General features: G+C 48.7%; 57 protein-coding genes and 4 pseudogenes (2 of these 61 only partly in view). 34 read left to right on the forward strand and 27 right to left on the reverse strand.

The window, feature by feature from the left end; genetic code table 11:
- The 5 genes from mazF to C2U68_RS07415 all read left to right on the forward strand — a co-directional run.
- Positions 1-90 carry the 3' portion of an endoribonuclease MazF gene (gene mazF, locus C2U68_RS07395; RefSeq protein WP_054758393.1) on the forward strand. 249 nt of this gene lie to the left of the window's left edge, so the window shows 90 of its 339 coding nt (coding positions 250-339); its start codon lies off the left edge, out of view; the stop codon is at positions 88-90.
- 393 nt (positions 91-483) lie between these two features.
- Complete coding sequence (gene bet / locus C2U68_RS07400; protein ID WP_140912011.1) at positions 484-1,506, forward strand: phage recombination protein Bet; 1,023 nt, start codon at positions 484-486, stop codon at positions 1,504-1,506.
- Positions 1,507-1,596: 90 nt separating this feature from the next.
- On the forward strand, positions 1,597-1,944 hold the full coding sequence (locus C2U68_RS07405) for a hypothetical protein (protein ID WP_140911863.1): 348 nt from the start codon (positions 1,597-1,599) through the stop codon (positions 1,942-1,944).
- Positions 1,941-2,939, forward strand: coding sequence for a YqaJ viral recombinase family protein (locus tag C2U68_RS07410; protein ID WP_140911864.1), 999 nt, complete (start codon positions 1,941-1,943; stop codon positions 2,937-2,939). The genes C2U68_RS07405 and C2U68_RS07410 overlap by 4 nt, the downstream gene beginning before the upstream one ends.
- 307 nt (positions 2,940-3,246) lie before the next feature.
- A complete protein-coding gene (locus tag C2U68_RS07415) occupies positions 3,247-3,477 on the forward strand; it encodes a hypothetical protein (protein ID WP_140911865.1) in 231 nt (76 codons plus the stop codon).
- 14 nt (positions 3,478-3,491) lie between these two features.
- Here C2U68_RS07415 and C2U68_RS07420 read toward each other — a convergent pair whose 3' ends face one another.
- On the reverse strand, positions 3,492-3,728 hold the full coding sequence (locus tag C2U68_RS07420; protein ID WP_140911866.1) for a hypothetical protein: 237 nt from the start codon (positions 3,726-3,728) through the stop codon (positions 3,492-3,494).
- Between the two features lie 110 nt (positions 3,729-3,838).
- On the opposite strand from C2U68_RS07420, the gene C2U68_RS07425 reads away from it, so the two are divergent.
- Positions 3,839-4,129 carry a hypothetical protein gene (locus C2U68_RS07425; protein WP_140911867.1) on the forward strand — a complete coding sequence of 97 codons (291 nt, stop codon included), beginning with the start codon at positions 3,839-3,841 and terminating at the stop codon, positions 4,127-4,129.
- Here the strand turns inward: C2U68_RS07425 and C2U68_RS07430 are convergent.
- The gene (locus C2U68_RS07430) at positions 4,100-4,309 is read right to left on the reverse strand and encodes a hypothetical protein (RefSeq protein WP_140911868.1); all 210 of its coding nucleotides are present in this window, start codon (positions 4,307-4,309) and stop codon (positions 4,100-4,102) included. The two genes, C2U68_RS07425 and C2U68_RS07430, sit on opposite strands and share 30 nt — an antisense overlap.
- Before the next feature lie 131 nt (positions 4,310-4,440).
- Here C2U68_RS07430 and C2U68_RS07435 point away from each other — a divergent pair, with 131 nt between their 5' ends.
- From C2U68_RS07435 to C2U68_RS07455, 5 genes are all read left to right on the forward strand, one after another.
- Positions 4,441-5,382 (forward strand): AAA family ATPase, encoded by a 942-nt coding sequence (locus C2U68_RS07435; protein ID WP_064028483.1) that lies wholly within the window; start codon positions 4,441-4,443, stop codon positions 5,380-5,382.
- A 1-nt stretch (position 5,383) separates the two neighbouring features.
- The gene (locus tag C2U68_RS07440; protein ID WP_140911869.1) at positions 5,384-5,839 is read left to right on the forward strand and encodes a hypothetical protein; all 456 of its coding nucleotides are present in this window, start codon (positions 5,384-5,386) and stop codon (positions 5,837-5,839) included.
- A 110-nt stretch (positions 5,840-5,949) separates the two neighbouring features.
- A complete protein-coding gene (locus tag C2U68_RS07445; protein WP_140911870.1) occupies positions 5,950-7,143 on the forward strand; it encodes a DUF3150 domain-containing protein in 1,194 nt (397 codons plus the stop codon).
- Between the two features lie 82 nt (positions 7,144-7,225).
- A complete protein-coding gene (locus C2U68_RS07450) occupies positions 7,226-8,989 on the forward strand; it encodes a VWA domain-containing protein (RefSeq protein ID WP_140911871.1) in 1,764 nt (587 codons plus the stop codon).
- Positions 8,990-9,377: 388 nt separating this feature from the next.
- A complete protein-coding gene (locus C2U68_RS07455; protein ID WP_140911872.1) occupies positions 9,378-9,884 on the forward strand; it encodes a hypothetical protein in 507 nt (168 codons plus the stop codon).
- Between the two features lie 7 nt (positions 9,885-9,891).
- On the opposite strand, the gene C2U68_RS07460 is transcribed toward C2U68_RS07455, so the two are convergent.
- Positions 9,892-10,245: a hypothetical protein gene (locus tag C2U68_RS07460; RefSeq protein ID WP_140911873.1), complete on the reverse strand. Its 354-nt coding sequence runs from the start codon at positions 10,243-10,245 to the stop codon at positions 9,892-9,894.
- A gap of 153 nt (positions 10,246-10,398) precedes the next feature.
- On the opposite strand from C2U68_RS07460, the gene C2U68_RS07465 reads away from it, so the two are divergent.
- The 7 genes from C2U68_RS07465 to C2U68_RS07495 all read left to right on the forward strand — a co-directional run bounded on the left by C2U68_RS07465 (position 10,399) and on the right by C2U68_RS07495 (position 17,377).
- A complete protein-coding gene (locus C2U68_RS07465; RefSeq protein WP_140911874.1) occupies positions 10,399-10,980 on the forward strand; it encodes a hypothetical protein in 582 nt (193 codons plus the stop codon).
- A gap of 107 nt (positions 10,981-11,087) precedes the next feature.
- Positions 11,088-12,857: a DUF4942 domain-containing protein gene (locus tag C2U68_RS07470; RefSeq protein ID WP_140911875.1), complete on the forward strand. Its 1,770-nt coding sequence runs from the start codon at positions 11,088-11,090 to the stop codon at positions 12,855-12,857.
- Positions 12,858-13,009: 152 nt separating this feature from the next.
- Positions 13,010-13,483 (forward strand): RadC family protein, encoded by a 474-nt coding sequence (radC, locus tag C2U68_RS07475; protein ID WP_140911876.1) that lies wholly within the window; start codon positions 13,010-13,012, stop codon positions 13,481-13,483.
- Positions 13,484-13,629: 146 nt separating this feature from the next.
- Positions 13,630-14,253: a hypothetical protein gene (locus C2U68_RS07480; RefSeq protein ID WP_186289530.1), complete on the forward strand. Its 624-nt coding sequence runs from the start codon at positions 13,630-13,632 to the stop codon at positions 14,251-14,253.
- 88 nt (positions 14,254-14,341) lie between these two features.
- Positions 14,342-16,315, forward strand: a complete 1,974-nt coding sequence (locus C2U68_RS21135) for a hypothetical protein (protein WP_186289531.1) — start codon at positions 14,342-14,344, stop codon at positions 16,313-16,315.
- Positions 16,312-16,602 carry a hypothetical protein gene (locus tag C2U68_RS07490; protein ID WP_140911877.1) on the forward strand — a complete coding sequence of 97 codons (291 nt, stop codon included), beginning with the start codon at positions 16,312-16,314 and terminating at the stop codon, positions 16,600-16,602. Before C2U68_RS21135 ends, C2U68_RS07490 begins: the two co-directional genes overlap by 4 nt.
- 178 nt (positions 16,603-16,780) lie before the next feature.
- Complete coding sequence (locus C2U68_RS07495; RefSeq protein WP_064023805.1) at positions 16,781-17,377, forward strand: Uma2 family endonuclease; 597 nt, start codon at positions 16,781-16,783, stop codon at positions 17,375-17,377.
- Between the two features lie 165 nt (positions 17,378-17,542).
- Here C2U68_RS07495 and C2U68_RS07500 read toward each other — a convergent pair whose 3' ends face one another.
- The gene (locus tag C2U68_RS07500; protein WP_140911878.1) at positions 17,543-17,791 is read right to left on the reverse strand and encodes a hypothetical protein; all 249 of its coding nucleotides are present in this window, start codon (positions 17,789-17,791) and stop codon (positions 17,543-17,545) included.
- A 189-nt stretch (positions 17,792-17,980) separates the two neighbouring features.
- Between C2U68_RS07500 and C2U68_RS07505 the strand changes: the two genes are divergently transcribed.
- The gene (locus C2U68_RS07505) at positions 17,981-18,307 is read left to right on the forward strand and encodes a hypothetical protein (protein WP_140911879.1); all 327 of its coding nucleotides are present in this window, start codon (positions 17,981-17,983) and stop codon (positions 18,305-18,307) included.
- 344 nt (positions 18,308-18,651) lie between these two features.
- Here the strand turns inward: C2U68_RS07505 and C2U68_RS07510 are convergent, their stop codons facing one another.
- From C2U68_RS07510 to C2U68_RS07520, 3 genes are all read right to left on the reverse strand, one after another.
- Positions 18,652-18,972, reverse strand: coding sequence for a type II toxin-antitoxin system RelE/ParE family toxin (locus C2U68_RS07510; RefSeq protein ID WP_140911880.1), 321 nt, complete (start codon positions 18,970-18,972; stop codon positions 18,652-18,654).
- Entirely contained in the window at positions 18,969-19,220 is a 252-nt protein-coding gene (locus C2U68_RS07515) for a type II toxin-antitoxin system ParD family antitoxin (protein WP_064023802.1), read from the reverse strand. Before C2U68_RS07515 ends, C2U68_RS07510 begins: the two co-directional genes overlap by 4 nt.
- 245 nt (positions 19,221-19,465) lie before the next feature.
- Positions 19,466-20,119, reverse strand: a complete 654-nt coding sequence (locus C2U68_RS07520; RefSeq protein ID WP_140911881.1) for a TIGR02281 family clan AA aspartic protease — start codon at positions 20,117-20,119, stop codon at positions 19,466-19,468.
- A 119-nt stretch (positions 20,120-20,238) separates the two neighbouring features.
- Between C2U68_RS07520 and C2U68_RS07525 the strand changes: the two genes are divergently transcribed.
- Positions 20,239-21,326 (forward strand): IS3 family transposase gene (locus C2U68_RS07525; protein WP_140911882.1). Its coding sequence is split into 2 segments (ribosomal slippage): positions 20,239-20,503 and positions 20,503-21,326, totalling 1,089 coding nucleotides; the frame shifts between segments, so codons are not numbered across the junction.
- A 149-nt stretch (positions 21,327-21,475) separates the two neighbouring features.
- Here C2U68_RS07525 and C2U68_RS07535 read toward each other — a convergent pair.
- Positions 21,476-21,820 (reverse strand): DUF6794 domain-containing protein, encoded by a 345-nt coding sequence (locus C2U68_RS07535; RefSeq protein WP_260839256.1) that lies wholly within the window; start codon positions 21,818-21,820, stop codon positions 21,476-21,478.
- A gap of 243 nt (positions 21,821-22,063) precedes the next feature.
- Positions 22,064-22,945, reverse strand: coding sequence for a class I SAM-dependent DNA methyltransferase (locus tag C2U68_RS07540; protein ID WP_260839257.1), 882 nt, complete (start codon positions 22,943-22,945; stop codon positions 22,064-22,066).
- A gap of 417 nt (positions 22,946-23,362) precedes the next feature.
- Here C2U68_RS07540 and C2U68_RS07545 point away from each other — a divergent pair, with 417 nt between their 5' ends.
- On the forward strand, positions 23,363-24,010 hold the full coding sequence (locus C2U68_RS07545; RefSeq protein ID WP_186289532.1) for an NF038129 family PEP-CTERM protein: 648 nt from the start codon (positions 23,363-23,365) through the stop codon (positions 24,008-24,010).
- Between the two features lie 177 nt (positions 24,011-24,187).
- On the forward strand, positions 24,188-25,045 hold the full coding sequence (locus C2U68_RS07550) for a transposase (protein ID WP_222101882.1): 858 nt from the start codon (positions 24,188-24,190) through the stop codon (positions 25,043-25,045).
- A 121-nt stretch (positions 25,046-25,166) separates the two neighbouring features.
- Here the strand turns inward: C2U68_RS07550 and C2U68_RS07555 are convergent, their stop codons facing one another.
- From C2U68_RS07555 to C2U68_RS07570, 3 genes are all read right to left on the reverse strand, one after another.
- Positions 25,167-27,776 (reverse strand): peptidoglycan DD-metalloendopeptidase family protein, encoded by a 2,610-nt coding sequence (locus tag C2U68_RS07555; RefSeq protein WP_186289533.1) that lies wholly within the window; start codon positions 27,774-27,776, stop codon positions 25,167-25,169.
- Between the two features lie 167 nt (positions 27,777-27,943).
- Positions 27,944-28,624 carry an NF038129 family PEP-CTERM protein gene (locus C2U68_RS07560; RefSeq protein WP_140911885.1) on the reverse strand — a complete coding sequence of 227 codons (681 nt, stop codon included), beginning with the start codon at positions 28,622-28,624 and terminating at the stop codon, positions 27,944-27,946.
- A gap of 1,218 nt (positions 28,625-29,842) precedes the next feature.
- Positions 29,843-30,037 (reverse strand): hypothetical protein, encoded by a 195-nt coding sequence (locus tag C2U68_RS07570; protein WP_064023798.1) that lies wholly within the window; start codon positions 30,035-30,037, stop codon positions 29,843-29,845.
- A gap of 200 nt (positions 30,038-30,237) precedes the next feature.
- Between C2U68_RS07570 and C2U68_RS07575 the strand changes: the two genes are divergently transcribed.
- Genes C2U68_RS07575 through C2U68_RS07585 form a run of 3 tightly spaced genes read left to right on the forward strand, consistent with a single transcriptional unit; the run spans position 30,238 to position 31,777 of the window.
- Positions 30,238-30,531 carry a CopG family ribbon-helix-helix protein gene (locus C2U68_RS07575; protein ID WP_064023797.1) on the forward strand — a complete coding sequence of 98 codons (294 nt, stop codon included), beginning with the start codon at positions 30,238-30,240 and terminating at the stop codon, positions 30,529-30,531.
- A 20-nt stretch (positions 30,532-30,551) separates the two neighbouring features.
- A complete protein-coding gene (locus C2U68_RS07580; protein WP_222101883.1) occupies positions 30,552-30,809 on the forward strand; it encodes a type II toxin-antitoxin system RelE/ParE family toxin in 258 nt (85 codons plus the stop codon).
- Entirely contained in the window at positions 30,809-31,777 is a 969-nt protein-coding gene (locus C2U68_RS07585; protein WP_064023795.1) for a tyrosine-type recombinase/integrase, read from the forward strand. The genes C2U68_RS07580 and C2U68_RS07585 overlap by 1 nt, the downstream gene beginning before the upstream one ends.
- 13 nt (positions 31,778-31,790) lie before the next feature.
- Here the strand turns inward: C2U68_RS07585 and C2U68_RS07590 are convergent, their stop codons facing one another.
- Positions 31,791-32,024, reverse strand: a complete 234-nt coding sequence (locus C2U68_RS07590) for a hypothetical protein (protein ID WP_140911887.1) — start codon at positions 32,022-32,024, stop codon at positions 31,791-31,793.
- On the opposite strand from C2U68_RS07590, the pseudogene C2U68_RS07595 reads away from it, so the two are divergent.
- Both C2U68_RS07595 and C2U68_RS07600 read left to right on the forward strand, forming a co-directional pair.
- Positions 31,974-32,438, forward strand: a pseudogene (locus C2U68_RS07595) (SOS response-associated peptidase); the annotation flags it as partial. The gene C2U68_RS07590 and the pseudogene C2U68_RS07595 sit on opposite strands and share 51 nt — an antisense overlap.
- Before the next feature lie 13 nt (positions 32,439-32,451).
- Positions 32,452-32,697: pseudogene (locus C2U68_RS07600) on the forward strand (transposase); the annotation flags it as partial.
- 1,410 nt (positions 32,698-34,107) lie between these two features.
- Here the strand turns inward: C2U68_RS07600 and C2U68_RS07605 are convergent.
- The 5 genes from C2U68_RS07605 to C2U68_RS07630 form a co-directional block, all read right to left on the reverse strand.
- Entirely contained in the window at positions 34,108-34,410 is a 303-nt protein-coding gene (locus C2U68_RS07605; RefSeq protein WP_222101884.1) for a hypothetical protein, read from the reverse strand.
- Positions 34,407-34,679, reverse strand: coding sequence for a transposase (locus C2U68_RS07610; protein WP_140911888.1), 273 nt, complete (start codon positions 34,677-34,679; stop codon positions 34,407-34,409). Before C2U68_RS07610 ends, C2U68_RS07605 begins: the two co-directional genes overlap by 4 nt.
- A gap of 498 nt (positions 34,680-35,177) precedes the next feature.
- Positions 35,178-35,561 carry a hypothetical protein gene (locus C2U68_RS07620; RefSeq protein WP_096876923.1) on the reverse strand — a complete coding sequence of 128 codons (384 nt, stop codon included), beginning with the start codon at positions 35,559-35,561 and terminating at the stop codon, positions 35,178-35,180.
- Complete coding sequence (locus C2U68_RS07625; protein WP_140911889.1) at positions 35,554-36,609, reverse strand: ParB N-terminal domain-containing protein; 1,056 nt, start codon at positions 36,607-36,609, stop codon at positions 35,554-35,556. The genes C2U68_RS07620 and C2U68_RS07625 overlap by 8 nt, the downstream gene beginning before the upstream one ends.
- The gene (locus C2U68_RS07630; RefSeq protein ID WP_140911890.1) at positions 36,606-37,514 is read right to left on the reverse strand and encodes a ParA family protein; all 909 of its coding nucleotides are present in this window, start codon (positions 37,512-37,514) and stop codon (positions 36,606-36,608) included. The genes C2U68_RS07625 and C2U68_RS07630 overlap by 4 nt, the downstream gene beginning before the upstream one ends.
- A gap of 183 nt (positions 37,515-37,697) precedes the next feature.
- Here C2U68_RS07630 and C2U68_RS07635 point away from each other — a divergent pair, with 183 nt between their 5' ends.
- Complete coding sequence (locus C2U68_RS07635) at positions 37,698-38,792, forward strand: hypothetical protein (protein WP_140911891.1); 1,095 nt, start codon at positions 37,698-37,700, stop codon at positions 38,790-38,792.
- A 2,233-nt stretch (positions 38,793-41,025) separates the two neighbouring features.
- On the opposite strand, the pseudogene C2U68_RS07640 reads toward C2U68_RS07635, so the two are convergent.
- Positions 41,026-42,045 (reverse strand): annotated as a pseudogene (locus C2U68_RS07640) (IS256 family transposase); the annotation flags it as partial.
- A gap of 1,559 nt (positions 42,046-43,604) precedes the next feature.
- Positions 43,605-43,754 (reverse strand): hypothetical protein, encoded by a 150-nt coding sequence (locus C2U68_RS07645; RefSeq protein WP_409563848.1) that lies wholly within the window; start codon positions 43,752-43,754, stop codon positions 43,605-43,607.
- A gap of 22 nt (positions 43,755-43,776) precedes the next feature.
- Between C2U68_RS07645 and C2U68_RS21400 the strand changes: the two are divergent.
- The 3 genes and pseudogenes from C2U68_RS21400 to C2U68_RS07660 all read left to right on the forward strand — a co-directional run.
- Positions 43,777-44,151, forward strand: a pseudogene (locus C2U68_RS21400) (transposase); the annotation flags it as partial.
- A gap of 440 nt (positions 44,152-44,591) precedes the next feature.
- Complete coding sequence (locus C2U68_RS07655) at positions 44,592-45,773, forward strand: DUF2252 domain-containing protein (RefSeq protein ID WP_140911893.1); 1,182 nt, start codon at positions 44,592-44,594, stop codon at positions 45,771-45,773.
- Between the two features lie 48 nt (positions 45,774-45,821).
- Positions 45,822-47,447: a SulP family inorganic anion transporter gene (locus C2U68_RS07660; protein ID WP_140911894.1), complete on the forward strand. Its 1,626-nt coding sequence runs from the start codon at positions 45,822-45,824 to the stop codon at positions 47,445-47,447.
- A gap of 367 nt (positions 47,448-47,814) precedes the next feature.
- Here C2U68_RS07660 and C2U68_RS07665 read toward each other — a convergent pair whose 3' ends face one another.
- The 6 genes from C2U68_RS07665 to C2U68_RS21145 all read right to left on the reverse strand — a co-directional run bounded on the left by C2U68_RS07665 (position 47,815) and on the right by C2U68_RS21145 (position 52,500).
- On the reverse strand, positions 47,815-49,050 hold the full coding sequence (locus C2U68_RS07665; protein WP_140911895.1) for a metallophosphoesterase: 1,236 nt from the start codon (positions 49,048-49,050) through the stop codon (positions 47,815-47,817).
- 239 nt (positions 49,051-49,289) lie between these two features.
- Complete coding sequence (locus tag C2U68_RS07670) at positions 49,290-49,712, reverse strand: hypothetical protein (protein WP_140911896.1); 423 nt, start codon at positions 49,710-49,712, stop codon at positions 49,290-49,292.
- A 371-nt stretch (positions 49,713-50,083) separates the two neighbouring features.
- Positions 50,084-50,992 (reverse strand): DNA/RNA non-specific endonuclease, encoded by a 909-nt coding sequence (locus C2U68_RS07675; protein ID WP_140911897.1) that lies wholly within the window; start codon positions 50,990-50,992, stop codon positions 50,084-50,086.
- A 211-nt stretch (positions 50,993-51,203) separates the two neighbouring features.
- Positions 51,204-51,458, reverse strand: coding sequence for a hypothetical protein (locus C2U68_RS07680; protein WP_140911898.1), 255 nt, complete (start codon positions 51,456-51,458; stop codon positions 51,204-51,206).
- Between the two features lie 67 nt (positions 51,459-51,525).
- Positions 51,526-52,068 (reverse strand): hypothetical protein, encoded by a 543-nt coding sequence (locus C2U68_RS07685; protein WP_260839259.1) that lies wholly within the window; start codon positions 52,066-52,068, stop codon positions 51,526-51,528.
- A gap of 282 nt (positions 52,069-52,350) precedes the next feature.
- Complete coding sequence (locus C2U68_RS21145) at positions 52,351-52,500, reverse strand: hypothetical protein (protein ID WP_186289534.1); 150 nt, start codon at positions 52,498-52,500, stop codon at positions 52,351-52,353.
- A gap of 544 nt (positions 52,501-53,044) precedes the next feature.
- Between C2U68_RS21145 and C2U68_RS07690 the strand changes: the two genes are divergently transcribed.
- Both C2U68_RS07690 and C2U68_RS07695 read left to right on the forward strand, forming a co-directional pair.
- Positions 53,045-55,021 (forward strand): alpha amylase C-terminal domain-containing protein, encoded by a 1,977-nt coding sequence (locus C2U68_RS07690; RefSeq protein WP_140911899.1) that lies wholly within the window; start codon positions 53,045-53,047, stop codon positions 55,019-55,021.
- 491 nt (positions 55,022-55,512) lie between these two features.
- Entirely contained in the window at positions 55,513-56,298 is a 786-nt protein-coding gene (locus C2U68_RS07695) for a GGDEF domain-containing protein (protein ID WP_140911900.1), read from the forward strand.
- A gap of 494 nt (positions 56,299-56,792) precedes the next feature.
- On the opposite strand, the gene C2U68_RS07700 is transcribed toward C2U68_RS07695, so the two are convergent.
- Positions 56,793-57,086 (reverse strand): hypothetical protein, encoded by a 294-nt coding sequence (locus C2U68_RS07700; protein WP_140911901.1) that lies wholly within the window; start codon positions 57,084-57,086, stop codon positions 56,793-56,795.
- A 169-nt stretch (positions 57,087-57,255) separates the two neighbouring features.
- On the opposite strand from C2U68_RS07700, the gene C2U68_RS21150 reads away from it, so the two are divergent.
- On the forward strand, positions 57,256-57,478 hold the 5' portion of the coding sequence (locus C2U68_RS21150; protein ID WP_186289535.1) for a transposase. It continues 74 nt past the right edge of the window; 223 of the gene's 297 nt are visible here — the first part of the coding sequence; its start codon is at positions 57,256-57,258; its stop codon lies off the right edge, out of view.

Here is a 57,478-nt window from a genome sequence, read left to right on the forward strand (position 1 = left end):
TGGGCGGCGCGTCAGGCCGAAAAGATATCTATGGTGGACGGGGCGGTATTGGCCGAAGTCTTGGCCAAAATCGAGGCTCTTATTCAATAATTCAGCCCGTGGACCAGATATTACCTTGCATTGGCTTCGGTAAGTCAAATAGCGGCTTGCTCCTGTTAAGGCTTCGGGGATATCGCCAAGTGTTTAACCATTCTACCGATTCTTCGAGCAACATGCTCAGGTACCCAGTCGCCGCTAAAATCCACTTCCACTTCACAATTTCTTTTGTTATAAAGGCCACTAATATTTAGCGTTAATCAACGCTGAAGATCCTGCAACAGCAGGCGCTCCGTCTTTAGGCGGCGGGAACCGATGTTCCCGTACTGAGTGCGTCAATCTCAGCTTTCAATCCATGCGTCATTCAAGACGCCTATACCACCCAACGGGGAACGATCCGATTCCCCAATGGGAGTCCGTCGTTCCCTTTTTTTAAGGAGAACGATTATGGCTCAAAGCAATCCCGGCAAAAATACCTCCGATACGCCTACTCGCCCGGCAATGCCGGATGCTGCGAAACAAACCTATGGCCTGACGGAGCAATCCTGGAAAGTATTGACAGAAGTCACCTTTCCCACAGCCAAAACCGCAGAAGCCATCTTGATGGCTCTGGATTATTGCAAAACCCGAAAACTCGACATCTTCAAAAAACCGGTCCATATCGTCCCGATGTGGAGTACCGCTTTAGGCCGCAATGTCGAAACCGTCTGGCCCTCCATCACGGAAATCCAGACCACCGCGTCCCGAACCGGTGTTTGGGCTGGCATGGATCGACCGGTCTGGGGGCCCGATATCACCAGAACCTTTAAAGGCCGCTACAAGGACGACAACGAGCAATGGCAGGACGTCGATGTCAGCGTAACTTTTCCCGAATGGGTAGCGGTTACCGTGTACCGGATCGTCGGCGGCCAACGTTGCGCCTTTACCGAGGAAGTCTATTGGCTTGAAGCCTACAGCACGGCCGGCGGTAAAAATTCGCGAATACCAACCGCGATGTGGATCAAGCGCCCCAAGGGGCAATTGGCCAAATGCGGTAAAGCGGCGTCTTTGCGTGCGGCCTTTCCGGAAGAATGCGGTTATGCCGCCGAGGAAATGGAAGGCAAAATCATTGATATCGACGGTTCCGATGTAATCGATATCGATCCGTCGGCCGAACCGGCTACCGCGGCACCCGAGCAACAACCTCAAGCTGAAGTCAAGCCGGAGGTGATCGATGCATCTAAGCTCCATCCAAATTTGATTAAGGCAGTTGAAACCCTGATTAAGCGGACAAAAGATGCAAACGCATGGGCGGCGGCCGAAGAATTCATCGCCAGCCGATTTACTGGTGTTGACCTGATCTATGCCCGTGCGGAATTAGACAAAGCCAAACCGAAACCCGCGTTAACGCATACCGAAGGCATGACTATTCCGCCGCTATCTGCGAAAGACGCCGAGCTTAGCAAGGCTCGTCAAGCACTCAGAAATTAAACCGACTTTCGGTTTTTCTCATTTACCCATCCAGGGCGTCATGATTCGCCCTGTGGGCTATTCGTGACGCTCTTCTGTTGGAGAAACGTCATGAATGAAATCACTACCTTCGATCAATCCCTCAACCGGATACCCAGCTTTACCGACTGGAGCCGTTACGACTCACCGACCGTCCTGCGCCGCTATGGGCCGGGATTTCTTGATAAAGCGCTGGATCCGGACACGGAAACCCGGCTATTTCATCGCCGGCATTCCTACGCCGACTTGGTCAGTATCGCCGATACCTTAGGCGGCATCTGCACTCTATCGCCGGGTTGCACCTTGTTGCTATTCGACGATGTCCGTCTCGCACAGCGTTGCCACGCGGTGTTGAAACAACGCAAATTAGAAGGCGTGCTGCACGGATGTCACATCCGGATCGACGGAGAGTTCGAATGAAAATCGTCGATATCGCCCAACGCAGCGATGCGTGGCCGCTATGGCGATCGCAAGGCGTAACCGCCAGTGAAGCAGCAATCATTCTGAACCGCTCGCCTTACAAAACGCCTTGGCGCTTGTGGGCAGAACGGGTCGGCATCGTCCTGGAAGCCAACCTCGACAACCATCCATTGGTTCGTCGCGGCCGCGAACTGGAAACGAAGGCGGCGCAATGGTTCGAAGCCACGTGTGACGAACTGTTGTTGCCATTGTGCGGCGAGTGCGATCAATACCCGTTGATCCGTGCCTCGTTCGATGGCATTACCGGTAACGGCGAACCCGTCGAAATCAAATGCCCGCATCCCAGCACCTACGAAAACGTGGTACAGGAACGTGAGCAGTCGGTTGCCTACCAATTGTATTGGGTGCAAATGCAGCAGCAGTTGTTGGTCGCCGATGCCAAAAGAGGCTATCTGTGCTTCTATCTCGACGACCAGCATGTCAAGGTGTTCGACATCGCGCGCGATGACGCCTTTTTGGTGACTTTAATCAACGCGACGATCACGTTTTACGGTTGGGTCATCACCAAAAAAGAACCGCCGAAAGACCTGAAGCGGGACTTGTATTTGCCTGAAGGCGACGCCGAAATTCAATGGCATCGACTGGCGGCCGAATACCGTGCCCGGCAGAAGAAACTGGAGGCATTGAAAGCCGAAGCCACCCAACTGGCCGAACTGCAAGCCAAAACCGAAGCCCAATGGGTAGAGCAAATGGCCGATTACGTCATCGCCGAACATTCCGGCGTGCGTGTCTGTCGAAGCGTCAGCCAGGGGGGTATCGATTACAAGGCGGCTTTAACGGCCCTGCTCCCGCAACTGACTGAGGCGGAGCTGGCCCCGTACCGAAAGGCTCCGGCCTCGCGGGTACGCGTGACGTGCCGAGACGACAATGGCAAAAACGCGCAAGTAGCGTTTGACCCGGATTCCTTGGCCGTGACGGAAAGCAGTTGGTTTTGAAAACACGTTAGCAACGAACGAACACTACCTCGGTAGTGTTCGTTTCTTTAAGTCGATTCAGGGCTTGTTTTAAGGTGTAAGCCAAGCCCTCAACCGACTTTTCTAGCGCTATCGTCATCGATACGCTGAAAATCCTGCAGAGCAGGCGTTCCGTCTTCAGGCGGCGATCAAGGCATGTCCTTGGTGGTACCGGGTGCGTCAAACCCGGCTTCGTCCGGCCGTTGCTATCAACGGCCTATTTTATAACCCGAATGGGGCATCACGCCCTATCGGGCCATCGGTGCCCCCTGATTGTTGGAGGTGCACTATGACAAAATCAGAAGCTGTTTGGCTGTTTTTAACCGATCTTAAGAACCGCCGGGATACTACCCGTCGCCTGTTCGAGATGGCTAAAACCGAGCCCACCCTGGTCACGACGTATATCGCGTCGTTGCCGGACAATTGGCAACACCGTGACGATCCCGAAGTCGACTTGCTCAAGCAGCTGCACGCAGTTGCGCTGACCGCGATCGCCGAACGTGCAGTGTCTGTCGGTTGAACGTCAACCGTAGGTTAACTGTCGGTCAACTGATCGAAAGTGACCTCGCCACGCATTAAAGGACTGCTACCCATTTCCAACGCCTGCAGTAAATCGGCCAGGAACACCGGGGAGCACGCCTGAACCAAGGCGACATCGTACTCCGCTGTCGTTTTAATCGTATTGACCGCGTAACCGCGCCTGGCGTTGTTGCGTTGTAAGCGGCGAAATTCCGCTCGGGTCAATCGGACTTTACCCGCATGTTTGATCATGCAAACCTCGATCGGTATTGATGTTTAATATCGTTTGATGATTACCCACCCCACCCAGGGAGACCTCTCCCGATGGGGGCGTGTCTCCCTTTTTTATAGGAGATACGACCATGAACCTCAATTCTGTTTCGAAATTGCCACGCCGCGAACCCTCCATGTCCACGGCGGATAAGATCCTCGAACTGGCCGCGTTAAAACCGGCCACGGTCGCAGGCGCTTTATTGAATCATCCCGATATCTTCCGGGATCTCAACGAGTCAATTGCCACCACCTTGGTGCTATCGCTCGTCGACCGCGGCCAAGCCGACACCTTACGCCAATTGATGGCGAGCAAGGCGATCGGCGAAGCTAAAGCCCACCTTCTGGCCGAATTACTCCTGTTGGAGGCATTCGCCGAGTAACACGGCTTGCAGCAAGCGGGATTCGGCACTCGTGTCCTTATCCCGCACGGCATCGGCCGCGACTTGCAAGGCCGCATTGTACTCCGCCACCGTCTTCGGCGGCGCGGCGCGATCGGTCATCACCCGAAAGGCGTGCTGTTCCCGGTCGCTTAAACGTAGTTTATCCCCTAGTCGAATCATATCGGAGCCCTCAATGGTTTAGACCATCGTAACCGCTATGACTCATTAATCAACCCCGCAAGGGAGGTTCGCTTCCCTACCGGGGGCGCACGCCTTCTATTTCGGGAGTCACTCTTAAATCAGGAGGCAGTATGTACCAACAGTATTCCGTCGCCGATACCTTCGGCGTATCCGCACCGGCCTCGATGACCGTCGAAGGCTTTGTCCCGGCAAATAATCCATTCGTGCCGGTCCAAAAACCGTATGTGTTTCGGCGCGAGCCATTGCGCGACGTCCTGGCGTTCTTTCGGAATCCGAATGGCGATGGACTGTATATCACCGGACCCACGGGCTCCGGTAAAACCTCGTTGGTTGAGCAAGCCGCCGCCCGCTTACACTGGGGTGTGCATGCCGTTGCCGGTCATGGCCGGCTTGAGTTCAACGATTTGTTGGGCCAATTCGTCTTAACCGGCAACGGCACGATGAAATGGACCGACGGCCCGTTGACCAGCGCCGTGCGCCACGGCCACGTGCTCTTGCTCAACGAAATCGATGCGACCGACCCGGCCGAGTTGCTGGGTTTGAACGATATCGTCGAAGGCAAACCGCTGATGATTGCGGCCACCGACGAAGTCGTCATGCCGCACCCGAAGTTCCGTCTGGTTGCAACCGGCAACAGTGCCGGCGCCGGCGACCAGTCGGGCTTGTATCAAGGGGTGATGCGTCAAAGCGTGGCCTTTATGGACCGCTTTCGTTTGATGGAAGTGGGCTATCCGGAACCGGACGACGAAATGAGTATGCTGGAACGCACGGTCCCGACCATGCCCCTGAGCATTCGGGAACGCATGATTCAGCTGGCCAACGAGATCCGCAAGGTCTTTATTGGCGGCAGCGATTCGTCTGGTCTGCTCTCGATCACCATGTCGACCCGCAGCTTGTTGCGTTGGGCCCAGCTCAGTGCCAACTACAAAGGTTCCCCGAACGCCCTGGCCTATGCCTTGGATCGGGCGCTGGTTCTGCGGGGGGATGCGGCCGAACGCGAGGCCATCCATCGGTTGGCGCAAGACGTGTTCGGCAGCGATTGGCAGGTGTGACATGTCGGTGCTGTATTGGCAAGTCGAATGCCGCGCACCGCAACCGGTCGTCTTTGCCGTAAACCACGCCTTACATCAGTGGCGATCTTGTATCGACCGCTGGCAGCAAGACCTTGGTTTGAGTTATGTGGGTTGGCCGGATTGGGACTCGCTGCTGCGTTTAAGTGAAATCGGCCGCGGCTTTGACACCAGCGGCCAAATACACCCGGAACACGGCATTGCCCCCTGGTTATGGCTAACGGCGTTGAAAAAAGCCGGCTTCGTCGGCATCGACGTGGGCATTGTCACCGATGCGTCTCGCGAAACCTCGACCAACTTACACCAGGAATCCGAGGTGTTACAGCTATTCGGTACCGACCTAGTGCAGATCCGGCCTGTGGCTGAAGCGCTAGGCTTGCTGTTGCCGTCCTTGGATCTGGTTGCCGCTTTAGGCGAAATGGACAGTGACTGGTTTTAACCGGTCACGGTTTTTACTTTTTTGAACCCGCCTTTCAACAGGCTTTATCAACCCGGAAGGGGCTTACACTGCCCTCCGGGGCTGTCGTAGGCCTCTTTTAAGGAGGCACTATGACGCAGTGTAATCAAATATTGGACCGTGTGGTCTTGATCAAAATCCAAGCCAACATCTACGGCGCGCGGAAAAAATTGCGCAAAGAAGATCTGGTACTGGCCGACGGCAGTGAATTACCGCCCGAGGACTTGGCCAGCTTAGGCTCGAAACGTTTGCTCGATCCCGACCAGTTGGCGGACTTCAATCGCTTGAAAAAAGCGGCGGAACGCCACTGTTTACGGGTCGGCACCCGCTTCATGGGCGGTTTTGTGGTGCCGGTCGAACACGCGGACGCCATCGTGAGCGAGCTGGAAAAAGTCGCTCAGGAATTCGTGGTTAATAAAGCGAAGTTCCTGGCCGGCTACGACGACGCCGTGCGCGATTGGATCAAAAAGCATCCGAGCTTTGCCGGCATTATCGAAAAGGCGATCGACCCTATGGCGTACGTGGCCACGAAGTTGGGTTTCGACTTCATGGTGGTCGCCATCCGACAACCGGAAGCCTCCAGCCAGAAAGATGTGGCACGGCTGGAACAGCAAATCGATTCGATCGGCGGCCAGTTGTTTCACGAAGTGGCCAACGACGCCGAGTTATTGCTGGAACAATCCTTGATCGGAAAAGATCAGGTCACCCGGAATGCGTTGCGGCCGATTAAGCGGATTCGCGACAAACTGGATGGCTTGAGCTTTTTGGATTATCGCGTGGCACCGATCGTCACCTGGATCGATGGCGTACTGCAAGAAATCCCCAATCGCGGCGCGATCGAGGGGGCCTTGCTGCAGGAGATCATGGCAATGACCATGCTATTGGCCGATCCCGACAAGCTTCGCCGTCACGGTGAAGGCTTGTCGTCGAACCCGTCCAAGGTAACGAACGACGAAGACGCGGATGACGTGTTGTCGTCAGGGCATCCGGCATCGCCGATATCGGCAGCCGTGCTCGCCCCAGTGCAAACCAGCCTGCTCGAACCGAAGGAGCCGCCCATGGTGGACCCGGACGATCTGTTTGCCGGCTTGTTAGACGATCTGTTTACCGACGATGACGGTGAAGGCGAAGCTCACTCCTTTGCCGACATCGCTTCGCGGCCGGCTCTGCCCGTTGCAACGCCAGCGTTGGCTGCGCAAGCGTACGGATCCGACAACGAACCAGAAACCCACGGCACCGACGAATCCGAACTACCGGCGGAAGCGGTTACCGAATTCTGGTTCTAAGCGTTTTTTAATCACCCTATCGGGGCAATGCAACACGCCCCTCGTGGCTGTGGCTTGCCCCTTGTTTTTTAAGGAGCAAGCCATGCATCAAACTTTAGAACGCGCGTTTCCCATTGTGGCGGCCGCGATCGGCAACCGCTTTGGCATTTCGGTCGCGGTCGGCGGTACTGAAGCCTACACCGACGGCCAATCGATACAACTACCGGGCTACAACGGGTCCGATCCGCAGTACCAGAACTACGCGTGGGGCTATCTGGCCCACGAAGCGGCGCATGTTCGGTATTCGGACTTTCAGCTCGATTTTGGTGACTCGGTCCTGCGCCGGCGCCTCTGCAACGCGATCGAAGACGTGCGCATTGAGCATGAACTGGCCAAGGTCTATCCGGGCACCCGCTTGACCCTGGCAAGGATGGTGGAACAGATGTTGACCGAAGGTCGCTTAACGGCCCAGACCGCATCCGATCATCCCGGCAATGTCCTGTTCGGCTACATTCTGAAACGGCTTCGGGCCAAGGTGTTGGGTCAAACGATACTCGAACCCTTAGTCGACGCCACCCGAGAGGCCTTGCGTGCATGTTTTCCACGCGGCACTTTGATTCGCTTGGAAGGCTTATTGTCGGAAGTACCGGAGGGTTTAACCTGTGAACGCGACTGTCTGGATCTGACCGATCGGATTTTGGCGATGCTCGAAGAGGAATGTGCGAAACCAGCGGCTACCGCGTCTGACGACCAGTCGGATACGGACCCGGAGGATGACAACACCCGTCAATCCGACACGGACTCGGCAAAGGACGATCAACCCTCGTCCGATTCGGACGCAGAGAACGAGCAAAACGGCAGCAACCCGGAAGATTCTGCACCGTCCGATCAGGACGGCGACCCCGGAAACGGTTCGGCGAACTCGCCCAACCCACCATCCGGAACTGAGGAGCCGGCCAACCAAGACAGCGCGGAGCGAACGTCCTTAATGGACCAGCTCAACACGCTATCCGAGCAAGACCTGGAACAGGATTGGTTCGAGACGGCGAAATCGCAACTGGGTTTGGCGCCGGATTCGGCCGGAAAATGTACGCTACCGGTCGGGCTGTTTCCGAAAGGCAGTCGGCTAGTCGGCCAAGCTTTGGCAAACCGGGTGGAGCAGAACAGCAAAGCTCTGCGCGTCGCGTTGCAAAGTGCGGTGCAATCCCACCGCCAAAATCGGCCGCAAGCCGTGCGAAACGGTCGGCGTATTGATCCTCGCCGCTTAACCAAACTCGCGTTGGGCGATACACGGGTGTTTTGCCGATCCAGGCAGCGAGTTGCGCCCAATTGTGCGGTGCATATCTTGTTGGACAAATCCGAAAGCATGGGCGAAACCCTTGTCATTCAGGGCGAAAAAGTGAGCTTGCTGACCCTGGCCCTGGAAGCGTCGATGGCCTTAGTCCTTGCGCTGGAGAGCATTCAAGGCGTCAATCCGGCGATCACCGCCTTTCCCGGCGCCGACGATGACTCGGTGCACCAGCTGTTAAGGCACGGCGAAAAAATCCGCGACAGTTTGGGACGTTTTTCGGTATTTTCGGCCTATACCACGCCGATGACGCAAGCCGTTTGGTTTGCCGCGGCGCAATTGCTGCAATGCCGCGAACCGCGCAAACTGCTGCTAATGGTGACCGACGGCGTACCCAACGATTTACCGGGCACGCTGTCGATCTTAAAGCGTTGCCGTGACAGCGGCATCGAAACCCTCGGCATAGGCTTAGGGGTGGAGGTCGGCCATTTGTTTCCGGTCGCTCTCACCATTCATAACCTGACTGAATTGAGGCCTCAGCTGTTCGCACTGTCCAAAGCCATGCTATTGGCGGCGTGAGCGGTTAGGTGACTTGAATCGTGTCGATGCGTGGCCAGAACTTCATTCTTGATGAAGTCCTGCCCGTATCGACACCCTTCCCTATTGCACGCCCGGCCGGATCGGGCTACAGTGGGTGCGTGCGATATCAGCCGGTTTTTTCATGCGTCGTCCGCGACGGGACATGAAAAAATCGACTTCATGCGTTCTTTCGAGAATGCTGATTCCGGCTTCTGCCGGCGTTCCGTCTTCAGGCGGCGAGCAAAATCCGTTTTGCTTGTATCGGTTGCGTTAATGCCGATCCTTAATCGGGCTTGTTACAAGCCTTTATCCATCCCGCTTCGGGCGCCACCGCCCGAACCGGGTCGTGCGTTTGAAGCATGTTCTTCCATTGCGGAAGGAGGTTTCAATGCACTTCATTTTAGGCACCATCATTCTTGCCCTATTCATCCTGGCCATCCGGGTGATCTGGCATACTCTCAAGTCCGCCCGGCTCTGGTTTAGCCAGCACTGGGCGTTATGGCAAAGCGCACGCTTGCGCCAAGCTTCGGTAATGCCTGCCCTACTACCACCCCGCTTTACCGCACAAAACAGCCTGCCGGCAACGGATTGGGAAACCTTATCCCAAACCGTAAGGCAGGGTATTTTGGAACGCAACAACCGTCCGACCTACCGGCTCGAAGCACTCGATATCGAGCTGCAGGTTAAACAGAAAACCCAAGCGATTATGCTTGCGGACATTGAAATAGCCAATTTGCAACTCAGTTTGGCCGAAACGCAGGCGTTGCTCGCACAACCGGCGAAAAAGCGCCGCAAAACGCAGGTGGAAGGACCGGCTAAACGGCCGAATCCAGTCTCTGAATTGCGCAAAGCGCTTGGCAGCGGCAAAAGTACCCCGCATTCGGCCGTACATTAATCGGCGGTCAGTGCAGCCTGGTATCCGAAGGCAGGTGGAATACGTTGTTGCTCTTCAGTTCCCGCTCGATATCGAGCCCGAGCTGAGGCGCAATCTCAACGATCGTCTCCTGCCGGAGCGTGCGGATGCGGGCTAACAGCGGTCCTGCAACCTTGGGATCGCGCAGCTTGATTAACACACCGACTTCGGCATCGTTCAAATCCGCCAGGATTTTTCGATACAAATCGAAGTGGCGTTTGCCGGGCCCCACCAGAATCGCCATTGGTTTTGGTTCGGGTTGCGGCCTGGGTTTAGGTGGTGGATCGATGATTCGATCCAGCCACTTCACCCAGTTCACTAATCGGGTCACTATCGGGTTCATCGTCGTACCTTGAAAAAAGGAAGCGTACGCAGACCTTACAACGACTTATTTAAAGTGCAACCGTTTGCCCGCGCGGCCGGCGGTTTTTTATTCACCCTGGCGGGACTCCATCCTGCAGGGTGGCGGTTCCCGCCGATCACGGAGGGTATTGCTATGTCATTCTTACCAGCTCCGGTTTCGGAGATTCTGTATCTGAACCAATACCGTTGTCCCTATTGCCAGATCGAATGGGACGACGAATGGAATGGCGCCTGCAACGACCGTTGCCCATCGTGCAATGCCGAAATCTCACCTTACCACAGCGAGGTGCTGACCGAGGAGAACCCATCACCGGCCTACGCCGTGACGTACACCCTCGATTACAAGCACCGGGTGGTGGTCGGCATCGTCGCAGAGTCGGCAGACGGCGCGCAAGCGGTTGCCGAAGCCGCCTTCGACGACGGTACCATCTGGGACGACACCCCGGAAATGCCGCTGTTGTTCGACGACTTCGAGGAAGTCGACGGCAAAACCCTGCGTTGGCAGGTCGAAGCGGTCGACGTCTGGCCCAAGGCCGATGCCTCGGTGGTGAAGCTACGTCAAGAACGCACCGCGATGGCGGTGTGCCGCGGTCTGATCGACGCCTACCAGCGCGGTAAAGATGCCGGCGGCAGTATCGATTGGGACGATTTGGACCAATTGTTAACGTTAGCTAAACAAGCACTGGGGTTGTCTGATTCAGACCCAGCCGCTTAAACATCCTTCGGCTTTTCGCGGTATCCGCGGCGAGCCTCATTATCAATCCCTGCGGGAATGTCTGTTCCCGACCGGGGCGTGGCATTCCCCTTTTTTTGGAGAATGTCATGAGAGACCCCTTTCAATATTATGCCTCGACGGAAGCGCTGAGTATCCGGGCTTGGGCAAAGTTCAGGGACACCAGATTTGTGCGGGTCCTGGATCCATCGGCCGGCGAAGGGCATTTGCTCAAAGCCAAGCCATTCAAACAGTACCAACGGGTACCGATTGATTGCGTCGAAATCGACATCCGTAAGCATGCCGTGTTGCGGGAACAAGGCTACACCGTGGTGGGCTTGGATTTCCTGCAGTTTCAAAACGGCAGCGGTTACTCGCACTGCATTATGAACCCGCCCTTTGCAGCCGGTGCTCAGCACGTGCTGAAGGCATGGGACATCATGTTCGACGCTGAAATCGTCGCCATTCTCAATGCCGAAACCCTACGGAATCCGTTTTCGAAAGAACGCCAGCTGTTAGTGCGTTTGATCGAACAGCATGGCGAGGTGGAGTTCTTATCGGACATGTTCGCCGGCGAGGATGCCGAACGCAAAACCAACGTCGAAATTGCCCTGATCTGGTTGAAAAAAACCTCAACCTTTGAACGGGACATTCTCGGCAATATTCTGGACGACTTGCGCCAGGATCGAAGGGAAGCGGAGGAGTTGGCCAGCGCATTTCATGTGCCTCATGAATTGGCCTTACCTACTGCTTTTATCGATAACGCGGTATTGATGTTCGATGCCGCGTTTGAAGCCACACGGCAGGCTGTATTCAGTGAAGCCCGTGCCAGCCGCTATCGAGCCATGCTGGGCAAAACCCTTGGCGAGCTGAGTGGTGGCGGGCTACACACTGTAGACGATTCGTCATTGGATGCGGTGAAGCAGACGCTATTCGAACGGTATCAAGATCTGAAAAATCGAGCATGGAGCAACATTCTGCGTTCGACTCAGGTCACGTCACGATTGTCATCGACGGCGCAAAAACGTTTGGAATCGGATTTCGAAACGATCAAGTCTTTGGAATTTACCGTAGCGAATATTTACGGCTTTCTGCAAGGCATCATCGATCAGCAAGGTGAAATTCAACTGAGCATGGTCTGCGATGTGTTCGATCTGATCACGCGCTACCACAGCGACAATGCAGTGTATTACATGGGGTGGAAATCCAATGATAAACACCGCACGCTGGGGATGCGGATCAAGACCACACGCTTTGTACTGCCAGGGCATAAAGTCGAGTCCTACCACACAGGTCTTGACTGGAATTCGGAGCAACTTCTAGCCGATTTCGACAAGGTATTTGCCTTGCTCGACGGCAAGACCGAAGCGGAAGTGAGTTTGGTATCGGTGTTTAGGCAGCATTTCAGTGCGCTTAAGCAGGGTGAGCGGATCAGCAGTAATTACTTTGACGTTCGCTACTATCCGGGCGCCGGAACCATCCATTTTTTTCCGAAAAGCAAAACCTTGATCGACCGCATGAACCGTTGGGTTGGCTGTCGGCGACGTTGGTTACCCCCGGTGGATACCCAAGCCGGTCCAGGTTTCTGGCAGCAGTTCGATCAGGCGGAATCGCTCGATCGGGCGTTTCATGCCGAGGTGAATAAACAGTGTCCAAGCGGTACCAGACACTTACGCTTCGATCCCTTTTGGGCCATCAAATACGGCGGCGAGTCGGAACGGGAACAAGGCAACACCCTTTTAACCCAGGCGATGAGCACGGTGCTGGCCAGCCGTGGGATCGATCCGGATGCGATGTTGACGAATGAACCCGCCAACCGCAATTTGCTGGAATGGATTGATTCCTTGGAGTCCACTCAAGATCTGCCTTTGGCGTCGTAATTAAGCCTCTTTAGCAAAATATGTTCTGCCGACGTTGACCGTCGTCAGGCATCGCTGACGAGGCTTTGAACATTTTTGATAACCCTTCCGGAGAAAGTCCACCCCGGAAGGGGACGGCTTTCTCCACGTTTTAAGATTCCGGGAGAAAGCCCATGTTATTCATTCGAGGAACCAATAATCGTTATCGTATGGCCGATGAACAGGATGTCATCTTGGAGGCCATTCAGATCTACAACCGCACGTTCAGTCGAGGCGAAGCCTTGACCAGTCCGGACGATGCGAAGGACTGTATCAAATTGAAGTTGGCGCCATACGAGCACGAAGTATTTCTGTGTTTGTTCTTGGACAATCAACATCGCGTTATCGCTTGCGATGAATTGTTCCGGGGGACGATTGACGGCGCTAGCGTGTATCCGCGCGAAGTGGTCAAAGTTGCGCTGCGCCATAATGCGGCAGCTCTGATTATGGCGCATAACCACCCGTCGGGGATTAGCGAACCTAGTCGGGCCGATCGCGCGATTACAGCAAAACTTAAAGAAGCCTTGGCCTTGATTGACGTTCGCGTACTTGATCACTTCATCGTCGGCGAAACCGTGTATTCATTCGCTGAGCATGGCTTATTGTGAAAAGGTATTGGCGTCAAGCTTACTCCTCGATTAAGCCAAAGACCGACCCTATTTTAAGTTAACTACTGGTCTCACCAGTACCTTACCCTGCGGGAATACCTGTTCCCGACTGGGGCGTGGTGTTCCCGCTTCAACTGGAGAACATCATGCGAAATCCCATTATTGAACAGACCAGTCACGGAAAGACAGTTCGCTATCAGCGTCTGCCGTCCGGCACCTGTTATCACGAGGACACACGACAAGACGTCATCGATCTACTTGAGGAGGTCCAGGGTACGCAACGGAAAATCCGTTTGTACTATGGCGACCCGGCAACGGGACAGTCCTGGTTCGACGAGAACGATGTCATCGGCCGAATCGGTCGATCTAGCGGCAACATCAAGGTGCCGTTGCTGATCGAACCCGGTGAAATCGGTGGTCCGGCTATTTTGGACCACTGCATCGTGCGGATTGACAGTCCGTTTCGGACCCTTTACCAGCACCCGACCTTTCGGGTCGGCGACGTTGCCATCCAAAAAGGGGTCCACGTCGATTATCCGTGGTCGGTCACGATCGACGGCCAAGTCCATGCTGGCTTTGTAAACAAACGGCGGGCAAATGCGTTTGCTGCCTTCATTCAAGGCCAACGCTTTGCCTTGCCCGTCGACAAGCACGGGTTAATCGAGTGCGAAAACGACGATTTACCCTGGCAAGTTTGGGTGAACGACCGGCAGAAGGCCGCTTTTTTGTCTGAAGCTGAAGCGACGCGGTATTGGCACGCACTGCAGTAACCGGGCGCGATTGACATTGTATTTAACCCCGACGGGTACCCTACCCGTTTGGGTGAGGCTTGTCGGGACATTTTCTGAGGAGAAAACCATGACAGACCACCGACAAATCCCTGGCGATGCCATTAAACGCACCGTACAGCAATCGTTGACAAACCGCGACTGGATCGCACTTGACAGTGTGGCCATTGCCACCAAGTGCTACGCCACCGCGGTCGGACCGAAGAAAGCTTATGTCTATTTAACCCTTTGGGGATGCGAATGGGTATTGACGGCCGACTATGAAAGTCAAGGTCGTAACATCCTGGAGCCTCTCCGCGTGACTGTGCCTGACACGGCCGATGTTGAAGATATTCGGCATTGGACGGTCAGGTTTTCGGAGGAAATCGACGCAAGGGTAGCTGAAAGCTACGCCGTCCGTCTGATCCGGAACCAACCGCAAAAGCGGCCCTTCCCGCTCGGTATCACCGTGGCAACGCCCGGTGCGGTAGCCCTGCTGCAAAAGACGCTGCTCGATCCAGGCCACTTGCTCTCACGCCACGCCTGCGGCGATTGGGGTGATCTATGCGACGAGGATCGTGCATTAAACGAAGCCGCATTGGCAGAAGGCGGACGGTTGATGTCGGTTTACCAAATTTCCGGACAGGACACCGTCTGGGTCATTACCGAACACGCCTTTGGCGTCGGTTTTCTATCCGCGATCTTCGCCTGCCGGCACCTGGGGTTATCCAGTAAAGGCGGGTGTTTTTCGGTCGATACCGATCATATCCTGGGGTTTCAACCGGTGGAGGTTTCGCCGGTGACCGATTGGAACGGTCTGACCGAAATCCGGCTGGTCGATATCGACCCAGGTAAACTCAAAAATACCCTGGAGGAATTAGCGGCCGGTTTTCCAATTCCGGTGCATTTTAACGGAGTCTCGCTACCGCGACCCAACGCCATCGATTCTATCGGGGCGGCGGAGTTTGTGGCATCGCCGGTCGGCGAAATTCGCTTGATCAACCTGATCGATTCGTATCGGTATTACCGGGATTGCTTGGTGTATTTGCAAGGCCTACCGGTATATCGAGGCCACTATTACCGTATCGGAGACACCAGCCACCTTGGCAATATCGTGCATCTGGATAGCGCTCAATTCATGGCCCGCTTACCGGATCGCGACAAATTGGTGGATGAAGCCGATGTGATTAAGCTGATCCATGAGGCGATCGCCGCGGCGGTCGAAAGCCAGCTCATGGCACTGAAAACGGCCTTGAGCGCGGACGATTTCCTGACCTACTACCCGGTGCTACGCGAGTGCGGCTTGATACACTTACTCAACGATGTCGACCAACTGCCCAAAGCGCTAGTCTCCCGCATCCAACGGCCGCCGGTCTGCGATACCGACCTGTTTGGCGACTTTCTGGAAATGGTTGACCAACCAATTACCCAGTCCGCCGTCAAAAGCGGACAAGTGCAATTGGTGACGATTGACGACGATCTCCAGTCCGATGGGGCCTTGCGATACCTGCTGGCTTGGAAAAAGGGCTGGGTGCTTATCGATAACCGATTCGACGCCGGGCATTGGGTACAGCCCTACCTGCGGCACTTGAGCCAAGAAGAAGTGCGGAGTGAGATCCTTGAGGAGTCACATCGCGCGCAATTTCAAGGCATCTGGGTTTGGGTGACCGCGGTGTTTTGCCGGGCTTACCGGATTCGGATCGGCGCCGATAGTGTTGATATCGACGCACACGGTGCTTATACCGGCAACGAGCAAGACGATATCGTCCTGATTCCCTGCCAGGAAAAGTGGGGTGACGTGCTGGAACAGGTGTCGCGTTTCTGCGAGAACGACGATGACTATCAAGGTTCCTGTCACGATCAGGACGTCGAGCAATTCGGCTGCTTCATCGTGGCGAATACCGCCGATGATCCCGCCGACGCGTTGAAACGGCTGATGCCGGATCTAACCGGATGCAAAGTGTTGCACGGCAACCGATTCGTGGTGGAGATTGCCCCTGATGGACATCTGGCAGCCGTTTCGATAGCGGAACACGCTTTAACCGACCTCGAACGGCCGTCATGACCTCGAAATTCGTCTTCGACGCGCAAACGCTGGATACGGAGCCTGGCCATCCCGAGTCGCCCTTTTCGCCGCCGGCGGATTGGACGGGCGACGACGACGCCTATTTGACCTGGCTGAGAAGCCAATTCAAGGCCAGTCCTTGGGTTAGACAACGGTTAGGTTTGGCGGCCAGACGTTACGCAAAACAACAGCCTTTAGACTTTCGAGGCCGGTTCGGCGCGCTATTGCCGACTGTCCTCGATAGCATTCTGAGGAAAATACACGCCGAGCAGTCTGTCGGCGATTAACCCCATCCCCCTGACGATCGCGTTAGGGGGATGTTTTAACGCTTAACGCGATTCAATCGCAATCCGCCCGGACGGGAAACAGCTTCCCGGTCTGGGGGCTTGTTTTCCCGACGGTTTTTCATAACAATTCGAGGAAACCAGCATGAACACACACTCTCCACACTCTACGGAACCAGCGATGACGTTACAATCCAGCGAGTCTTTCATGACCGAGGCGCAATACCTCGCGAGCGAGCGCGTGTCCGAAACTAAACACGAATATCTCGATGGCCGGGTTCTGGCCATGGCCGGCGCGAATCACAACCATTCGCGGATTTCAGCCAACGTGCTTGGCGAGTTTCGCAGTCATTTAAAAGGCCGGCCTTGCGAGGCGTTCATGGCCGATACCAAGGTGAAAGCCGGTCAGAACTACTTTTATCCGGATGTCGTAGTGGATTGTACGAATGCGGCCGGCGATGAGGATTTTCTAACGTCGCCCCTGCTGATTGTCGAAGTGCTATCGAATTCGACTCGTAAAATCGATACCACTAAAAAGTTGCTTTACTACATCAATATTCCAGCACTTGAGGAATATGTGCTGATCGAACAGGATATCGTCTCGATCATCGTGATGCGCCGGAAACGCGACTGGCGTTCGGAGTATTATTATCTGGGGGATCACGTCACGTTCGATTCGATTCAACTGACCTTGTCCGTGGAAGCGATTTACGAGCGCGTGGACAATGACGATCTAATACAATTTGAACAGGCGAAGTTTGATACCGATCATCAATAGTCGCCTTCGATTTTAGCCCCTGAATAAGGGGCTTTTTTTTCAATTCGAAGGGTTTTGTTTGTTGGGCTATGCAAATGACCGATACTTTAAATCTGTGCTGTATATAGTCCACAACGAACTAAAGCTGCCATTGTTAGAGAAATTGAACGCCGCCTGCATTAGTTACTAACCGCTCAACAAATTCCAGTTATTCGGCAAGGCTACTGCAGTTATTACAATAAAATTGTCGGTGTGAGGCATGTATATGGCAATGCAGTGAGGGTACCCGTCCGGCATTTCTGCCAACATAATGAACTCGGTAAGAAAAATGGCCTTGATAGGCTCGACTGTTTTGTATTGAAAATGTTTTTTCTCGATTGCTGCATCGTTATATTCGTTAAAAATGGCATCAAGGAATCGTTCTGTCGGAATCAACTCTGCTCTCCTATAAGTCGGCCGGGACACTCCAAAGCCTTGGATAACAGTGCATACTAAAAACAAAAAAATGCAACACAGAACCAAAATAGTGGTCATAGCCACATAACAATACTCAACAACGACCGTCGCTACCACGCCGGTTGATTCGCTTCGGGGCTAGGCGGAATACAAGGCGCTCATATGCACGTGAAAAAACATGAAACGTTTACCATCCCCAAAAAACCCTTTATTTGTCTTGGATTGCTACTGATTGGCAGTCAGGCAGGTGTCTATCTGGCTGAAGACTTTTTAATGAAAAATAACCATCTTATTGGGTATATCGTAATTTTCATTCTTGGATATGGTTGCCTGGTTTTCGCCATGATTTTTTACAAGCTATACCATGTTACATGTCCAAGTTGTCTTGGAAAGACGATAACAAAAAATTCAAGAAAAGAAGTTCCAGACAGTTGGAGCGCATACTGTCGCAAATGCAATGTGCTTTGGGATTTAGGTATTGCCAATGGTGACTAAATAGCCGGACGATTAATATTCAGAAAACGGAGATTCGCCGGCTTGAATACGATGAAGATGGTTGCATTTTCGAGTAGAAAATCGATAGTTATAGTATCCCTCGGCGCTCCTTATCGTTTCCTCAAACAACGCATCAATCTTGTCTCGCACTACCCTTCTACGTCGCCATTGCTCTTTGCCTGGAAATGAAAGAACCGAATTTAGGATTAATTCTTCCAACGCTGGCCAGCGCCTAAAGGCCAGAAAAATTTTTTGTCGGCTTTCGGCTTTCGGCTTTCGGCTTTTTTTCCGAATCCTGTTGCTACAGATTTTGAGCATAGCTCTGACGACAATCCACCGAACTATCACTCCTCGTTGAGAAGTATCATAGGCACATTCCTAGCACTGTGTAAAACTAGCAGGACGTCAATATGGTTTTCCCGTTCGAGATAAAATACCAAGTGTTTTTCAAACCCTTCAACTGGCCAAAAACGTAAACCGCTCAGCATGGGTAGGTGGGCATACCGCCGCGAACCAATCCCAGGTTGTTCGCGAATGCGATCAAAAGTTTGCTGTGTGGCCTCCAGAAAGCGCAGCGCCGCGTGGGGGTTGTCGCGGGCGATATAATCCGCCAAAGCGTCGATTTCTGTGTCGGCCAACGGGCGGACACGAACGGGTTTTGTCATTGCCCCGGATGCTTCTGCTGGAGAGCCTCGCGTTTAGCCTTCCAATAGGCATCATCAACGGCAACGGCGGGGCCGGATTCCAAGCCTTCCGCCATGAGCGCGACAATCCGTAGCTCAGCCTGTTGAACCTGATCCTTACGAATCAAGGTGCGGACATACTCGCTGGAGGTGCTATAACCGTGTTCTTGCACCTGTTCATCAACAAATTCCTTCAGGGGTTCGGGGAGGGAAATATTCATCGTGGCCATTGTTCGACCTTAGTAATGGATTCTGTTGCCGATCATGGCAAACTTTGCCAAATGAGTCCAGCAAAAGTCTGTCACCCAGCCAGTCGACTGGCTGGCTCTCCGCCTGATTTAATTTGCAGTTAAAGTGGACCCACAGAAATGGATTGATGGCCTGAGCGAATAAATCCAAGCTAATTTGCATTTAATTTGAGCCGAAATCGGCGATATATTTGAGTTCGATCATTTTTCATTGCGAGCCGTTACATTTAGTGGTCGCTATACGTCGTCGTGCAAACTTGTTGCGCGTTGCAATTTACCGTCTTTTTCACCTTGGTCACTCGCTTAATTTCAGGTGTTGCAATCGGTTGCTCGACGGCCAGTGTGGCCGGTCGAATTGGGACCGGGGACATAACAGGCGCCCTGACTATTTGTTCCGGTGAAGAACCATTGGCCACCAGCGTCATCCTGTTATGGCTTTGGGTAATGGTGAAATATTTCAAGGTGTTCATGCCAACTAAGACTTCATCCAGATGCTGGTTGATCGTCGCATCGAGATTTCTGATTTCCGCATTGCCAATTTTCAGGCTATTGATTTGGGTCAGCCGATCAATCACCTGTCCACCCGCGGTATTGCTATTAATGGGCCTGCCGACCGGTAGATCAGCGGCATCGGCAAAGCGCGCTGGAATGGAGGTCATGGTCGCGCCGGTATCGATCAAAAAAGGCATCGGCACATTATTGATCAACACGGTTCCCCGGAAATGTCCTTGTCGATCGGCCGCTATTTCAAGCCCCCCAGAAATAGGCATAGCAACCGGAGTGTTCCCCGTCGGAATTGAAATAGTCGGCGATACTGGATGGTGTGCGGCTCGCAGCCTTAGAAGCTTATCGGTGCCCAACCAGAGGCTGAAAAGTATCATGGCCGGCGTTAAGAGGTATTTTAAGTTCCCAGAAGACCGGTTGGTCGGTGGGTAATCCCCCCTGAAAAAAGCAGCACTTAAAAGTAGAATTTTCTCGTAACAGACGAAGGAAGTTTTACATGAAGACCTCACGATTTAGTGACAGCCAGATTCTGTCGATTTTGAAGCAAGCGGAAGCCGGCACGCCAGTACCGGAGATCTGCCGCGAACACGGCATCAGTTCCGCGACGTTTTACAAATGGCGTTCCAAATATGGCGGCATGGATGCGTCCTTGATGGCGCGCCTGAAAGAACTGGAAGACGAAAACCGGCGGCTGAAGAAAATGTACGCAGAGGAACGCTTGAAGGCTGAAATCATCAAGGAAGCCCTGGAAAAAAAGGTCTAACGCCATCTTGCCGCCGCGAGATGGCGCAACTCATGATTCAGGCCAAGCGGGCCAGTCTTCGCTTGGTGTGTTCGGCTTTAGGTATCAGCCAGAGCGGTTATCGCTATCAGTCCAAGCTCTCGACGGAAAACGCCGAAATTGCCGACTGGCTGCTACGCCTGACCGACACCCACCGCACCTGGGGCTTTGGATTATGTTACTTGTATTTGCGCAACGTGAAAGGCTTTCGCTGGAATCACAAGCGGGTCTATCGGATTTATCGAGCGTTGGAACTTAACCTGAGGATCAAGCCCAAGAAGCGTTTAGTGCGGGAAACACCGCGGCCCTTGGTCGTCCCGGAGCGGATCAACGCCGTTTGGTCGATGGATTTCATGCATGACCAACTCGCTGATGGGCGGGCGTTTCGCTTGCTCAATGTCATTGACGACTTTAATCGGGAAGGTTTGGGGATAGAAGTGGATTTCTCGTTACCGGCCCTGCGGGTCACCCGCACCTTGGATCGCATCATTGAATGGCGGGGCAAACCCGAGTCGATCCGCTGTGACAATGGACCGGAATATATCAGCGAAACGTTAAAAACGTGGGCTGAGCAACACGGTATTCGGATCGACTATATCCAACCGGGCAACCCGCAACAGAATGCCTACGTTGAACGCTACAACCGAACCGTGCGCTACGAATGGCTGGCCCAGTACCTATTTGAATCGATCGGGCAGGTTCAGGATTTTGCCGAACGCTGGTTATGGACCTACAATCATGAACGGCCCAATATGGCCATCGGCGGAATGACGCCCAAACAAAAATTGGCACTTGCCGCTTAACCTCTACTTTTAGACTCTGCTCAAAATGGGGGGATTACCGGTGGTGGACGGTGTCGGCGCAAATTGTCGAAGTCAGAAACGTTTGCTTTTGATGCCGCCTGATGTCTTTCCCAGTAATAGTCTCGATCTTGTATGCCCATAATACGTCCTTAAGGCTGTAACGCCCGCCATAATGTGCCGATAACCCGACAAGAAGCTTCATCTGAAGAATGAGTCCCGCACGCAGCGAGCAAATAACTGTCCGCCTGATGCAACCAAGCATTCCGGATCAGTAGACCAAGACTAAAATGGAGGTCACACAAATCCTCCTCGGTCATTGCCGCGATAGTTCGTTTATCTTCCTCACGCAAAATCAATAGCAATCTCTCAATCGCATCGGAAAGTGTAGTGGGCTGGCTGTCCAGTTTAACTTTGAAAGCTGACCAAGTGAAAACCGATTGGAACGATCCCAGCAGTAGTGGCAAGTTAAATTTTTTAGATGCATGTTGCCGCAAATTCCTCTCGGCTGCTACGATGCAAGTCACAATCTGAGGAATGACCACGGTACTTGCCAAGCGACACCATTAAAAATGCCCACCTTTCAGGTACTACTGCAAAATCACCAAAGAGGCAGCCAAAGCGAAAGAAGGTACCCTACTTGGCAATACTGGCAGCATTTGCAGCTTTGATTATGCCAAGCCGGGTAAATCATTAGCTGAGAAATGGCTGGCATTTTTATCCACGACGTCAGGTAACCATTAACCCAACACCCCGGCAATCTCCCGAAAACAAGCCAACCCAGCCTCCACATTGTCGATAATCTCGGCGGCGATGTCGTCCGGTTCCGGCAGATTATCCAGGTCGGCCAGCGATTTATCCTTGAGCCAGAAAATGTCCAGACTGGTCTTATCCCGCGCCAGAACTTGCTCATAGCTGAACTTGCGCCAGCGGCCTTCGGGGTTATTTTGTTCGTGCCAGGTTTCGCTGCGCTGGTGGCGGTTGGCCGGGTTGTAGCAGGCGATAAAATCCTGCAAATCCTCAAACCGCAGCGGCTTCTTTTTCAGGGTGTGATGAATATTGGTGCGGTAATCGTAGTACCAGATTTCCTTGGTCCATGGGTTGGGGCTGGCCTCGCGGTTATCGAAGAAAAGCACGTTCGCCTTGACGCCGTTGGCGTAGAAAATGCCGGTCGGCAGCCGCAAAATGGTGTGTAGATCGGTATTCTGCATCAGCTTTTTGCGCACCAACTCGCCGGCGCCGCCTTCGAACAACACGTTATCCAGCACCACCACCGCCGCGCGGCCACTGATTTTCAGCAGGCTGCGAATGTGCTGCACAAAATTAAGCTGCTTGTTGGATGTGGTTGCCCAAAAATCCTGGCGGTTATAAGTCAGATCGTCCTTTTCCTGCTCGCCTTCCTCGTTGGTAAAAGTCATGCTGCTTTTCTTACCAAACGGCGGATTAGCCAGCACGTAATCGACGGCTTCTGCCGGTGGCGCCACCAAGGCATCGTTGGATGAAATGGCGCTATTGCCGTCGATCTCGCCGATGTTATGCAAAAACATATTCATCAAGCACATGCGGCGGGTGTTGGCGACGATTTCGTTACCGTAAAAGGTTTCGTGTTTTAAGAATGCCAACTTCTTTTTATCCAGCGGGTAGTTGGCTTTTAAAAAGTCATAGGTGTAATGGCTTGCATTTGAAAACGGTTCGACTCGTATTTATTGCCGATTTCGGCTCAAATTAACTGCAACTGAAAATCCCGCTAGGCTCAGATTATCTGCAAATGAGCTTGCATTTATCGGTGCCGGCTCGTAATTCATTTCCGCAGGCTCACTTTACTTGCAAATGAAAGCCGCTTCGACTCGCACATGTCCTGATGACCCTCTTCAACCGCACTGTTAGTAGCAGGCGTATTTCCTTTCCTTTTTGAATACACGCTGTACCGTAGTACAGTTTGAGGCCACCGAGCTCAAATGATAAATTCGTCACAAATTTTGCTTAAATATAACCTTTTTGCATTTCTAGCACATAGCCATATTGATTAGGAGAATATGATGAAGAGATTTAACCGCTTGCCGATTTTTTTGGCCTGTCTGCTCGGGATTTTAAGTAGCACCAATACCCACGCAACGGACCTCAATGTCTCCATCGACACATCTACGGTATTCGGCGAATCCGCAATCATCTATTTCGACTTCATCAGCGGCGGCAATTCCATCGGTAATTTAAGTTCAATTACATCCTTTGCCACTGATGGCATTCTTGGTGCCACATCAGTTCAAGGCGATGTAACAGGCGACTTACTATCAACTGTAGCCTTAAATACGACTTCGAACTTTTTCAATGAATTTGCTCAGGGTATAACCTTTGGCAATCACCTGTCATTTAATGTGAACTTTACTGAAAATGCGCCTGATCCATTAGGCACACCGGATGCATTTTCTATTTTTGCCTATGATGGTTTAGGCAACACACTCCCTATTACCACCGATCCAACGGGTAGCAACGCACTATTCCTATTCAATATTGACGGTAGCACTAACGGCAATTTGAATGTTTACACACTGCTAGATGGCAGCAGTCCATGGCAAGTTACACCTTTAACTTCTGTGCCCCTACCTTCGGCGGCTTGGCTGTTGGTGTCCGGGTTAATGGGCATGGGATTGGGCACCAAGAGAAACAGCAAAGTGCACTTATCGTAGTAAAAATTATTCAATAAATGACTAGGGAACGTCCTAGATCGAACAAGCTTTCACCCGGAGCAGAAGCATGCGGCACTGGAAGAGACCATCAACATCGACACCACCGTCCAGGAAAAGAACATCACCTATCCGACTGACGGCAAACTGGCGATCAAAATCATCAATCGCCTGAACAAATTGGCCAAAGCTTACGGCATTCAACAACGCCGCACCTATCAAAAAGAAGTCAAAGACTTACGCCTGAAACTGCGCCACTTTCGCCACGTCAGTCGCCGCGCCAAAGCCAAGAAAGCCTTGAAACGCCTGCGCACCATTGCTCATGCCTTAATCCGGGAACTGCGAAGAACCTTGCCGTGCTACGCCTTGTTCGAGCGGCACCAGAAAGAGTTTCTGTTCTACGAGCGCGTACTGAATCAGCAACCCAAAGCCCACGACAAAATCTATTCATTGCATGAACCGGATGTGTACTGCATCGGCAAAGGCAAGGATCACAAGCCCTACGAATACGGAAACAAAGTCTCGATAGCCGCGACGGCCAACTCCAACGTCATCGTCGGCGTGGTCAGCCATGCGCAAAACCTGCATGACAGTAAAACCTTGCCAGAGGTTCTGGCGCATTGCCAAGCCAGTCGCGGCAAGGCTGTCAAAGCCGGCGTCTGCGATCGAGGCTATCGCGGTCCCAAGTCCGTTGGTGAGACGCAGATCATTTTGCCCGCACCACCTTTGAAGCGCGACAACCGCTACCAGCAAGACAAAAAACGCAAGCGCTGCCGACGCCGCGCGGCGATAGAACCCATCATCGGTCATCTCAAAGCCGACTTTCGTTTAAGCAGAAACTTCTTCAAAGGCGTCATCGGCGACCACATCAACGTGTTGATGGCGGCTGTCGCTTGGAATTTCAGCCTCTGGATGAGGCTGTTTTTTACCCTGCGGATACACGGCATCACCACCCCAGTCGCCATCAAGCGACTACTCGCCGCCTGGCAATGGCAAATCTTTCGCAACCGACCTGAGGCTTTACCTTTTAGCATCTGAGAATCACGAAGGGCTAATCAGACAATAGCCAGGAATCTTTTTTCAGGATCGACTACATATAAAAATATCCTCATTAATTAACAGAGGATATTTTTATAAACATAACATATAATTTTATTTTTTATTGATCTTTTTGAAAAATGAAAGGACGGTAATAGCTATCATAAACTATTTGTAGTTTGCCATTATTTGTTTGCAAATAAGCGCCGGAGGTAAAACCATTAGCAAATTTTAGTGATATAGAGCTTCCGTATGTTTCCCAGTGCGTCTTACTTGGCTCAGGAGTTCTCTGAACTAATTGACCACCACCATACATCTCGATGTCAAAAGTACCATCGTTATATAGAATAAGGCTAGAAGTAGCGTCATAAATTGGATATTGTCCGTAAAGCCTGATTTTATCAGGATTACATCCTAGTGATATTAATTTAGAGTAAGTATCGACTACAAATCCGAAATATCCTGTTATATACTCAGTACATTGATATTGATCTTCTTGTTTTAAACAATCAGGATAAGTACCTGCTTGAAAGTAATAATCCTTACATACAGAACCACTACCCGAATGAAATAAAATAAGATGATATGTTCCTGCTGCTAATGGGTTAAAAAAAACATTAACATTTTTTGGCTTTCCATCCATAGTAATCGTACACGTGCCACTGTTGCCATCTGGCGCAATAGATTGAGAAGCACAGTCGCCTGACCAGCTTGAAACGATATATCCAGAGTCAGGTTTTGCTGTCAGAGTTACACTTCCGGAATTTGAAAATGATGAAGAACAATTCTGGTCGCTACCAGTTTTACAGGTAATTCCTTCTGGTGTCGATGTTACTGTCCCTTTACCTGTGCTTCCTTTTGTTGCGTCAACTGTGACAACAGAAGCTTTAATTTGCCATTCAACTAAACTATGACAATAATTTAATCGGAATGAACACATTTCAAGGTTAACTGTTACCTTATTCTTTGTAATCATGTCAGTGACGGAGCCGACTCCCTGTGCCGCTTTTTCAATAGCTGTTCCCAATGAAATAGGTCCAGAGTTATAGTCGATTTGAGCGACAGAAGAAATTATACTTAACATTGAACCGTTTGGTCCTGATGGGAGTGGTTCTAAGTTGGCTCCAGAGAACCCATATTGATTAACACCGATTGCTGATTTTCTCCAGTTTATAGGTAATTGTATAAGATCAGTTGCTGATAATGTGTTGAGTGTGGATTGATCTTTGCCATTAACACGTAATTTCAAATATAATGTTAATCCTTTATTGGCGCTATCAATATTTTTTAAAATAGTGTCTGCATTCAAAATAAGTGGCAGACTATCGCTTGGATCACTTGGCAACAGATATTGACTCATATCATTTAGAAGTAATGGTCTAGGATCGATAGGTGTAACTATCCCTAAACCACCTGGCTCATCCAGTCCTACTTCAAAATGTAAATGGGGTTTATTGCAAGTTGCTGTTGCTCCACTTTTAGCAATTAATGTCCCGCCAGGAGCAGAATCAGGCTCATGAGCAATGATTTCAGATAAGTGCCGATAGTATGTATAAAAATCATCACCATGGTTAAGAACTATTGTCTTTCCATGTTCGCCACATTTTATTGCACTTTCTTGACCATCGTTAAGTACTGTCGTGTTATTTCCTTCAACACTATATACTGGTGTTCCAGTTATAACTGCTAAATCCACACCTTTATGCGCTGTGTTAGTGGCTTTTCGCAATAACTGATACCCACTAACAAATAGATCAAAAGCACTTACGTTCATCTGTGGCAGTGGAGTTCTTGCATCGAACGCAAAAGATGTTCCACCATTTTGCATTGAAAGGCTTGCTTGGAAATTAATCGTATTAGAGGAGCTTATATCGATGGCGGCACTAGCATCTGGTTTGATGCTGTATTGTGGAACGTTTAATAATTCTCTAATTTTATCTGAGCTGTTTGGTAATTTTGTGACTAGGGCTATTTCAATGATCGGATCGTTAGGATCAAATGGGACAGGTGAAAATGCTGATGGGTCAAGAGTTGAGCATACTGCATCCTGATTTCCGCAAACATTTGCTTCTAAAAGCTCTAAAGTATCGATGATGTCACCCTCATCATTGTCTACTTTGATATATGACGCGTATTTAAAAACGTTAGGTGATGTTGCGATATTTGTTGGAAGTGACTGAATTAGTTGTACTGGCTGTCCTAAAGGTGTTGATGATTTAATTCTCAGCTGCGTAATATTATATGGTTTATAGCCAGGCAAATTATTTATAAGATTTGTCAGAATAGGCGATGAAACTTTTGAAATTTGTATTGCATTATTTGAGAATGTATTGGGCGGAATATGAAGTGTAGCCACTCCAGGCAATGTTATATCACCACCGGCGCTATCAATTATGGTAGTAACTTGGTCAGAGGTTATGGATGGAGTTATATATGCAAAAATTTGTACCGAATAATTAATGGCCTTATTATTAGGATTATTGAATGCCAAAATAATATTATTAACAACGGCTGAAGGAGCCAAAGTTCCATTTGTAACATTTACACTAATTTGAGGATTCCCATTAGCATCTGTTGCAGTGGCATTAGCTAGTGTAACTCCAGCTGGTAAGCCTGTTATTGAAATTGCTAAAGGGCCTTGTACTGGTATGGTTGTATTAGTAATGGTTAGTGTAGAATTATAAGTCTTAGTTGTTCTATTGAGCACAAACCCAGATTTCATAATCTGCATCTGACCTGTCACGTCAATTGGTATTTTTTGAACAGTCGCGAAGCTTAGGCTCGACCAACTTAATATTGCTATCAATAATAGTATGACACGTCCCATAATCGACCTCTCATTATTTTATATGTCGAACACCTAAGTGATTATAAAATTTACTATTTTTATAATATTTTTTAATCAAAAATAAGTTTTTTATATTTTATATTAATAATGTAAATAATAAAAATACCAATAACCACCAACCATAATATAGGAGGCTCTGACACTGTATTAGTATTAGGGTTTATTTGTTGGATTGACCAAGTGACTTGATTGATGGTGTTAGGATTTGCTGCATATACACTCAGGTTTCCAGTTGATGTGCCGTCTATATTCAACAAAAATAGAGAATCCGCTCCAGTTGGATCACTGGTATTGAACAATGGCATATATGACTTATCAAGTAAAAATAATGATAGAGCGTCAGGAATTGAACCTGAAAACTCTTGTGTAACTGTTAGGTAAAATGTAATCGAATTCCCCAAAGAGATAGGCTGTATGATTTCGTTAAAAAACGACGTATTCTGAAGGAATGCGTTACTTGTTAAATCACCTGTTGCATCCCCACTAAGCATAGCTGTCCCTGATGATATTGAGCCGTCAGTAAGAAAGTCAAAAATGATAACCGTATTAAGAGTGGGGCTATCGCCAGGAATTAAGTCAAAAGCAATCAACGCGTCTGTATTAGCAAATAATGACGTGTTGACGGTTGCGCTGTAGGTTGTGGATGCCGCATGAACGGGTGATGAAATAAATAGAACTGTACATGTAACTATCAATAAGACTTGTCTGATGATTAAGCTGAGTTGCCTCATTACGTTTTCTCCATATCAAAATACTAGAGTTATTGTTGTGAAACGTAACACAGAATATGCATTTCTCAAAGGTATATACAATGCACAGAAGTACTACTGGTTTTAGACCTATTGGTTGCTTTTTTCATCTAATAAGTCCAGCGTGATGACACAGCTGAATCCACAGCTTATGAGGTATGTTCGTTTCATTGTTCATCCACTTTCGAATTGTTCTAGCGCCATTCTTTTTTAGGTTAAGTTCCTTTGCAGCGACACTACAGCTAAATCCGGCAAGTTTTAAAGCTTCGGCAACTTCTTGGCCGGTTGGTACTGTCCAGGAAGGACTGAACGGTTGTAGGCATTCTTGCCTGATCGTATTTGTTGAATTGCTCATTTACGATTAATTAAAAGATTAATTAAGATTAGAAGAATAAGGCCGGTAAAAAATTGAAATAACCTATAAAAAACAATAAGATGGAAAACTCATATGCCCCCTATTCCTACCTAGGAGTGTGCAAAAATATATAAAACCAAACTTCCTGCCCCCTAACAGGTTGGTGAAAAACCATATTTGAGACGCTAATTTTGCTCAATCGAACCAGCATTTAGTAGGAAAGCAGCTTCATCGCCACTAAATATAGAGTCATTCAAAGCCAAAAAAGAGTTTTTCACCAACCTGCTAAACCTACCTATGTCGCCCCTTATACCTACCGGAAAAAAATTAACCCGCCCCTTATACCTACCGGAGACCTAGGCAACATGCCCCCTATACCTACTTGAATGGCTATTTGAATTGCAGTGAACTTTATAAAGAATTGATGTCCGCCCCCTAAACCTACTGCATTCCGCTCCCTATACCTACCGAAAAACAAGGTTACTCGCCCCTTATTCCTACCTGTAATTTCTGGTTTATGGTTAGGAAATTATCCCGCCCCCTAAACCTACTTATTAACGGCTGTAGTTGTCTGACCGCCAGATTGAAGTTGTAACCTCTTATTAGATGCTTTCATGTCTTTAATAAACTCAGATGCAGGATAAAAGGTATAGACAACGTCTAATTGTAGCGGCTTGCAATCGAAAACCCACAAACCAGCAATCAGCGCAATTTTCGACCGGAATTAACTGCAACTGACGGGCGCTCAAACCGAGATTATTTGCAACTGAACCTGCAATCGTTGTCGCAAACCTGCAATCATCCGCCGTAAACCAGGATTATTTGCAACTGAAACCCTAGCGAATTCAGATCGGTAATCCAGCCAAGCGCATGCGATCCAGTAACTCGCTGGCACGAACCGGATCAAGTTGGTTAGCGAACAGCGCTTTGATTTCAGCAGGTTTGGCGTCGAAGTTCTGCACCAATTCCCGTAGACCATAGCCTTGCCGGGTGATAGTGGCCTCCATATCGTCCAAATGCTCGCCATGGGTCGACCTCATTAATGGACTCTGCCTTCGATCATGGCAAATTTTGCCAAAGCCGTCCAGTAAAATCCGGCCTCTTATCTCGACCAAATTCGAACCCATTTACTATTGATAACGTATTTTATCAATAGTAATATACCGACAAAAATCCCGTGAGCTGAGCAACATTGACACTTGTTGTTACTCAGTGTAAATAAGTGGCATGAGGTGCCACCATGAAACAAACTGACACACTATCAAAGACCATCAGCACCGGCATCAAGCTGGACGAGACTCTTCATGCTCGACTGAAGCTACTGAGCCAGGCCAAAGACCGAACGCCTCACTGGCTGATGAAGGCCGCCATCGAGGAATATGTCGAACGCGAAGAAGCGTATGAGCGTGAAAAGCGCGAAGACATGGAGCGTTGGCAGAAATACCAACAAACCGGCCATGCCATACCAAATGAAGCCGTCGATGCCTGGCTCTCATCCTGGGGAAGCGAAAGTGAGCTATCGTGTCCCAAATAGTCTGGCTTCCCGACGCCTTGATGGATGTCGAGCGCTTGCGGGCATTCCTTCAAGAAAAGAATCCAAAGGCTGCCGCGCGCGCCGGGCAAACGTTACGCGATGGGGCCAGCGCTCTTGCTGGCTTCCCCCAGATTGGACGCCCCATGAATGATGGATCGGAGCGTCGAGAACTCTTTTTGCCGTTCGGCGCCGGCGCCTATGTTCTGCGTTACCGGATTAATGGCGATACTGTCGTCATTATTCGGGTTTGGCATAGCAAGGAAAAGCGGGAGGCTTGATGGACCGGCCCGATAAAGCGATCACGCTTTCCTCCACCAGCAACCGGCTCCTGACCGCCGAAGACTTCCGCCGGCTGTCCGACGTACCGCCCGAGGTCGAGTGGTTCGCCAACCTGACCAATCCGCAAACCCGCCGCGCGTACCAAAATGCCGTTGAAGACTTCATGCGTTTCACTGGCATCCAACGACCGGAAGAATTCCGCGACGTGGCCCGAGCGCATGTCATCGCCTGGCGGGATGATTTGGGTAACCGGGTTTTGAACGGTACCACCATTCGGCACCGGTTATCGGCCTTGTCCTCGCTGTTTGATTATCTGTGCGACAAAAACGCAGTGATTCATAACCCGGTTAAAGGTGTCAAACGACCCAAAGTCGATAGCGGCGAAGGCCGGACACCGGCACTGGGCGACCACCAAGCCCGCGAACTGTTGGATGCTCCAGAAGGCGATACGCTAAAAAACAAGCGAGACCGGGCTATCCTGGCGACACTGCTCTATCACGCCCTGCGCCGTGACGAGCTGTGCAAGCTCAAGGTTAAAGACTTCAAACATGAGCGACGCGGCGTGCCGCATTTAAAAGTCTCCGGCAAAGGCGGCAAAACCCGCTATGTGCCGCTGCACCCTGCGGCAAGCGCCCTGGTGCATGACTATCTTGAACTAGCCGGACATGCAGGAGATGAAAACGGCGCCCTGTTTCGACCAGTCAGTCACAACACGAAAGACAATGGCGGCAAGTCGATCACCGCCGATGGCGTCTATAAGATCGTGCGGACCTATTCAGCACAGCTTGGCTTTGAAATCGGAGCGCATTCGCTGCGGGCGACGGCGGCCACGAATGCCCTTGATCACCAGGCCGACATAGCTAAGGTTCAGGAATGGCTGGGCCACGCCAATATCTCAACAACGCGCATTTACGATCACCGGAAAACTCGGCCCGAGGATAGTCCGACGTTTAAGGTGAGTTATTGATTGGCAGACAAATTTATTGGATACGCAAAGCCAACCCTTGACCATCGCTTGAAACACCAGGCCTTGCTATTGTCATTCTAAAAATCTGATATGACCCGATCATCGCCAGACGCTTACGAAACTTAGAACCTTCACGCGCAAAAATGTCGACGTAACGAGAAATAGATTTGTAGGCTACATATTGAGGGTTGTCAATATGTGCGGTCGCTACAACCTCACGGCAACGCCGGAAAGCATAGCTGAACATTTTCAGTTGCCACGTTTGCCGCGCTTTCAACCCAGCTACAACATTACACCTGCGCAAAAGATCCTGTGCATCGTTGAGCTAGACGACCAATCGTTGAAATCGGTAAACCTGTTTTGGGGCTTAGTGCCGTCATGGTCTAAGGATGATAAAAACAGCCATCACCTGATCAACGCCCGTGCGGAAGCCATCAGAGAAAAACCCAGTTTTCGCGCAGCCTTCCATAAACGCCGTTGCTTAATTGTCGCAAACGGATTTTATGAGTGGCAGAAATTGGAATAGCACAAACAAGCCTTTCATATTCACCGCCAAGACAATCAGTTATTTGCCTTTGCTGGGCTTTGGGAACATTGGGAGCACGAAGCAAAAACGCTCTATTCCTGTACCATCATCACGACCGCAGCTATCTCCAATATATTGTATTGTCCCCATGCGCGGCGCCGACATCACTCAAGAAGACCTGTTCAGTTACCGAACCCTGGAAAGCCGAATTCCGAAGAAGCACCCCTTGCGCAAGCTGCGCAAAGTCGTCGACCTGTTACTCGCCACGCTCAACGACGAGTTCGACGCGCTCTACGCCCGTCGCGGTCGAGATTCCATTCCGCCGGAACGCCTACTGCGGGCGAGTTTGTTGCAAGTGCTATTTTCCATCCGCTCGGAGCGGCAGTTGGTGGAGCATACCCCCATGGTGGAAGCCGTTCAATCATCGCGTCCGTACTCAGTCCGATCTGAATTTTACTGACTCACGAATTTAGTTGCTTTCACGGCATATTTCCCGATCACGGAATCCGAACAACGTCCTTCGAAGTGATCCGCGCTGACGGCGACTGCGACAACACAGCCCCCCTTGAAGGCATTTGTGATTGATAGGAAAAGGAGAGTTGCTGTCCTTGGACAACGCCATTCCCCAATAAATTACCTAAGGGTCCTGATATTGAATTTATATAAACCAAACCTTCCGACTCCATCAGTTGCAGCTAATTCCGGTCAAAAAATGCTCTAATTTCAGGTTTGCGGGTTGTCGATTGCAAGCCGCTACACATACGCCGTGGCCTATCTCCTTAATTTTGGCGGTTTTGGTTTACTGCAGTTGTGTACCGTCCGTCCCAATTTTGACTCAGCAAGCCCGTCTTTCGCTCAAGCACGCGTGATTGGCTGATTCCCGCGGTTGCTCTGGCTTCCGTACGTTTGTAGACATAAATACAAAATAATTTATTCAGTGTTTCACTGAAATAATTTACTATTACGAAGAACAACTACTGATTATTATCCTTATCAGCAGTAGCCGCATTAAACCTTGATATATTTGTGTAGTCTTATAACCAAGTGAATATCAAAAGAATTCTGCGGCCCTCCCCCGTTTTAACGACCAATCTAGCTCCGGTTACTCCGAATAAATGCGAAAGCCCTCTTATCTGGCCCCCTGCCTATTTCATGACAGTCCGTCAAATATGTCGCCGCAAGCCGCACGGGGCCAGAGAGCGGTGCTGCATTAGGTTTTGATATTGACACCTATTCGATCGGCTAATCCGAAAAGTGTGTCGTAAGCTTCGGCGTCGCCCAACAAGCTGCGTGAATTCCTTTCCGACTTAATAGGAATGCAGTTACCAAAATCCACGACAGCGCGTGTGGAATCGTCTTGCCTGGATATTCGGCACAGCCCTTGGATTTGTGGACAGTGATGATGGAAGACCTCGGCCCACTTGCTGTGGCCGGATATTGGTCCTTCTCGGTATCGATGAGTTGAAACTACTGATTGACCATAACAGTTGAATGAACCTGGTCAACTAACTTGCCATTTTCGAAGTTCTTAAAACCTGCTGTGTAAGGGACATCGTGAAACACTCTCTCTATGCAAGCACATTTCATCGCCGTCCCACCTTACAGCGCGGGAAAGGTTTACACAATTTATCTTGAATAGGACTAAAACGCACATTCCCATGTATGCTCGGATCGGATTGGCGCTTAGATGGAGCCTGTGGAAAACCTCACTCTTCGTAAGCGAGATGACCGTAACATGAAGCTGATGTGGTGGACTGGGTGCGAAAACTTTTCCTCATCGACAGGTAACGGAGAAGCTCATCCTTTAACTATGCGCCAGTTCCTGAACCTCGTCCATGGCAGCCTCGGCCACCCGCTCCGGCGCCGAGGCCAACAAATTCTGAGGTCGATTGCCCTCAAAAAGCTGTTGTCCGTGTGAATCCAGTATGCTGTTCCTGTGGCCTTTAAAGATTCCAATGATCTTGGCCATGACTTTTATTGGCGGCAAGCCTCCCGCACTGTCCAGCCTGTAATCCGGAAAATAATCGACGCCGCCATGGTTTATCGCAAAATTCATTCCCTGCTTTTTCCATTTATTAGGCTGAGCGCTCGAAGTTCGTGTACTCAATCCTGCCAGTTGCGCGATGTTGGCGGAAAGGTCGGCAACGCTAATGTGCCGTGCCGGACAGAGGCGCCTGCTTCTTGGTATAAGCCTATCCATTTACGCAGCAGATTGGCATTGATGCCGTGTTCTAGCGCGATCTTGGCAACCGATAGTCCCGGTTGCAAACAGATTCGGACCAGTTCCCGTTTCGCTTCCGGATCATAAAGACATCGGCCATCTCGCCCGTGTCCTGCAATCAATGGGCGCGATAAGCGAGTAGTGTGCTCCTTCATAAGTGTCCACCTGATTATAAGTGGACACTATCTTCACTTCTTTCGAGCAAGTGATATAGACGCTGTCTACAGATCGCCTACCAGTCAACTAATCACTACTTTTCATTACAGCCCTACGTGCTCGCACAAGCATGGCAGCCTCCTTAAGCATTCGTGGAGATGGCGGAATCGCGGCACCAAGACCTCGGCCAAAGCCTGGAAAACATTTGGCTCGATGTGACCGAACGCGAACACGACAACGCGGCCTGCATACGAATGCTTGAATTTATTTGGGAATACCGACTATGGTCGATATTCGCGGGTGGTTTGCAACGATGGCCATGCCCTACTCCTTTGCGAAGATAATAGGGTTCTATAGTTATTTCTAATAACCTTAATACATCCCCTCTGCCAAGTAGCTCAACTGACTTGATCTAGAATAAAGCAATGCACTTCATCACCTACACTTATCGCCGATCTTCTGGTAAACGAATGTTTCGGAAGAAACTCAATCCATAGTCATTCAGGCTTTTGGAAAAAGCCTATTAACCGCCTGTTAATGGCCGCCCGAATAATTGTAGATTGATTGGCATTAAGACTGGGATTCTGCAATGCTACTCGATGAGCTTCCATATTGATTTTTGCAACTAATTCGTCTGGAATACTGAATACATCTTGTGAATTTGGTTTGACAACCAATTCGGAAAGCAAAGCCCCTTCCCATCCATTCTTTGCTAATAAGGATTGTATTGCTTCGACAACCCATTTACTTTTCTGGCGCATGTTATAACCATCTGCCAATATCTTGGCTGGTAACGACAATTTAAGAGTCGCTGGTAGCTTTACAGTGACTTTCCTAATTGATGCATTTGCCTTGATACCCTGGGGACGAACATCAGCCATTTTTTTCTATCCAATAGTCTAAAAATCTTGCAAAGGCTTTCTTTACACTTTTAGGATCATCCCAGTTTAGAGCCTTGAACTCTTCCAAATGATCGTCGTCGACGTTAGCTAGAACCAACGATTTCAGAGCATTTAGATTTGTCGTGTGCCCCAGGGAAACCTTTGCCGTATTGCCACGCCCTCCTCTTTCACCAAACCATTGGCGAAATTGATGAGCTCGTTGGTGAGAGTCCGCTTTAGCTAATTCCAGTAACCTGGCAAACGATGCGTTTCCCTCAATAACGAATTGGATGACCTGTCTAACGTATTCATCATTTCGCGTTTGGACTACGTTCATCCACTCATAAGCTTGTGATCTCGAAAGTCCTAAGGTATCAACCAAATCACGCCACCGGACCGCCCTTCCTTTCTCTTCTTGATGCGCTGAGAACTTTATTAGCCATCGTAATTTGTCACCAATTGATAAATCATCGCGTTGAACATTATCGATGATACCCAGGCGTTCTACCGTTTGTGCTTGTGGTTTACGTAAAAATACTTTTACGGTAATTCGTTCAACATGCAAGAGGGTTAAATCCGGTTCCGGATTGATTGTCAACTCATGGACCCTATTCTCCTGCTCATCTATGATGGTTTCCAGGTGAAATAGACCAAAAATAGCAGCCATCGTTCGACGTTGCCCACCCATTAACTGAACGTGTTTTCCAGGCAATGCAAATGCAATTGGTGGATTAAGCAAACCAAATTCCTTTAAGCTCATTGCCAAAGTGATAATCCCTTCTAATTCCTCGGTTTTGTTCATTCGATACGGATCATCCTCTTGGATATATCCACGATATATGTCACTGAGCGTTAAATGAAATGTCCTTGGCTGATCTTCCCATAGCTGAATATCTGCCAGCGGTACTTGCCGTAATTCGTATTCTTGCTGTTTTGCATTTTCAGCTGCCGCAATTTGCGCGGCGACTTTTGAGATCGTACCAGGTTGTACGCCTACTGCATTTCTCTTTAAAAGCCCTGGCTTTCTGGGTAGTCCTTCTTCGGTCATTGGAAGATCCTCTCAAAAATTACTTTGCAAAATTGTTCTGCCTCATTTCGAGCAGGTGTATTTTCGTGCATCTCAAAGAGTGATCGCGGGTTCGCAAAGGTTGAAGAACTATTAGCATATGTCTGTAAATAACGCATAGGTGGGTTAATTAACTTGTCCCCTAATACTTCATTCTGAATTAGCTGTTCCATTGTTTTTCTTTGGGCAGCTGACTGTGGATCGTATTTTGTTGCCAGGATACCAATCAATTGTAATTTATTGGTATCTCGCACCTGATTCTCTGCTTGCCATAGTTGTGCCATATCAGCCATGCCGGCAACGGAATCTTCTTGCATTTCTGTCGGTATTAATAAGTGGGTGGCTGCACGAGCTGCTGATGCTGTTAATGCGGAGGTTTGGGGTGGGGTATCGATAATGACGAGATCGAACTCGTCTTGGTAATACTCCATCGACAACATAGCCCTCATATGCTCCACAACGGCTTCTTGAATACTATTCCTCTCAACTTGCTCGAGAAAGGATGTCAATTCTCTTTTGTGTGATGGGATAAAACTTAGAGTAGGGTGATCTGTGGGATAAGGTTCTGCGTATCCTAATCTGAAAAATTCCGCGATGGACCAATATCCTGGTGGTGCATATGGTAATTCGTCCCATGTCGGATCCTTAGGATCAAAATTTGGATGAAAAGGTGGCGTACCGCCGTCTTCTGTCATCTGTACAAACCTTGCGGAGAAATTGCATTGTGGATCAATGTCAATGCCCAGCACTCGTTTCCCTTCACGGACGCTGTACTCTGTCAACAACTTTGACAAAGTTGTCTTTGCTACTCCACCTTTATGATTACCGATTGTGAGTACTTTCAGTTTTGCGTAATCCGGTATAGTTGTGATCTGTTCTGCTGCCATTTTGCTTTCACCCTATTTTTTAGAGTCGATTCCTAAGTGTCCGGTACCGGACAGTTCTATTCCTAACTGTACTATACGCTTGATAGTACCACACTGCTTAGTGTATTGTACATTGACCAATTAGTATTTTACGATCATACTTGTTACTAGATATACCGTTTGAGACCTATATTGGAGTTATGAATGGCAGCTTCGCAATCAAAAATGGACAAATTCCTTGCTAAGCGAAATGCGGAGTCGAAACAACGGCAAAAGGATTTATTCGACGCTGAAAAAGAACAGGCAATTGATTTAGTGACGATGAACACAATAGTCAAAGAAGCTACACCTATGCTGCCTGTTGAAAATCGAAAAAAAATAAAGGGGATCGGTAGAAAGTTAGTGAAGGCTGCTGATGCACGTTTACTAGAAGCAGAGCAATTAGGTTTATTCACTTCATTATCTGTTTCAGATACGAATGCCATCCCAACCCTTTTAGCGCGTTTACCAATTTTTGTTCCCATTCCAGCACGTTGTCAGCGCAACATGCTTGATAAAGATTTGGCATTTGCGTTTGAAACGCCATTTGGTCGGGGCAGACGTTTTGGACCACCAGTGACTATCGAGGACGAAGATGTTTTATTCGCAATGCTTCAGTTATCGGGTAGGCGCTTAATTGGGCAGGGATCAAAATTACCAGTTCCTCTTAACGATTCATCATGGCTAAACGATGAGCGGGGAAACCTAACTGTCCAGGTTATGATCGCAACAGTAGGACAGATCAATAAAGAACTTGGTATCAATGATTCGGGTCTGAATTACAAAGCAACTATTGAATCAATAAGAAGGCTTGCCCACGTCAGCATCGAACTGGAAACACGAAAAAAGGATTTATACCTTGGAGAAAGTTGGGATGGCCAAACGATCAGACTAGTCGATATTCAATGGCGTGCTTATGAAGAAGACGGGTTGATATTTGCTCAATTCTCACCGCTTATGGTTAAGTGGCTTAGGGAACAGGCGACCTTTCATAACTGGAAAATGCGCCGGCAGATATCTTCAGCAAACGGTAGGGCACTTTATCGTTTTCTTTGCACCCAAGGTAACTATTATAAAAAAGAACTTGAATACATAGCGGATGTGATCCATTGGCATGGTGATCGTTCCCGTTTACGGCCGCGTATGGAAGCAGTATTAAAGCAACTTCGTGACCAGTTTGATTGGTGCGATTTTGTCATACACGGCACAGGAAGAAGTGAACCTTTTGTCCTTGAATTTTCAAGGCGGCGGAAGAATTAAATGAACGAATATTTAGTTTTTCCGACCTGAAGAGGATCTCTTTGTGATGGATATGGCTTAGGCTTTGCCCATCTATATAAGAATAGGTTGGATGGTGGTATTCACTCTTTAAGGACTGCTCTAGTCATAAAATTTCTGAATCTGCCAAACGTTAAATCCCTCGTTAACTTCAAACAGAACAGAGCAGGGCATACGTTATATGTTTCAAAGCTCCCGCGACCATCCATTCGGTACTCTCGGACAATTTTGAATGCACATAGCAGATACTCCATTTATTCGTAATACTGAGTAAGAACGTTATCAACTCTAGAAGTGTCCGGTACCGGACAAAATTTTGACTTAAGAATTTCTTAAATTTCTACCCAAATTTGACCTCGTCACCTGCCTGAAGCAAAGAGCATCTCTTGGCACTCCGGCTGCGACAGCCTGAGCACTACTGTGGGTTCTTGGCTTAAGACCCTAATCGCACGTGAAATCTCCGCACAAGCTAATCCGCCATGTCTGTACCCGTAGTGCATTGATTGCGCCGACCAGATACGCGATTTCTCTCAAACTCATTTCACATACCTTAATTGCGCTTGAGTTCGCCCATTCTCTTTGGCGACACGGGCCCAACGTGAATAATTCCAGCGGTTTTTTGCGTAGAGTAACTCTGAACTGTCCGGTATACCAAGCGAGTTTGCTCAATTGTCGCTGGAACTCATACCAGCATTGATTTCGGGTGGCCGTGTCTGGCCCTAACGCGCTTTCCCAGTTCCTTGAACAGTTTATGGACCTGCAGCCCTTCCATACACACTACGCGGCATATTAACTGTCGCTTAAAGCAGTACCTATAAAGATGGCGGAAGCACTCTAATTGGCCACCAGTTTCACTAATTTGTCAGGAAAGCAAAGCGAGAGCGAGTGAAGTTAAAGTAAATTCTGAAAGGAATAGCACAGGGCGGACTTTCGGTTGTGAAAACTAGGGGCTCGCCAAACATCGTCGATGTGGTGCGAGATACAATGCTTTAATCCACCTGCGGGGTCAAAGTCGAATTGACGCTGATGGCTAGGGGTACCGAAGGCAACCAATGTAGAATTCTGATTTTCGATCCTTGTATGGGTGAAAATCTTATCAACTAGAAGAGGTCACTTGCCGATTTTGCTCAGTTGCTTTCTTCGTGTACTGAAACTACGGTGAAATAAAGGCTCGTTAAGTTTGGGTTAGCAGGCTGTTGAATTTGTATCTTTGGCACTTTAGGGACTCTATATCTAGTGGCCTTCTTTGCAACAGTCAACAATATGTAGTCAATTTTGTCACTGCGCAAACGTCTATCAACCAGTTTTTCAACAGCCTGCTAATTAAGCATATCCTTCATGTAGTCCTACTACGGAGAAAGAAATTGAAATTTTATACTTCATCGACCTCTATTGAGTACGTATCTTGTTGATTTTAATTCACATAGGAGCAAATTGAGCTCAATTGAAGGGGTTAGAAAGTATCTTAATGTAGCGACACTACGGAGACAAAGTAGAAATTGGGTCCTACGAAAATTCGATATCTCAAATTAGAGTACTAGTTAAATCAATGGGTTACAGCTTAATTCTTCACGAATAGAGCACTCATCAGAGGTTACCTGAGCTTTAATTTAGAATATTCATTATTTCTTATATGTAGCAATACTACGGAGATTTGTTGTGATCCTTAGTTAAAATGTCCGGTGCCGGACAGAAGGTATCTATACTGATTAAATCGTACCAACAAAAAAATGCGAAGTTAAGAGGATCAAACAGAACCAATTTGCAACGAATTCGATCTCGCCCCAACTCTACTTTTATGTCGTACTACTATGGAATAAGTAGTTGATATCGCCTAACTTTGCGGGAAATTGTCTCTTGGAGGTTGAAGGTCCTAAAATTTAGCAGGGGTACATCTGAGTTGAAATTGGACATTTTTTATGTAGTGCTACTACGGTAGTAAGACAAGTAGAGGTTACTGTGCGTTATTCAAGAGTTCGGCATGACGTTGATGTCCGGTACCGGACATGGCACCAAAAGAAATACTAGATAAGTAGGGTATTGATATTCATGTAGCATGACTACGGTAAATAATTGGCTAAACCCCTGTAAAAAACGCAAGGATACAAACGATCCTTCATGTCGTTATACTACGGAGAAAGCAGTGGGTTTTGTAGACAATTGTTGCGTTGGGCAGGGCAGGGAGCTATCGTCAAATCTGGTGTTCAAGGCTAGATCAAGCGGCAATCTGGTCTGTGGTTTCTAGTTCGATGCCGTCCTTGAAAGGGACACCGGTAATTACTTTGGCGAGATAATCGAATCCTCGTTGCCGTCGCCAGGTTTTCTCGGCAGCTTGCCCCAATTTGAATAGCATGTGCAGCATCCCCGCTCGCGAAAGACAGCCCTTGGCCCGCGTGGTTCGGTGGCGGATGGTGGCAAAGGTGGATTCAATTGGGTTGGTCGTTCGGATGCTTTGCCAGTGTTGGGCCGGAAAGTCATAGAACGCCAGCAGTTCATGCCGATCTTTGTACAAACACTCCACTGCCTTGGGATATTTGGCCTCAAACAGCGTGGCGAACTGATCGAATGCCTGCTCAGCATGCTGTTGGGTGTCAGCCTGCCAGATGTAGTAGAGTGATTGCTTCATCTTCGGCTGTACCGATTGCGGCACCCGGTTCAGCACATTGTTCATCTTGTGTACCCAGCAGCGTTGCTGCCGGGTGTCGCTGTAGACTTCGTCCAGCGCCGTCCAGAAGCCCATGGCACCATCGCCAATGGCCAACTTAGGGCTATTCATGCCACGAGTCTTCAACCCCAGTAGCACTTCCCGCCAACTCTGAGCCGATTCGCGGACGCCGTCGTCAATGGCCAGAAAGCGTTTTTCGCCGCGTTCGTTAACGCCAATGATGACTAAGGCACATAGTTTGGCGTCTTCCGCCCGCAGGCCACTATAGATACCGTCAGCCCACACATAAACCCATTGATCGTGGTCCAGACGACTGGTTCGCCAAGCGTCATATTCTGCGCCCCATTCCTGTTTTAAACGCGCCACGGTGCTGGCCGACAAACCCTTGGCTTCAGTGCCCACCAACACTTCCAGCGCCGCTTCCATTTCACCGGTCGAGATACCCTTTAAGTACAACCAAGGCAAGGCCGCCGCCAAGGAGCGGGTTTTGCGCACATAAGGCGGCACCAGGGCGGAACGGAATGTCGTCGCCTGCCCATCTTTCGCCCTGACCTTTGGCACTTTCACCGATTCTCTTCAACTCTAAACACCAGATTCAGTTATAGCTCCCAGGGCAGGGCAGACGTCCTAATGTTGTAAGACAATTGCAGTTAACGGTTTTAGCCTTAGGGACTTTCCAACAACCTCTGATTTTGGCAGAAACAGCAATATAACCTATTGATTTTATTCTGGTATAATTAAGGGAAATAGGTTTTTCGATGTTTCCCTTGTGTGAACATGAATCGTAATTAAGGTAGGCTTGATGTCGCGACACTACGGATGACTCTGGTCCCTAATCATTAAAGAATCCATGCGGAAACTAGAAATTAGTGCTTTCCTTATGCTTCTGGGATGGGATCACCTTAAATGTCGAATGCGAGGTTTAACTTAATGTCGTTAGACTACGGAGTTAGAAATTAGCTGTAGGGCGATTTATTGATACTGCTCCGCAATATATTCCATGTCATCTTTGTGTTCTCTGAAGTGGGTATCAAAGTCAACTCAAATTGGATTTAACGAAATTATTTTGGTTTTACCCGCCGATGACTGCGGCGGTACTAAGAAAGACTTCTTTTGTACTATAAAAAGACTATTGACTGAATCAAGAGATTTTTATGTTTGTTTTTCAGGAAGTTAGTAACTAAATCCTTTTTTTCCATGTTACCCTTTAACGGAATTGGTGGCGTGTTACTACGGTCTTAATGATTAAAAAAAACGGAAATAATGACCGAAAAGCACGAAACTAATGAAGTTTTAATACGGAATCTTGTGGAAAACTATCAGGGGCTGTTGATAACTATTGGGCATTTTCGATACTACATGGTTAAGGAATAAGAGATTTCATTGTATCCGGTGATGCCTAGCAGGCTGGAGAAAAACTCCAAAAGCCAAGCAATTCAAGACCGATAACTGCTGGTACCGGTTGCAAGCTTCGCAAGTCAATTTATGCGAAAGCCAGGCAACGTTGCAGGCCGGACACGGCATTTTCTATCAGCAACTGGACGCTAGTTTTTCTCCCAGCCGGCAATTATCTTCAACCTGTTCACCATTTCCTCGACGGTCAGTTATACGCTGGACGTATTTGGTGGCGAGCGCCGCAGTGTGGAAAGTCTGGAGGCGCAGAAGGAGTTACAACGCTATACCGCGCTGGCGACCTAAGGGAAGCGATGCTGCTAAAAATGCTTGACAACATCGTTTTATTGCCTGAGGCTTGGATATTAACCATCGAACTGGTGTTGTCTTTGTTACTACCACTTGGCTTGCTTTTGGCTGAGCGTGGTATCTATGGTTGCTGTTTTTTGAGTGTATTGTCCTTTCTGTGGCATTTGCTGAAAATATTGGAAGCGGAGAAAACCTGCAAGGCCTCGCGAAACGGCGTCAAGTCATAGCGACTTTCCGGTTATGTTGGGTCTGAATATTGCGAAACACTATCCGGTGCTTACCAACTTTGTAAGTCGTCGCAAACCTGGGACCGATAATTTACCATCTTCATGGGCTTGGATCAGCAATATAATAAGCCGCTTCAGCGATCCATTGGTGCCGAAAATTACAATCGGGCAATCGCGATGCAGAGCGAGTCTTCATATGAATTAGGCCCAATCGGTGTCATCCATGTCATCGAAATAGTCGCCACTGAATGTCGATGGCTGACCCCAACCAGACGAGTGATAACTCATCAAGTTCTCAATGCCTTGAAATAAGAATGAACCGGCGACTACACCGGCAGCAGTAGTAGCCACATTACTTAAGAAGCTTGACCCAACACCTGAACCCGCCGTTTGTGGAGGATTACCGCAGGCTTTCAAGCGTTACGGCAGACCGGACATCGTCAACACCGACCAAGGCAGCCAGTTCACCGCCAAGGCGTTTGTCGATGCCGTGAAAGGCCAGGGCTGCCAGCTCAGCATGGACGATCGGGGCGCCTGGCGGGATAATGTCTTGGTGGAAAGACTATGGCGATCGGTCAAGTACGACAGGGTTTACCTGCACGTTTACGATTCAGTCGGTCAAGCCCGCGCCTCAATTCTGGATTATTTCGAGTGGTACAACCACGAACGACCGCATTCCAGTTTGGAACGAAAAACACCGCATCAGGCGTATAACGATGGCTTGCTAATCCTCAAGTTGGCTGCCTAAACCATGGTAGGCATTTCACTTTAAATTCCGGTTTCGCTCTTCAAACGAATGGGGCCACTTCTAAGAACACTTTGCGTAAACCCTAAGCAAAGCGGTGTATCCGAGAGCGAATTCAGCGATTACTAAGCACTGGTTGGTTTTAAAGAAAGTCGCAAGGGCAGGTCTAATCGGGGCGGTAATTTCCGAAGAAGGCATTACACTTGGCGATATCATTGTGGCAATGAAAGATCACCTTGCTGACTCGATCAATAAACCGATTAGTCGCTTAATGATGTCGGCGGTCAAAGTCTTGCGCAATAGAACGTAACGGTCAGTTTTTACATTTTAGCCAAGCCATGAGTGATCTATGAAGATACCAGTCGATAGCTTGACCCACCCGCACTATTGGGCGAATCGTATTCAAACGCCGCCATGGATTACCGGACTGTTGGCTGTATGCTATGGGTAGATCCGAATTGTGGCAACGAATTGAAGCATTTAATCAGGAGCGGGACGCTGAACGTTTAGCCCTTAAATACCAAGCTATGCGTCATGACAGCTTTGCTTTTTTGCGTGCCACAGCCCATTTGTTCTATGCAGACTGGCCTAAAAATTCCAGCCTTAACGATGCTCCGTTAGCATGGATTTGTGGGGATCTGCACCTGGAAAACTTTGGTACCTATCGAGGTGACAACCGGCTGACTTATTTCGATATCAATGATTTTGATGAAGCCTTGTTAGCACCTTGCACGCAGGATTTAACTCGTTTTCTTTGCAGTTTGTTGGTGGCGGCAAAAACCTTGAATATTGAGGAAAGCCAGATTTTAGCCTTGTGCCAAGATTTCTTGGGCCACTATAGCCGAGAACTTCGTGAATGCAAACCTCGCTGGATTGAGCGAGCTACTGCCAAAGGCATGATAAGGGATTTACTCAAAAACCTTAAACACCGCACCCATTCAGACCTGTTACAGGAGCGAACCGTTAAACAGGATGGGCACAGGTTTTTAAAACGTGACAACCTCAAGGCCATGGACGCCTCTCAGGCTGAACAGCAAAAGATCGAATCGCTAATTACGCAGTTTACCGCAACGCAACCCAATCCAGAATTCTTCACCATATTGGATGTCGCTAAGCGCATTGCCGGACTTGGAAGCTTGGGTTTGGAACGTTATGTTGTTCTCATTAAGGGTTCGAAACAGCATTATTTGCTCGATATGAAATATCAACCGGGTTCGTCCCTTGCACCCTATACAATCGTGTCGCAACCCAGATGGAGAAATGAAGCGGAGCGGGTGGTGAAATTGCAGCATCGAGGGCAAGCGATTGCACCGGCTTTTTTAGCGGCTATCCAAGATGGTGATCGATCCTACGTCATCAAAGAGCTTATGCCGAACCAAGACCGATTGAAACTCGAGCACTGGCACGGCAGATTTCGCCGTTTAGAAAAAGTGGTGAATTCAATGGCTCAACTTGTCGCATGGTTACATATTCGTACAGGTGGTTGGCAAGGTTCTGCCATTGCCGATCAATGGCAAGCTTTCGGCAGTCGCACCGATTGGCAGGATGCCGTGCTTGATTATGCATTTGGATATAGTCGTCAAGTACACAGGGATTGGTTGACCTTTAAATCAAATAGCCTTTAGTTTTCCGATCAACGCAGATCGGAACTATGCGTAAAATGAGTAATTGCGATGTTTAAATGCCGCTTTTTAATTGCCGATTTTGTTGCCGGTCTTTCCGTCGCTTTTATTTTGCTGCCAGAAGCCGTTGCATATGCCGCTATTGCCCATTTGCCGATTCAAGCAGCGGTCACCGGCGCTATTGTCGGTTTGATCAGTTATGCTTGGTTCGGTGGCAGTGCGTTCGCCGTGGTTGCACCAACCTCATCCGCGGCTGCCTTATTGGCGGCAGTCGTATCGTCATTTCATCCTGAAAACAAGTCTATTGCGGCAAGTTTAGGCATAGCGCTTGTGATATTGACAGGATCGGGATTGTTAGCTTTTGCCAAATTGAGATTGGGCAAACTTTCGGCTTTTGTGTCCAGACCTGTGCTGCATGGCTTTTCATTTGCCTTAGCCCTCACCATTATCATCAAACAGTTACCGAAACTTTTGGGAATGACGGTACACGCCAATGCTCCGTTCCCCATTCTTGTCGAGTTAATAGAATACCACCGTGATGTCTCGATCTGGACTACGCTCATAGGCTTGGTGGCTTTGATCTTATTGATCATACTTAAGCGCTGGCCGGTCTTGCCGAGTGCGTTTTTAGTTCTGATTGCAGGTATATTTCTAAGTAAAAATTGCAATCTAAACGCAATGGATGTCGCGATTGTCGGAACTGTAACGATCAACACACCCGCGTTAAATTTACCGGATGTACCGCTGGAGCAGTGGCTTCAATTAGCGGAGATGGCCCTTGGCTTATTGATTATCATTGTTGCTGAATCCTGGGGCAGTATTCGCAGTCTGGCCCTAATTCACGGTAAACCAGTTGAACCGAACCAAGAATTGTCGGCATTAGGTATAGCCAACCTGTTTTCTGGATTGTTGCAAGGCATGCCGGTTGGGGCCGGGTTTTCTGCCAGTGCCGCAAATGAAGCTGCCGGTGCGAAAACCAAACTGGCTGGGATATTTGCAGCGATTGTCCTATTGTTCATGGCCGTGTTCGGCCAACACTGGATCGGCGCAATACCTGAAACGCTGGTGGCTGCGGCAGTGATCAGTGCATTGAGTCATGCCTTGAATCCCAAAGCCTTAATAACCCTTTGGCGAATGAATCGCGATCAATATTTGGCATCGGCAGCCGTCATAGCCGTATTGGCTTTCGGTGTATTACATGGCATGTTGATCGCAATTGGTTTGTCACTGGCCTCAGCAATACGCACTTTTAGCCAGCCGATGGTGAGGGAATTGGCTGAGCTTGATGATACCAGAGATTATGTCGATCTCATGAATCATCCAACCGCTAAAAAGCATGATCAGATTCTGATATTACGTCCAGAAGAGCCTTTGTTTTTTGCGAGTGTCGAAGGCATTTTGAGTGAAGCAAACAGAAGATTATCGGCACGCAATGACATCGAAGTTCTGATTATCAGCCTTGAGGAAAGCGCGAATCTGGATAGCACGGCAGCAGAATGTTTGGTCGAGTTTGTCGACCAACTTCAACAGCAGCAAATACTACTGCTATTGGCTCGAGTTAAAGACCCAATCAGTCAATTATTAATCAATATAGCCGAGATAAAATTTAAAGACAGAATGTTCTGGAGTGTTAACGATGCGGTCGTGTCTGCGGAAAAATACCTTAAATGCGTTTAGGCTGAACCCAGACCAATTAACAAATTGGTGAAAAACTCATTTTTGGTTTTGAGGAAGTCTATGTTTATTGGCAATTAATCCTTAACAGGTTGGTGAAAAACCATATTTCAGACGCTAATTTTGGTCAGCTTAATCAATATATAGTGTCTGCAGTATCATACTTCAACTAAATACAGACTGAGTCAGGGTCAAAAATGAGTTTTTCACCAGCCTGTTAACCCACTAAATATCAGTTCGATTAAGCATAAATAGCGTCTGAATTATGGTTTTTTCACTAACACGTTAGCGATGCTTCAACCAGTTTCTTTTAGAGCGCGCATCCCTGCGCGAAGATTCCTAATACTCTACATAAACTGTGTTTAAATCACTACGGATTCACTCGAACCCAAGAAAAAGGGCCAAAGGCTGAATCACTTTCCGTATATTTTCCTTTTGGATCAACCGTCAAGCGCAGGTACTCTAGCGGGAAATAACTGCCATGCACTACAACCCTGTGAAAATTTGCGACATTGTATCCATGTGGCTGATTATCATAACTATCATCGGTACAAGCGGCTTCGGCACCATTCGAGGCTTCAATAAGGCAAGGCGCGTTGTCTACGAGCGGATTATCTGAACGATAATTGTGAGAGTCGCCATTCAACAATAGAACTGGTTTGCCAAATGCCGCCGTGTGAGCTGCGATGCTGTCGATAAACGGCTTGTATTTGGCGATATGCTGCGCTGCTGGTAGTGTGCCGTCAAGGTCCCACATGTCGGCTTGTTCTGCAATAACGATTGCTTTGATACCGTCAGCTTCGGCTTTCGCAAATGCGGCATCTAACCAACGAATATCAGCAGCAGTCCTTTGCGCAACTTCCTGTATTTGCTCTCCGGTTTTAGTTGTGGCTCCAAACCAATTGTCGTCATCATTGTTTGAACCACCAGGGATGTTCACGGTGACGAACAAAACACCTGATTGTTCCCACATCACGTTTTCAACATACTCTGCATCTTTAGGGTAAGCAGGGTCGTACCCCTGAGCTTGAGAAATAACTTTCTTTTCATGCTTGCCAAGCGTTTCGCCAGGTTTGCTGAAGAACATCGAACGGATCAGTGCCAAATTAGCTACTGGATTACCATTGGCGTAATCAACGTAGTTGCCATTTGAATCTTTTACATTGCCACCTTCTTTGGATTTTTGACAGTCGGTCCATTCATTATCGCCTGGCGTGTAGACGAGAGGATTTTTAAACTGAGTCCAAAGATCCAAAACGGTTCGATTATAAGACAACGTGCAGTATTGGCTGCCTGAGTGAATGTCACCTACGTGCAATACCAAACGGACTTTTGGATCATCGTTGATGGCTTTGATGAAAGCTGGTGTGGCCTCGATTTGTCTTGGATCGCCAGGATTTGGGCCGTCCTTGGTGTCGGGTCTTATGTTCGGCTGGTCGGCTGGACACTCTCCTGCTTTGCAACCATAAGGAGAATCGCCGAAGACCGCGATAGCAAAGGCGTTTTTTGAATGCGCGTCAAACGATTTATCATCATCTGCGATAGCAGGGCTGATTGCATTTAGTCCGCAAACCAGCAATGCAGTTGAGGTTAATATTTTTTTCATTGGTATTTTCCTGTTGAGATAGCGATCAGATTTGCTAAAGATATCTGAGCAGTAAGATTTCTTTTTCTACTCAAATTAACGAACTAAAGCTCCCCAACGCTACATCACAAAAATTACAGGCCAATGACAATAAATCTCATTGTGAGCGCACGGCAATCGCACTTAAATTCCTTTGATCAAGCGCAGCAAATAGTCATTCTTTACAGTTATGCAATTAATCACTTTTTGGCGCGCATGTTTTATTGCATGGCATTGATCAATCGAGCACACTTTGTGTAATATTCGCCGCCTTCCCAAGCCAACGTCACCAAACTGATTGCCTTGATATCGGTATCGGTCGAAGGATCGGCAATCAGCGACAATTGCGTTTGCCAATACCAATTAACCGATTCTACAGATTTTGTACAATCTCCCAAAGGAGATATGACATCGCCAAATAAATTTTCCGCTTTTGCACGTAGCGATTTTAACAACTCGGAGAGTTCTTCTCGTTTCAAACTACTTTTTAACACAATCCCGTCACGGGTCATGTCTTGTGCGTCGCTAAATTCATTTAGCCATTTTTCTGCATCGGCTTTGTTCGGCGCTTTATACGAAAAATAATTGTCCGCATTGGCGGTAGAGCAAAATACCAAGATACTTCCCACCAGAAGTTTTTTCATTGCATATCTCATTAATAGGTTGATCGATTTCTTTGGATAACTGACTGAACTTGGTTTATGGCATTTACTGCTCTTTTAGCAGGTTGTTTAAAACAGTTGCTTAGACGTTAGTCGGGCGGCAAACCGCCTGCATATAATGGTAATTCAAAATGTAATGTCATAATGCGCCAAATTCTAAGTCTCCGATGCTAAAACAATTCTTTTCAAAAAATGGAGTTTCTTATTTTAAGAGCAGTAAATGGCCTCTCTTAACTAAAGCCCCACTTCGAAAATCCTGGCCTATGATTGCCTGAACGTCGCAAGATGGCCACTCAGTACCCGATTTAGACCATAGTATGAAAATTTTATGATGATGCTATCCAGGTGCGCCTTTACCCTTTGTTACATCCACGTGGGATGACCCAAGAAGCATCTGGTTTATCGTGCTTGGCGTAATCCGAAACCGGAATGGTTTCGCCGCTCACCCGCTCGATTTCGTCGACAGTGACTAGATAACGATCCAGGTTTTTCTTCGTGGCATTGGTGCTGTTTGGGACGATCCAAGCAATGGCTCGTTCATCTTGGCCAGTGCCACGAATCACCACCTTCCAAAATGCATCCGGAGTTTTGACACCATGCGATTTGACGAAATAGTCATCTGCTGGATTGTCACCCCAGATGACGCCACCAATGACATGGAGTTCGTCGATGTCACGGTAACATTCGATAATTTCCTCGGTGCGTTCCCAGGCACCCCTGTTCATCTGCTGCGTTTGCGGCAAGATGTTGGTCATAAAATTGGTTTGCTTAATTGCTTCGTCTGAATAATCGAGATGGTTCGCCGGTACTTGATGTCCTCGGTCATAACCATGGCCGTATGCTTTTGCCGATGTTTGCTGGCATTCAGCCGGTACATTGGGATCAAGGAAGAAATCCGGGTACCGTTTAAAATTTCCGGAATCCCTTTGTGCGGTGTACCGGAACTTGACCGGGCCACGTTTCGAGCAATCCAGCCAGACCGTAAAACCCTGGTAATCCAGTTTGAGAATGGGATATGCCGTCGCTACCAAATTCGTTGATGTTGATCTTGGTACGACTATCGGTAAATTCGGTTGGGCGACTGGTTTCGTGGTTTCTAATGCCTTAGATGCTCGTTCGGGATGGCAGTGATATTCGCCGGTTTTGCGGTTGGTGTGACAGCCTTCACCATTGACCCCGCCGGGATGCGCGGAAACGGGCGTTTGAACGGCCAGAGCCAGGATGCTGGCGGCCAACCAATATCCAGCGGTTTTGATGTTCATACAGACGCTCCAAGCGGGGATAAAAAGAGATCGATAAGCTTATCACCGCCTCACATTCCTGATCCAATCTTAGACAATTTCAATCAATTTTCTCAACCGAGGACTCCAACTTCAACTGCTTGCCGTTCGGATAATCGGGGATATTAGCGAGCAGTGTGGGCTACCTTGTCCTGGTGTTGATTAATGGATGTGTTTCATTTCGTTACAGCGCCTAAGCGTGATGGTTGATTGTAATGCGGACACCGATAGACGCCGCCAACGCTTCCATTTTCGCGATGACTTGATCGCGTTGTTCGGCTTGCCACGCTGGCTGGTAATGATTTGGTTCCTGAGACGGTATTGACGCCTCGGGTGTTAGATTTGCGCCCCTCTTAAGACGCTGCTGTTGCGATAAAAAATAGGCTTGATAGGACCAGTTAGATTGTGCTTTTCGGGGTTCGGGTTTTACGGAAATGGGTTGTTTCATGGAACTGCGTTCTAAAATGTGTCGAATCTAGGCCGTGATGGGTACGACCGGACCACATTTCAATGGCTCAGTGAACCGACGTATTCTGAAGGGAACTGGCGGCGTCATAAAGCGCGTCGAACAACTGCACCGTGGTGAAGATCATGGTTTTGGCTAAGCGCACCGCGTCTTTCGAGCCACACGGTTGCTGATCGATAGCGGCATGTAAAAACTTCAACAGTCCCGTTTGACGTTCCTGGTCAAAGGCATGGTCTGGATCGCTTGGCTTTGCCTGCTTCATCGCCATTTTCATTTCTTTATCCAGCCGTTCGGCGCGTTGTTCAAACCAGCGATTGCCGACCAGACGATGATCGGGGGCTTTGCCAAATGCCTGCTCATAAACGGCGATGACATCAAAGCACAGATCCATAAATAAATGGGCCATCGCTTGATCCAAGTCGACCATCACCGACGGAAACACACTCAAGATCGTTTGCGCAAAGGCCGGTTGACGGGTTTGGAATCGTTCCAAAATAGCCCGGCCTGCCTGTTCGTCTTGGCTTCTGGCGTATTGAAGCGCTGCAAAGAGTTGCTGGTCGGAGAGTTCTTGCATGATGATGGGCTGGCTCAAAACCGCCTATGAAATCATCACTGCCTCAGCGATGCAAGCCATTCAAAACCGGCAAGCGTCAAATGACGCGACGGGTTATTCGGTGTGCTAGTTATTCACAGTTTCTGTGGATAAGATTGTGACAAAACCGTGCCCTGACAAGGCTATTCGTTGAGCGACAACGACTTGATTCAGATTGACTAAGATTTAGTCAATGCTCTCGATGGCTTGGCTTGGACCATGTGCTAGTCGCCGCGCAAAACCAATTATTTAATCAAAATGCAATTTGTTTTTGACCTTAGATCAATGCGTCGACGGCAACTCGGGACTCCGCCAGGCTTCCAAGACAAAGGCAGCTAATTCGGTAATGCACAAGCGCATCAGCTGAAACCCTGCGATAAGCAGAATGGCTGCAGAAAAAAGCACGGTCATAGTAACTAATAAAGCTTTCATAAGCCCTCCATCAAACCCAACATGTTGGCAATGGCGCGCATTCTTTCAGTTTTCATTGAATTTTCAAGTCGATACGGCGCAACAAGCTGTTGCGTGACTAAGGCGATTCGGCTCACTTCAATGAGTTGCCTAACAAACTTGAGGTGAAATATTTTTGGAAATGGCCTGTGCGGGGCACAGCCTTACAGGCGCCTAGTGGCCCGCGGTTGCTTGAAGGCCGATGTGCAAACCCATCAAGTTTTTCCTCCTTACTCTCTGTTTGGCAGGTTATCACCGAATGTGTCTCAGCTGATCGAATATGCAGTCTTTGGGATAGTGTCTCTCCTCGTGTTCGCTATTCTAGAGTATTGCAATAGGCTATGGGGGGCGTAAGGGGGAGGCGTATGACGACTAATCCGAGTCGCATACCAACGCATGCTTAACGACATCACCAAGATTTTATGCCTAACTGGCTGACTTTGTTGTTTAGATTTGGCTAATCGTGGATGATGGCTGTGCTAATGCACCGTCAGAGTTTCAATTAGCCATTTTGGAGAGGAAAAATATGCCTACTTCACAACAACATGTTAATACCGATACCCCACTCGGAGCGAATTTGATCGCTGATGGCGCTACCTTTCGTACTTGGGCGCCTTCCGCGCTGGAAGTTTATGTTGCCGTCAACCACACCGGGCAAAATTCATCTATCGATTCCCTGAAATCACCTGAAAACCTTTTAATTAAGGATGCCAACGGTTATTGGGGCAGATTTGTTCCAGGTGTCCGGGCGGGTGATCTCTACCGTTTCTATGTGGTCGGCACGGGTAGCAAAGGATTCAAACGCGATCCTTACGCGCGCGAGCTTGAATTCGACGGCTATCCGGATTGTGATTGCATCGTATGCGAGCCAGCGAATTACCAGTGGCATGATGTGGACTTCCATCCCCCGGCCTTCAACGACCTAATCGTTTATCAGTTTCATATCGGCGTGTTTTATGCCAAGGACGATAACGGCAACGATATTAGGCAACACAGGGTCAACAAGATTCTAGATGTAATAGACCGAATCGAATACTGGGTGGATCTTGGCGTGAATGCGGTAATGCCGCTGCCGTTTCAAGAATACCAGGGTGAAAACAGCTTGGGTTATAACGGTACGGATCTTTTTTCGCCGGAAATGGATTATTGCGTAAGAAAGAACGACCTTGCTCTCTACCTAGCGAGGGTTAACCGGCTTTTGACGGCCAAGGGATACGATCCATTACCGGCAAATCAAATCGAAGGGCAAATCAATCAATTCAAAGTATTCATCGATCTCTGCCATCTCTACGGGATCGCAGTGATTACCGATGTGGTCTACAACCATGCTGGTGGTGGATTCGACGACCAGAGCATCAAATTCTTCGATCGCCAACCTTACACGAGCGACAACAATAGCCTTTATTTTACCGATCAGGACCATGCGGGGGGGCGTGTCTTCGCCTTTTGGAAAAAAGAGGTCCGGCAATTTCTGATTGACAACGCCACAGCCTTAGTCAAGGAATATCACGTAGATGGTCTGCGCTACGATCAAGTCACGGTCATCGCGGACAGTGGCGGTTGGAATTTCGCTCAGGATTTGGCAAATACCGTTCGTTTTATCAAACCAAGCGCAGTCCAAATTGCCGAATACTGGGGTAACGAACGCTGGAAGGGTGTGGCTGCTTTGCCTGACGGGATGGGTTTCGATGTTGGTTACAGTGACGTGCTGCGGGATTCCTTGCGCGAAGTGATTGCGGAAACCATGGGCGGCTCAGTGGCGCGGGTTAACTTGGATAAACTGCGTGACGCACTTTACTTTACCCATAAAAATCCCGGCCGTTGGACGGCGTTTCAATGTATCGAAAATCACGACCTGCTGGATTTCAATCATGCTGGGAGAGACCGACAGCCGCGTATCGCCGCACTCGCTGATCCCAGTAATGCTCGCTCTTGGTACGCGCGCAGCCGAGCCAAAGTGGCGACCGGCTTGCTTTTGACAGCACCGGGAATACCGATGATCTTCATGGGGCAAGAGTTTCTGGAAGATAAATATTGGACCGACTGGCCCGGCCGTCCGGAATTGCTAATCTGGTGGGAAGGGCTGGAAGGTAAGGACAAGGTCATGTCGGACCAGCATAGATTTACCCGGGAGTTGATGTGGCTGCGCCGGAAATACCCGGCTTTGCGGGGCGAAGGCTTGAATGTGCACCATGTGCATAATGACAACCGCGTCATCGCTTTTCAGCGTTGGTTACCCAGGGGCGGCCGAGATGTGCTCATCGTCGCCAGCCTTAACGAAAGGACTTTTTATAATCGTAGCTATCGCGTCGGATTTCCCGGCGGCGGTCATTGGCAAGAGGTTTTCAATAGCGATATCTACGACGAATGGTTTAATCCGAATGTACAAGGAAACTTTGGCGGTGTTATGGCCGACGGTCCACCGTGGGATGGTATGCCCAGCTCCGCACAAATCACGCTTCCAGCCAACAGCCTACTGGTATTCGCCAGGGACAATGCCTAACTTGCTTGTCGAATATATGATATTCGATTAGTTCGGAGGATATATTAATCATTGAGATTGGAGTGATCCGCTGGTGTGTATTCCGATTAAAATCCAGCCAGATTTTGACCGCCTTGAATCTACCATAACCGGTTGGTGACGATGCTCGCGTAATTTCTCGTTGCTCGCGTCAGCGATCGACCGCTTTTTGGCGAGTAGCTTGCATCCCCGTCGGCTCGACCCGGCCACTTTGAGACGTTCAAACAGAACAAAAGGCAAAAGCTCTTCCGGCAGGGTTTGCAAGTAAACCTGTCACCGGTCTTTACTCTGCACAATGCTAAATGAAGGGGTTCGGAGTTGATGATTTAGCTTAAAAAGCGCATTTTTTCTGAAATGTCTTAATATATCAACTACAACAAATAAAACGTCAAACACACAATGTGGATTCCTGATAAGACAATAGATAAACGGCAAAAAAATGGTCATTCGTTACAGCTACGATTATCTTAATAATGATCGGTTTTTTAGATGGATTTACTGGAACTGAAGTTCGTCTTACACCAATATATTTTGTGCCAGTTATATTAGCCGGAATTAGCTTGAACCAAGTCAATGCCTATATATTTGCCATAGGTTGTTCCGTTGTATGGGGAATTTCTAATTTTCATGGTGGTCTTCGTTTCAGTTCTGAATGGATTTGGGTATGGAACTTAACTATTCAAGCGGTTGCATTCGTTATCGTATTGGAATTAGTGCGTCAATTACAAAACGAAAGAATTAAAGCTCATGAAATGTCAATGACTGACACCTTGACTGGAATCCCCAACGCTCGCGGGTTTTACGAACAATCACATTCGTTGGTATCTTTCTGTCATAGGCAGCAAATGCCCATCGTGTTGGCTTATATTGATCTAGACAACTTTAAGACTGTAAATGATAAGGAAGGACATCAGCGTGGAAATGACATTCTTAAAATTATCGCCCAAATAATGAAGTCAACATTTAGGGCTAGCGATGTAATTTCAAGGCTTGGTGGAGACGAGTTTGCAGTAATTTTGCCCAATACTGAGGTATCTGAGGCTCACGAGGTTCTTGAAAGATTTAGAGTAACAACTATGAAAGAAATGAATATCGCAGGAAATAGCGTCAGTACAAGCATAGGTGCTATAGCCTACAGTAACTCTCCGTTAGACCTAGAGGCGATGATCAAGACTGCAGATCAAATTATGTACGATGTAAAACACACAGGAAAGAATCAGGTTTCCATAAAGAAATTCTATGTAAATGACAGTGCTTAATTTCTCCTTTTAAGAACGCTATTACGTATTTAGCTGACAGTCACATAAGTAAGTTTCATAGGCTGCTTAGCAGGTTGGTGAAAAACTCTTTTTTGCCTTTGAATGACTTTATATTTAGTGACGATGAGGCTATTTTTCCACTAAATGCTGGTTCGATTGAGCAAAATTAGTGTCTGAAATATGGTTTTTCACCAACCTGTTAGGGTCGTGATGCGACCAACTGCTCCTCAGATTCATCGACGGAAAGCGGTCATTGGATTCCGATACCTGAAAGCTGCCGTTTGCCACAGTGTTCATTGCCTCTATGCGGTGTATAGCCGGTCAATAAACTTTTTAAACCAAAGCGGTTTGAACAGGAAAATATATAAAAATACCAATGCAGATACCGGGAAAGGGCTAAAGTCAAGGGTCATCATGACCAGGATGACCAATAGCCATTTCATCTTCCACAGTAATGATGGGCGTTTCATTACAACAACATCGCATTCATAGCGTTAGTTGAAGTGATAGAACTGGTCATTTAGATAACGACCAACCTCGTCAATGTCAGCCCTTTTCCAGTCTAAAGCTAAAGTATGCTGCCACCGGGTTACTTCGGCAACCAGGCTTTTCCAATCGGTTGCCAATGTTTTGTTTCGCCAATGAACTTGCTGAGTATGGCATTCCCGGCAATGGTTTTCATAAAGCATGGCGCCCCTGTTGCTAACCAACTCCGTTTTATCATCTGAAAACGCTAGATCAGCCAAGGATAAAAAGAAGAGCAGCCCAATCAAGTATCGTCGAATCATTTCAATCTCCAGTTTAGATTTGGCCGCTAGTAGTCAACACCTTCAAATTGCAACACAAAATACCTTCCAATATTTCAAGCAAGTTATTTTAATTCCTCGACGTGTAGTGGTCTAATAAAACTGGACACCGGAATAGGTTGATAAACTATCAAACCTCAAGGTGGACACAATGAAACGAGAAAGGCGAAGTTTTGATGCGGAGTTCAAGCTGCAAGTGGTCAAGATGATTCAAGACCAGGGGCTGACGTTCGGGCAGGTTTGTCAGGATTTCAAGCTGGGTGAGACGGCGGTGCGTCGCTGGCTGAAGCAGGTGCAGGCGGAGCAATCCGGCCAACCGGGCATCGGCAAGCCGTTAACCCCTGACCAGCAGCGGATTCGGCAACTGGAACAGG

This window comes from Methylomonas koyamae, from assembly GCF_006483455.1.
Lineage (GTDB): Bacteria > Pseudomonadota > Gammaproteobacteria > Methylococcales > Methylomonadaceae > Methylomonas > Methylomonas koyamae_B.

Coding starts and splice junctions, on each gene's coding strand:
- bet (WP_140912011.1), top strand. CDS start 484: ATGGCTCAAAGCAATCCCGGCAAAAATACCTCCGATACGCCTACTCGC.
- C2U68_RS07405 (WP_140911863.1), top strand. CDS start 1,597: ATGAATGAAATCACTACCTTCGATCAATCCCTCAACCGGATACCCAGC.
- C2U68_RS07410 (WP_140911864.1), top strand. CDS start 1,941: ATGAAAATCGTCGATATCGCCCAACGCAGCGATGCGTGGCCGCTATGG.
- C2U68_RS07415 (WP_140911865.1), top strand. CDS start 3,247: ATGACAAAATCAGAAGCTGTTTGGCTGTTTTTAACCGATCTTAAGAAC.
- C2U68_RS07420 (WP_140911866.1), bottom strand. CDS start 3,728: ATGATCAAACATGCGGGTAAAGTCCGATTGACCCGAGCGGAATTTCGC.
- C2U68_RS07425 (WP_140911867.1), top strand. CDS start 3,839: ATGAACCTCAATTCTGTTTCGAAATTGCCACGCCGCGAACCCTCCATG.
- C2U68_RS07430 (WP_140911868.1), bottom strand. CDS start 4,309: ATGATTCGACTAGGGGATAAACTACGTTTAAGCGACCGGGAACAGCAC.
- C2U68_RS07435 (WP_064028483.1), top strand. CDS start 4,441: ATGTACCAACAGTATTCCGTCGCCGATACCTTCGGCGTATCCGCACCG.
- C2U68_RS07440 (WP_140911869.1), top strand. CDS start 5,384: ATGTCGGTGCTGTATTGGCAAGTCGAATGCCGCGCACCGCAACCGGTC.
- C2U68_RS07445 (WP_140911870.1), top strand. CDS start 5,950: ATGACGCAGTGTAATCAAATATTGGACCGTGTGGTCTTGATCAAAATC.
- C2U68_RS07450 (WP_140911871.1), top strand. CDS start 7,226: ATGCATCAAACTTTAGAACGCGCGTTTCCCATTGTGGCGGCCGCGATC.
- C2U68_RS07455 (WP_140911872.1), top strand. CDS start 9,378: ATGCACTTCATTTTAGGCACCATCATTCTTGCCCTATTCATCCTGGCC.
- C2U68_RS07460 (WP_140911873.1), bottom strand. CDS start 10,245: ATGAACCCGATAGTGACCCGATTAGTGAACTGGGTGAAGTGGCTGGAT.
- C2U68_RS07465 (WP_140911874.1), top strand. CDS start 10,399: ATGTCATTCTTACCAGCTCCGGTTTCGGAGATTCTGTATCTGAACCAA.
- C2U68_RS07470 (WP_140911875.1), top strand. CDS start 11,088: ATGAGAGACCCCTTTCAATATTATGCCTCGACGGAAGCGCTGAGTATC.
- radC (WP_140911876.1), top strand. CDS start 13,010: ATGTTATTCATTCGAGGAACCAATAATCGTTATCGTATGGCCGATGAA.
- C2U68_RS07480 (WP_186289530.1), top strand. CDS start 13,630: ATGCGAAATCCCATTATTGAACAGACCAGTCACGGAAAGACAGTTCGC.
- C2U68_RS21135 (WP_186289531.1), top strand. CDS start 14,342: ATGACAGACCACCGACAAATCCCTGGCGATGCCATTAAACGCACCGTA.
- C2U68_RS07490 (WP_140911877.1), top strand. CDS start 16,312: ATGACCTCGAAATTCGTCTTCGACGCGCAAACGCTGGATACGGAGCCT.
- C2U68_RS07495 (WP_064023805.1), top strand. CDS start 16,781: ATGACGTTACAATCCAGCGAGTCTTTCATGACCGAGGCGCAATACCTC.
- C2U68_RS07510 (WP_140911880.1), bottom strand. CDS start 18,972: ATGACAAAACCCGTTCGTGTCCGCCCGTTGGCCGACACAGAAATCGAC.
- C2U68_RS07515 (WP_064023802.1), bottom strand. CDS start 19,220: ATGGCCACGATGAATATTTCCCTCCCCGAACCCCTGAAGGAATTTGTT.
- C2U68_RS07520 (WP_140911881.1), bottom strand. CDS start 20,119: ATGATACTTTTCAGCCTCTGGTTGGGCACCGATAAGCTTCTAAGGCTG.
- C2U68_RS07545 (WP_186289532.1), top strand. CDS start 23,363: ATGAAGAGATTTAACCGCTTGCCGATTTTTTTGGCCTGTCTGCTCGGG.
- C2U68_RS07555 (WP_186289533.1), bottom strand. CDS start 27,776: ATGCAGATTATGAAATCTGGGTTTGTGCTCAATAGAACAACTAAGACT.
- C2U68_RS07560 (WP_140911885.1), bottom strand. CDS start 28,624: ATGAGGCAACTCAGCTTAATCATCAGACAAGTCTTATTGATAGTTACA.
- C2U68_RS07570 (WP_064023798.1), bottom strand. CDS start 30,037: ATGAGGTCGACCCATGGCGAGCATTTGGACGATATGGAGGCCACTATC.
- C2U68_RS07575 (WP_064023797.1), top strand. CDS start 30,238: ATGAAACAAACTGACACACTATCAAAGACCATCAGCACCGGCATCAAG.
- C2U68_RS07580 (WP_222101883.1), top strand. CDS start 30,552: ATGGATGTCGAGCGCTTGCGGGCATTCCTTCAAGAAAAGAATCCAAAG.
- C2U68_RS07585 (WP_064023795.1), top strand. CDS start 30,809: ATGGACCGGCCCGATAAAGCGATCACGCTTTCCTCCACCAGCAACCGG.
- C2U68_RS07590 (WP_140911887.1), bottom strand. CDS start 32,024: ATGTTCAGCTATGCTTTCCGGCGTTGCCGTGAGGTTGTAGCGACCGCA.
- C2U68_RS07610 (WP_140911888.1), bottom strand. CDS start 34,679: ATGAAGGAGCACACTACTCGCTTATCGCGCCCATTGATTGCAGGACAC.
- C2U68_RS07620 (WP_096876923.1), bottom strand. CDS start 35,561: ATGGCTGATGTTCGTCCCCAGGGTATCAAGGCAAATGCATCAATTAGG.
- C2U68_RS07625 (WP_140911889.1), bottom strand. CDS start 36,609: ATGACCGAAGAAGGACTACCCAGAAAGCCAGGGCTTTTAAAGAGAAAT.
- C2U68_RS07630 (WP_140911890.1), bottom strand. CDS start 37,514: ATGGCAGCAGAACAGATCACAACTATACCGGATTACGCAAAACTGAAA.
- C2U68_RS07635 (WP_140911891.1), top strand. CDS start 37,698: ATGGCAGCTTCGCAATCAAAAATGGACAAATTCCTTGCTAAGCGAAAT.
- C2U68_RS07655 (WP_140911893.1), top strand. CDS start 44,592: ATGGGTAGATCCGAATTGTGGCAACGAATTGAAGCATTTAATCAGGAG.
- C2U68_RS07660 (WP_140911894.1), top strand. CDS start 45,822: ATGTTTAAATGCCGCTTTTTAATTGCCGATTTTGTTGCCGGTCTTTCC.
- C2U68_RS07665 (WP_140911895.1), bottom strand. CDS start 49,050: ATGAAAAAAATATTAACCTCAACTGCATTGCTGGTTTGCGGACTAAAT.
- C2U68_RS07670 (WP_140911896.1), bottom strand. CDS start 49,712: ATGAAAAAACTTCTGGTGGGAAGTATCTTGGTATTTTGCTCTACCGCC.
- C2U68_RS07675 (WP_140911897.1), bottom strand. CDS start 50,992: ATGAACATCAAAACCGCTGGATATTGGTTGGCCGCCAGCATCCTGGCT.
- C2U68_RS07680 (WP_140911898.1), bottom strand. CDS start 51,458: ATGAAACAACCCATTTCCGTAAAACCCGAACCCCGAAAAGCACAATCT.
- C2U68_RS21145 (WP_186289534.1), bottom strand. CDS start 52,500: ATGAAAGCTTTATTAGTTACTATGACCGTGCTTTTTTCTGCAGCCATT.
- C2U68_RS07690 (WP_140911899.1), top strand. CDS start 53,045: ATGCCTACTTCACAACAACATGTTAATACCGATACCCCACTCGGAGCG.
- C2U68_RS07695 (WP_140911900.1), top strand. CDS start 55,513: ATGATCGGTTTTTTAGATGGATTTACTGGAACTGAAGTTCGTCTTACA.
- C2U68_RS07700 (WP_140911901.1), bottom strand. CDS start 57,086: ATGATTCGACGATACTTGATTGGGCTGCTCTTCTTTTTATCCTTGGCT.